The sequence below is a fragment of the Spirosoma litoris genome, assembly GCF_054776755.1.
In genome coordinates this window covers 1-51606 of record NZ_BAAHBI010000062.1, presented here as the reverse complement: position 1 = coordinate 51606, position 51606 = coordinate 1, and the positions used below count along the sequence as shown (strand labels likewise).

41 protein-coding genes are annotated in these 51606 nt (G+C 47.3%); 17 read left to right on the top strand and 24 right to left on the bottom strand.

What is annotated here, in order from left to right:
* Positions 1–256 precede the first annotated feature (256 nt).
* The 3 genes from ACYVGR_RS31585 (at position 257) to ACYVGR_RS31575 (ending at position 2740) form a co-directional block, all read left to right on the top strand.
* Positions 257–544, top strand: coding sequence for a PqqD family peptide modification chaperone (locus ACYVGR_RS31585; RefSeq protein ID WP_460964011.1), 288 nt, complete (start codon positions 257–259; stop codon positions 542–544).
* Between the two features lie 102 nt (positions 545–646).
* Positions 647–1567, top strand: coding sequence for a serine kinase (locus ACYVGR_RS31580; protein ID WP_460964009.1), 921 nt, complete (start codon positions 647–649; stop codon positions 1565–1567).
* The gene (locus ACYVGR_RS31575; protein ID WP_460964007.1) at positions 1568–2740 is read left to right on the top strand and encodes a nucleotidyltransferase family protein; all 1173 of its coding nucleotides are present in this window, start codon (positions 1568–1570) and stop codon (positions 2738–2740) included.
* A gap of 8 nt (positions 2741–2748) precedes the next feature.
* Here ACYVGR_RS31575 and ACYVGR_RS31570 read toward each other — a convergent pair whose 3' ends face one another.
* Positions 2749–4698, bottom strand: coding sequence for an asparagine synthase-related protein (locus tag ACYVGR_RS31570; RefSeq protein ID WP_460964006.1), 1950 nt, complete (start codon positions 4696–4698; stop codon positions 2749–2751).
* Between the two features lie 133 nt (positions 4699–4831).
* Here ACYVGR_RS31570 and ACYVGR_RS31565 point away from each other — a divergent pair, with 133 nt between their 5' ends.
* Positions 4832–5533, top strand: coding sequence for a hypothetical protein (locus tag ACYVGR_RS31565; RefSeq protein ID WP_460964005.1), 702 nt, complete (start codon positions 4832–4834; stop codon positions 5531–5533).
* Between the two features lie 132 nt (positions 5534–5665).
* Here the strand turns inward: ACYVGR_RS31565 and porU2 are convergent, their stop codons facing one another.
* Positions 5666–8923, bottom strand: coding sequence for a putative type IX secretion system sortase PorU2 (gene porU2, locus ACYVGR_RS31560; RefSeq protein ID WP_460964003.1), 3258 nt, complete (start codon positions 8921–8923; stop codon positions 5666–5668).
* 251 nt (positions 8924–9174) lie between these two features.
* Between porU2 and ACYVGR_RS31555 the strand changes: the two genes are divergently transcribed.
* The 3 genes from ACYVGR_RS31555 (at position 9175) to ACYVGR_RS31545 (ending at position 17182) form a co-directional block, all read left to right on the top strand.
* Positions 9175–10419: an SGNH/GDSL hydrolase family protein gene (locus ACYVGR_RS31555; protein ID WP_460964001.1), complete on the top strand. Its 1245-nt coding sequence runs from the start codon at positions 9175–9177 to the stop codon at positions 10417–10419.
* A gap of 1 nt (position 10420) precedes the next feature.
* Positions 10421–13912, top strand: coding sequence for a PVC-type heme-binding CxxCH protein (locus ACYVGR_RS31550; RefSeq protein WP_460963999.1), 3492 nt, complete (start codon positions 10421–10423; stop codon positions 13910–13912).
* A 399-nt stretch (positions 13913–14311) separates the two neighbouring features.
* Entirely contained in the window at positions 14312–17182 is a 2871-nt protein-coding gene (locus tag ACYVGR_RS31545; RefSeq protein ID WP_460963997.1) for a two-component regulator propeller domain-containing protein, read from the top strand.
* Between the two features lie 113 nt (positions 17183–17295).
* Here ACYVGR_RS31545 and ACYVGR_RS31540 read toward each other — a convergent pair whose 3' ends face one another.
* Complete coding sequence (locus tag ACYVGR_RS31540; RefSeq protein WP_460963995.1) at positions 17296–17679, bottom strand: winged helix-turn-helix transcriptional regulator; 384 nt, start codon at positions 17677–17679, stop codon at positions 17296–17298.
* 82 nt (positions 17680–17761) lie between these two features.
* On the opposite strand from ACYVGR_RS31540, the gene ACYVGR_RS31535 reads away from it, so the two are divergent.
* Complete coding sequence (locus ACYVGR_RS31535; RefSeq protein ID WP_460963993.1) at positions 17762–18508, top strand: SDR family oxidoreductase; 747 nt, start codon at positions 17762–17764, stop codon at positions 18506–18508.
* Between the two features lie 160 nt (positions 18509–18668).
* Here ACYVGR_RS31535 and ACYVGR_RS31530 read toward each other — a convergent pair whose 3' ends face one another.
* On the bottom strand, positions 18669–20183 hold the full coding sequence (locus ACYVGR_RS31530; protein ID WP_460963991.1) for a cellulose synthase family protein: 1515 nt from the start codon (positions 20181–20183) through the stop codon (positions 18669–18671).
* Positions 20184–20866: 683 nt separating this feature from the next.
* Between ACYVGR_RS31530 and ACYVGR_RS31525 the strand changes: the two genes are divergently transcribed.
* From ACYVGR_RS31525 to ACYVGR_RS31505, 5 genes are all read left to right on the top strand, one after another.
* A complete protein-coding gene (locus ACYVGR_RS31525) occupies positions 20867–22156 on the top strand; it encodes a sensor histidine kinase (RefSeq protein WP_460963989.1) in 1290 nt (429 codons plus the stop codon).
* Between the two features lie 82 nt (positions 22157–22238).
* Entirely contained in the window at positions 22239–22652 is a 414-nt protein-coding gene (locus ACYVGR_RS31520) for a response regulator (protein WP_460963987.1), read from the top strand.
* Between the two features lie 57 nt (positions 22653–22709).
* Complete coding sequence (locus tag ACYVGR_RS31515; RefSeq protein ID WP_460963985.1) at positions 22710–23501, top strand: response regulator transcription factor; 792 nt, start codon at positions 22710–22712, stop codon at positions 23499–23501.
* Positions 23502–23862: 361 nt separating this feature from the next.
* Complete coding sequence (locus ACYVGR_RS31510; protein WP_460963983.1) at positions 23863–25113, top strand: glycosyltransferase family 1 protein; 1251 nt, start codon at positions 23863–23865, stop codon at positions 25111–25113.
* 39 nt (positions 25114–25152) lie between these two features.
* Entirely contained in the window at positions 25153–25887 is a 735-nt protein-coding gene (locus ACYVGR_RS31505; RefSeq protein WP_460963981.1) for a DUF72 domain-containing protein, read from the top strand.
* Positions 25888–26094: 207 nt separating this feature from the next.
* Here the strand turns inward: ACYVGR_RS31505 and glf are convergent, their stop codons facing one another.
* From glf to ACYVGR_RS31490, 3 genes are all read right to left on the bottom strand, one after another.
* Positions 26095–27216: a UDP-galactopyranose mutase gene (gene glf / locus ACYVGR_RS31500; RefSeq protein ID WP_460963979.1), complete on the bottom strand. Its 1122-nt coding sequence runs from the start codon at positions 27214–27216 to the stop codon at positions 26095–26097.
* A gap of 100 nt (positions 27217–27316) precedes the next feature.
* Complete coding sequence (locus tag ACYVGR_RS31495; protein WP_460963977.1) at positions 27317–27448, bottom strand: hypothetical protein; 132 nt, start codon at positions 27446–27448, stop codon at positions 27317–27319.
* A gap of 82 nt (positions 27449–27530) precedes the next feature.
* On the bottom strand, positions 27531–27785 hold the full coding sequence (locus tag ACYVGR_RS31490; RefSeq protein ID WP_460963975.1) for a hypothetical protein: 255 nt from the start codon (positions 27783–27785) through the stop codon (positions 27531–27533).
* A 643-nt stretch (positions 27786–28428) separates the two neighbouring features.
* On the opposite strand from ACYVGR_RS31490, the gene ACYVGR_RS31485 reads away from it, so the two are divergent.
* A complete protein-coding gene (locus ACYVGR_RS31485) occupies positions 28429–29154 on the top strand; it encodes a DUF3891 family protein (RefSeq protein WP_460963973.1) in 726 nt (241 codons plus the stop codon).
* A gap of 106 nt (positions 29155–29260) precedes the next feature.
* Here the strand turns inward: ACYVGR_RS31485 and ACYVGR_RS31480 are convergent, their stop codons facing one another.
* The 13 genes from ACYVGR_RS31480 to ACYVGR_RS31420 all read right to left on the bottom strand — a co-directional run bounded on the left by ACYVGR_RS31480 (position 29261) and on the right by ACYVGR_RS31420 (position 44353).
* Complete coding sequence (locus tag ACYVGR_RS31480) at positions 29261–29647, bottom strand: DUF983 domain-containing protein (RefSeq protein WP_460963971.1); 387 nt, start codon at positions 29645–29647, stop codon at positions 29261–29263.
* A 378-nt stretch (positions 29648–30025) separates the two neighbouring features.
* Positions 30026–30895, bottom strand: coding sequence for a UbiA prenyltransferase family protein (locus ACYVGR_RS31475; protein WP_460963969.1), 870 nt, complete (start codon positions 30893–30895; stop codon positions 30026–30028).
* Between the two features lie 198 nt (positions 30896–31093).
* Positions 31094–31564, bottom strand: a complete 471-nt coding sequence (locus ACYVGR_RS31470) for a DUF305 domain-containing protein (RefSeq protein WP_460963968.1) — start codon at positions 31562–31564, stop codon at positions 31094–31096.
* A gap of 110 nt (positions 31565–31674) precedes the next feature.
* Positions 31675–32076, bottom strand: a complete 402-nt coding sequence (locus ACYVGR_RS31465; protein ID WP_460963966.1) for a hypothetical protein — start codon at positions 32074–32076, stop codon at positions 31675–31677.
* A gap of 80 nt (positions 32077–32156) precedes the next feature.
* The gene (locus ACYVGR_RS31460) at positions 32157–32567 is read right to left on the bottom strand and encodes an AI-2E family transporter (protein ID WP_460963964.1); all 411 of its coding nucleotides are present in this window, start codon (positions 32565–32567) and stop codon (positions 32157–32159) included.
* A gap of 85 nt (positions 32568–32652) precedes the next feature.
* Positions 32653–33213: a hypothetical protein gene (locus ACYVGR_RS31455; RefSeq protein ID WP_460963962.1), complete on the bottom strand. Its 561-nt coding sequence runs from the start codon at positions 33211–33213 to the stop codon at positions 32653–32655.
* Positions 33214–33370: 157 nt separating this feature from the next.
* Positions 33371–34702 (bottom strand): DUF2254 domain-containing protein, encoded by a 1332-nt coding sequence (locus ACYVGR_RS31450; RefSeq protein ID WP_460963960.1) that lies wholly within the window; start codon positions 34700–34702, stop codon positions 33371–33373.
* Positions 34703–34960: 258 nt separating this feature from the next.
* Positions 34961–36457 carry a TolC family protein gene (locus ACYVGR_RS31445; protein WP_460963958.1) on the bottom strand — a complete coding sequence of 499 codons (1497 nt, stop codon included), beginning with the start codon at positions 36455–36457 and terminating at the stop codon, positions 34961–34963.
* Positions 36435–39653, bottom strand: coding sequence for an efflux RND transporter permease subunit (locus ACYVGR_RS31440; RefSeq protein WP_460963956.1), 3219 nt, complete (start codon positions 39651–39653; stop codon positions 36435–36437). The genes ACYVGR_RS31445 and ACYVGR_RS31440 overlap by 23 nt, the downstream gene beginning before the upstream one ends.
* 130 nt (positions 39654–39783) lie before the next feature.
* Positions 39784–40917, bottom strand: coding sequence for an efflux RND transporter periplasmic adaptor subunit (locus ACYVGR_RS31435; RefSeq protein WP_460963954.1), 1134 nt, complete (start codon positions 40915–40917; stop codon positions 39784–39786).
* 204 nt (positions 40918–41121) lie between these two features.
* Positions 41122–42831, bottom strand: coding sequence for a tetratricopeptide repeat protein (locus ACYVGR_RS31430; RefSeq protein WP_460963952.1), 1710 nt, complete (start codon positions 42829–42831; stop codon positions 41122–41124).
* Positions 42832–43168: 337 nt separating this feature from the next.
* On the bottom strand, positions 43169–43387 hold the full coding sequence (locus tag ACYVGR_RS31425; RefSeq protein WP_460963950.1) for a copper chaperone: 219 nt from the start codon (positions 43385–43387) through the stop codon (positions 43169–43171).
* A 48-nt stretch (positions 43388–43435) separates the two neighbouring features.
* Complete coding sequence (locus ACYVGR_RS31420) at positions 43436–44353, bottom strand: hypothetical protein (protein ID WP_460963948.1); 918 nt, start codon at positions 44351–44353, stop codon at positions 43436–43438.
* 162 nt (positions 44354–44515) lie between these two features.
* Here ACYVGR_RS31420 and ACYVGR_RS31415 point away from each other — a divergent pair, with 162 nt between their 5' ends.
* A complete protein-coding gene (locus ACYVGR_RS31415) occupies positions 44516–45916 on the top strand; it encodes a chloride channel protein (protein ID WP_460963946.1) in 1401 nt (466 codons plus the stop codon).
* An 11-nt stretch (positions 45917–45927) separates the two neighbouring features.
* Here the strand turns inward: ACYVGR_RS31415 and ACYVGR_RS31410 are convergent, their stop codons facing one another.
* Entirely contained in the window at positions 45928–47184 is a 1257-nt protein-coding gene (locus ACYVGR_RS31410; protein WP_460963944.1) for a cation:proton antiporter, read from the bottom strand.
* A gap of 93 nt (positions 47185–47277) precedes the next feature.
* On the opposite strand from ACYVGR_RS31410, the gene ACYVGR_RS31405 reads away from it, so the two are divergent.
* Positions 47278–48672 (top strand): DUF389 domain-containing protein, encoded by a 1395-nt coding sequence (locus ACYVGR_RS31405; RefSeq protein ID WP_460963943.1) that lies wholly within the window; start codon positions 47278–47280, stop codon positions 48670–48672.
* Between the two features lie 19 nt (positions 48673–48691).
* Here ACYVGR_RS31405 and ACYVGR_RS31400 read toward each other — a convergent pair whose 3' ends face one another.
* The 3 genes from ACYVGR_RS31400 to ACYVGR_RS31390 form a co-directional block, all read right to left on the bottom strand.
* Positions 48692–48898: a hypothetical protein gene (locus tag ACYVGR_RS31400; RefSeq protein WP_460963941.1), complete on the bottom strand. Its 207-nt coding sequence runs from the start codon at positions 48896–48898 to the stop codon at positions 48692–48694.
* Positions 48899–49003: 105 nt separating this feature from the next.
* A complete protein-coding gene (locus ACYVGR_RS31395; RefSeq protein WP_460963939.1) occupies positions 49004–50368 on the bottom strand; it encodes a sensor histidine kinase in 1365 nt (454 codons plus the stop codon).
* Positions 50368–51045 (bottom strand): response regulator transcription factor, encoded by a 678-nt coding sequence (locus ACYVGR_RS31390; RefSeq protein ID WP_182458818.1) that lies wholly within the window; start codon positions 51043–51045, stop codon positions 50368–50370. The genes ACYVGR_RS31395 and ACYVGR_RS31390 overlap by 1 nt, the downstream gene beginning before the upstream one ends.
* Positions 51046–51336: 291 nt before the next feature.
* Here ACYVGR_RS31390 and ACYVGR_RS31385 point away from each other — a divergent pair, with 291 nt between their 5' ends.
* Positions 51337–51546: a hypothetical protein gene (locus tag ACYVGR_RS31385; RefSeq protein WP_460963938.1), complete on the top strand. Its 210-nt coding sequence runs from the start codon at positions 51337–51339 to the stop codon at positions 51544–51546.
* Positions 51547–51606 lie beyond the last annotated feature (60 nt).

Genomic DNA, 51606 nt, shown 5'->3' with positions numbered 1-51606 from the left:
GCTGACGTTAAAGTCGGGCTCCAATGTGGATGGATTTGGGGGTACATTTACAACCCCATAAAGCTTGATAAGTCTATTTAGCAATGGCCTGATACATCTGTTTATGGATGTATCAGGCCATTTGTTTTGATGAAATATTTCACGAATAAGCCACTTGTAGCGTTATTTCTGAAAAAAGGGGTGTTGCCAGCTCAATTTAAAAAACTACATTAGTAGTCGAATAAATTATTCAGTACTATTATATCGCTTATCCTTAATGTCTATTATAGCTGATACAAAAATTCAATTAGTAGCCAATCAATCTTCGTCCGTTCTAGGGAAGGAGACTATATTGTTAAACTATGAGTTAGGTAACTATTACGAACTGAACGAAGTAGGTGGGTTTATCTGGTCGCTCTTACAAGACGAGAAAACAATGTCTATTGGTGAAATTCAGGAAAGAATGCTTGATGAATTTGATGTCGAGCCTTCAGTTTGCCAGGAAGAGTTAATGCTATTCGTAGAAAATCTTTTGAAAGAGAAACTTATTGAAGTTGTAGCCTAACGAAAACAACCAATCATAGTGGATATTTAAAGCAGAGAACCAGGCCCTATAACTGCTGCCTGTTAATTATACTGGTAGTCATTTAGTTGAGCCGATTGTAGAATGGACTTGATAACGCATTATTATTCAGCATATGGGCTAACGCTTGGCTCCCAGATACCTCTTCCACCTCTTACAGAAATAGAGCCTTGCCCTGTTGATGTATTCATTAAATTAGAAAAAATCCCCTCGACTCCACCATTACAGCCGACAAAAATTTACCGGGCAGGGCTACAGGCTGAATTTGCTCAAACTAGTATTCAGGAATTATGGCTGAACTGGGGGCCTCTGCTAGCATTCAAGGTGGCGAATGGTAACGAAATAATTCTGGACACAAATCAAACTGACGAGGAGTTACTGTCACTATTTACATTAAGCGAAGCACTTGGTTTAATTCTGTTTCAGCGGGGTTACTTTTTGTTGCATGGTAGCGCAATTCAACTCAACGATAAAGGAATTGTCTTTCTAGGTGAGCCGGGAGCTGGAAAATCAACCACCGTGGCTGCTTTTGCTCAGAAAGGTGTAAGCGTCATTAGCGACGACATGGTTTGTATCCAAATTAGTAAAACGGAGCCACCGGTTGTGATACCGGCTTTTCCGCAAATCAAAATCTGGGAAAATGCCGTAAACGGATTACAATTGAAAAAAGATGGGTTGACTTCTGTTCGGGAAGGCGTTAATAAATTCTCCTGGCATGATTCAAGTTCGTTTACTGAAAAAGCTGTACCGCTGAACCAAATTTTTGTTTTGACAACCCCCAATGAGGCTACGAATACCTATAGCCAGGTTCCGCAGCACCAGATACCGATTGAATTACTTGCTTATTTTCCGTTAGCTGATTCGATGCTAAAGGGTGAGCCATTGAAGAATTTTTTTGAGAAAAGTGTTCTGATGGCTCACGCCGTTTCGATAACCAAGATGAGTCGGCCAGCCGATTTTGTGCAGTTATACGCATTTGTTGACGACCTAAAAGCAAATTCTTAAATGAATACAACCCACTCGCCCGAAATTCAAGTGCTTCTGATGGCGTGCGCAGTGGAATTGCCGGAAGCGAAAAAAGCTACCCTTAATCAGTTTTTAGAGCGGAATTCTATAAACTGGGACCGACTATATACACTGGCGGTTCGTCATAAAGTGACTCCGTTTTTATACCGAACGCTTCAGGAAACCCCGGCTACTCCCGAACCAGTACGTGCGAGGCTACAAAATGATTGTCGGATCATTGCTACGGATAACTTACTGAAGTTGCATCAATATAAGCTGTTGGCAAAACGATTCACTGACCACGGCATTGATCACATGCCCCTTAAGGGAATTTATCTGGCTTCTAGTTGCTACCCTGACAGTAGTCTTAGAGGTATTGGTGATTTAGACGTGCTGGTGGCGAAAGAGTCTGTTTTTAAAAGCGTACGTCTTTTAAAAGTGGATGACTATCATCTGGATCAGAAATCTACGCTCTACATGCAACATGATGAGAAGGTTATGTTTTCCGATCTATATGAAGTGAGCCTGTTTAAGCCCTTTTTTAACAATAGCGGTTTCGATCTCGATCTGCATTGGGAGTTTATATGCTTTAATAAACAGTATAAAGTCTTCTCATTACCGGAAATTCGGTCCAGATCAGCTTTATCGATAGAGTATCAGATTGTGTTGACCGTGACCCATCATGGCGTGATGGGGATTTGGCAAACCATAAGTTATGTAAATGACCTCTATTTCTTAGTGAATAACCGGCCAATTGATTGGGCCTGGTTGCTAGAGGAGTTTCGTAGGTATGGGCTCGATCAGGTCTTTCTGGTAGGCTTATTCTGGTGTCAACAGATTTGGGAATTGCCGCTACCGTCGACCATTCAGGAAATGCTGACCACCAAGCGGATTCAGTTATTGGCAGAAGAGTACTCGAAAAACTGGGAAACTAGCGAGGCTATTGCTTCCAGTACGCTCATTTTAGGCCAACTAACATTTTTTATTAAAGCACAGACGCAATTTAGCAAGCGACTGAAAGTCTTATTGACGTTTGGGACCAGTCGAATAATCCGCTACAGTACATTTAAGATTGGCAAACGTACCATTTACATACCCAAGCAATTAGGGTTTATTACAGTATTCATTCGGGCCATTCGCTCGTTTCTGCGCTTTATCCCGGCTTTTCGGTAATCACTCCGTTAATTTTCTTGCCGGATCGAGCTAAGCCAGAGGGCCAGATAAATAATTCGACTGACCAGCCAGTTATAGCGGGTTTTTTTTCTGACCGGGAAATTCGGATTGAAAATAATAGCGACAAGATTAGAAAATATTTTCTGATCAATCACTTCCCAGATTGGGTGGCCAGGCTGGCTAAACTGCTCGTGCGTTGCCTGATAAAGTTGTTGGGCCGATAAGGTACTATATTCAACGAAGTTGGCTTTTGTCACACGCGACGTGATCTCTGGCGGTAAAAGCTTGTTTAGGCCATGCCGAATCAATCCCCGGCCGCGTCCCTTGTCGAAATGCACTCCCAGAGGTGTAGCCAGTCCTAGTTCAATAATGTTTTTGTCGAAGAACGGGAATGAATACTGATGGCCATAATAGGCGCCGATATGATTCAACTGCTCGTTGCAAATAACATTCGTCGTATGAAGAATTTGCTCGATGGGCACTCGGTGCTCTGTCGATATGGACGTAACTAGCTCCTTTGTTGACTGTTGTGGGCGTAGAGGAACAAGCGCTTTAAAATCAGCACTGAACGCGTTATTGATGAGTGAACGATGCTTCAGTTTATCCTGAACTCGTTTGGCCAAATAAGTAAGGATAGCTGTTGAGGAAAGCCCAAAAATGCGTTTCTGATCACGAAGCGAGCTAAGGAAAGAAATTCCTGAGTGTTTGCTGAGCCGTTTTTTTAGATCGCTTCCGATAATTGACAATACGTATTTTTCATACCTGTCCTGTTCAGTCAAGGAATCCCAGTTGGGGCTTAAAGCCCCCATCGTGCTTCCTCTCACTGAAATTATTTGCTGACAGGCTGTTTGTAAATGCTCCCAATCCTCCGCATCGAGAAGCTCGTCCAGTAGATCAAAACCAGTCGGAATGGTACTGTCGCCATCATGTCCCGTTAATAAAATATCGCAACCTGCCTGCCGGGCTTCCACCGAAACACTCAGGTGAAAACTCGAAGGGATTATAAAATGCTCTGGTCGATCGAATAGTCGATTAATCGTCAATATCGAATCCAGTACATCATCTATCGGACGAACCCGATGATGCTGCGAGCACCATTGATCAAGAAAAGCTTCTACGTATTCCTGTTCATCGGCCTCGGGCTGTTCTGTATCGATGTTAAACGTATGCAGAAATGTTTGATGCCGCTGGGTCAACAAGTATTGGGCAACGCTGCTTGTCGAAGAAGAATCCAGCCCACCACTCAAGTGAGCGCCAACAAGGCTTTTTCCTTTTATGCGGTTAGCGACCGCCGACACGAAATAGGTATGAAATAAGGACGAATACGTTTCGGAATCTAGCTGGCTAAACCGTTGTAGATCAAGTTGCCAATAAGCATGAACGTCAACACGTTCCGAGGTTATCTGAAGGTAGTGGCCGGGTAAAACGCTGTAAATACCTTCGTAGAAGGTTTCGGTGCTATACGGTACATAGGCCGTAGTCCAGGTCAGATACTCGCGGTATTTGTGCTGGTTGGGTTTTACCGAAACTTCCTGAAGTGCTAATAAGGCTTTGATCTCTGAAGCAAAAGCAAAGAAATGCCCAGGCTTGTACACATAGTAAAGAGGTTTTATGCCAAGCGGGTCGCGAGCGCAGAAAAGCTGCCGCAGGTTATCGTCCCAAATAGCCGTAGCAAAATCGGCGTTAAGCCGGTTAAATGACTTGGGGCCTTCTAACTCAAAATTAGTGACGAATGGTTGCTCTGGCGCTTCTGGGGTAAATACGTCGGCATCGACAGTAGCGTAAAGTGGGGCCGATTTGCTGAGCTCAAGGCGCCTGCCAAAAGTCATCAATACACCCTGGGAGATACCCTGATCTGCAAAAGTTCCTCGATGTTTTAAGCGTTCTATGATGCTGGTACGATCTGTTGGCGATACGTTCTGTCCATCAAATCGAATCATTCCTGCGATGCCACTCATAATTGGTCTTTCTCTGAAAGCCTAAACAAACTAGTCTATTTTGTATCTTCGCTTCTGATGATCTGAAAGCGTCAGTTTAGGCAAACTGGTACTGGATCAATTGACAGCTCAACACCTCTGCGAACGTCTTCAAATGCTCAAAAAAAGCAGTTTTCATTTACTTATCCTCTTGGTTTTAATCGGTATAGGGATTGGATGCCAAAAGGATACAACTAATCTTAGTCCCGATGATTCAGCCTACTTTCCGCTGCAAACAGGCGATTACTGGATTTATCAGGTAACTCAAGAGACCTATTCGTTAACCAATCCTGTAGTTAAAAGCACTTATCAAGTACAGGAAAAAGTCGGTAACTCGTATACGCAGAATGGTCAGCAGTTTTTTCTTGTTGAAGAATCGATCAAATTATCGAGTCAATCTGCCTGGCAAATAAACGCCATTCACACTGTATACAAAAATCTATCGGAGGTGGTCAGTCAGGACAATAATGTGCCGACGCTAAGGCTAGTTTTCCCTGTTTCAGCAGCTACTTCCTGGAACGTCAACACCTATAATGCCAATCCTGATACACTGCTTCGATACAAGAATACCCGGCAATCATTTACTATTGGTAACCAGCGATTTGATAATACGGTTTCGGTTGTCGGCAATAATGATTCAACCTTGATCGATCAACAAAAATATCAATGGGTATATGCCCAAAACATAGGGTTAATTTATCGGGAAAATGCCGCCTTAGCTTTTTGCCAATCCACGCCCGACTGTATTGGTAAAGGCATCATTTCATCGGGCCGTCGACAAAAGTGGGAACTGGTATCTAGCAGTCGTTTGAAATAGTTGATACTCGTGCTTTGACAAACTAGATTCTTTCGATTCTATTGTACTGATAATCAGGAACGATAGAATCAGCAGAGTCTATAGAATCTAAATTGGACGAGCACTCGTCCAGTTTTATAGCTTCTCTCAATTCTAGGGCTGCCAGCTGACTTTACCCGTATGCACTTCGGTTCGGCCATCTTTCCAGGTTAATTTTAGCGAGTACGGATATAATCCGGGGTTCATACCCTGCCAAAGTAACAGATTTTTTCCCGTTGCTATCGAAAACGTATCATTAAAAACCGGAATGCCCGTTTGATTATAAATTGTCAGTCGGGACTCGGCAGGCAACTCCAATACGTTCAGATTCAACTCAAACTTCACATACGTACTGGCGGGGTTAGGATAAGTCTTCAGCGTAATTGCCTGATCGTTAGCCAGTGTGACGATGTCAAGCGTATAAGGCGGTTGGGTTCGATTGCCAGCTGCATCTTTCCCAAATACGATAAGTTGATAGGCGCCCCCTGCCTGGAGTGATAAGGTGGTCTTGACCTGAAGCTGATTGGCCGAAACCGCCGAAACAGAGAAGGTCTTTGCCAACAGTTTTTGTGGGTCGCAGCCTGAACAACTCTTCAGGTATACATCAACGGCAGTGGTGTCTTTGGGCGATAGCGGATTCTCATCGTGGATAAAAATCTCTACTTCTGGATTTATACGAACAACAGCTTTATTCTCTTTGATCGCCCCATCAATAAATACGTTGATCTCGGGAGTAATCCGATCGGGGAGGGCTTGCAGAGGGTAACTACTACCATTTTGAGCTTGCGACCAGTCGATGGTTAAGGTAGCGGTATTGTTGGTTTTGCTGAGTTCGGTAATCTGATTGCTGGGGTCGATGGTCAGCTCAAGTTTTTGCAACGTTTCATCTTTTCGGATGGTATAAACCAGTGTGTCGCGGTAGCGAAACGCTGTAAATCCTAGCGGAATAGTTGTGGTAGCGCTACTGGTCGTTTTCTTGAGCGACACCGATACTGACTGGCCCGAAACGAATTTCCCTAAGTTCGCCATTGGCATAACAACCCGCAGCGAATCGCTGCTCTGGATAGAACTACCGATCACGGATGACTGGAGGTACATCCCTTTTGGATCGACCGAAAAATCAGGGTTAGGCAACGGATATAGAACTACCGCTGGATCGCCCTGTAGAATCATTTCCAGGGCTACCGACACATTATATGGATCATTCCCATCTTTGTCCAGTGCTAAATTTACTTGTTGCTGCACTTTACCAAACGGCGTTCCCAGGGATGTCGCATCAGTGTACAGGATCGAATAAAGTTTGGTCAGGTATTGCGTTGTTGGCTGTTCGTAACTCCAGTACGAATGCGCTAATACAATGGCTGCGCCTTTGTTAGGGGTGAGCAGCCAGTCTGTAGACATCGTTGTGAAATTGGAAAAAATCTCTCCGACACCACAGCCGTTAAAAATCAGCAACGGGTAACGCGTGTTCGCAAATCCATTTTCGGGCGGGGAGGCAAAACCGAAGTTCATATCGGTCACGGATGGTCCGGCATGGCCAAAAAACGTGATCATACTAACACCATCATTCACAAGCGGACTGATGTTAATGTATTCTACTTCGTTGGTTGTGCTTTTGCTAAATGTGCTGATTTCGCCCCCTAAAAGCCCATTCGTGTATATGTTGCCGACACCAGTTAAGGCTGTGCGCAGACTTTGGGCTTCGTCTTTTGTTTTGCCGCCACTAATGTGGATGATGTGTTTACGCCATAGGTCATTGGCTGTTGCCCCCTCCAGTTGTTTTACTTTGTCGAGATAGGCCAGTACCTGATCGTTCGTCGTTACATTTAGGCGCCCGGTTGGAATAGCGTGGGTATTGGTGGGAAAGCCATTTAAGCCGGCCGTCAGCAGAATATCAGAACCGGGATAACCAATCGTTGGCACCAGATCGTTGGCGGTTGTTTTAACCAGATAAGGATAGCTACAGGCCCGGCCAATCAAGAGTAAATTTTTGACGGCTGTATTGGCCAGCATGTAATCAGCGAAGCGCCGAAGTGCCAGCGGACTTCGGTCTCCATAATTAAACTGATCGAACAGAGAGTCGGCCTCAACGATAAGTGGTTTGTGACTACCTCCAGCTTCCGATGCCCGATAAGCCGCGTAGGTGCTTGCTGATTGTTTGAGCGATGCGTGGGTAATGATTAAGTAAGTTGTGGAAGCTGCAAATGTGCTCGAAAAGTGAGCAACCTGAATCGTAAGTGGTTTAAGCGTTTTACTGGTTACGAAAACGTCTCGTTTTTTAGCTGTTTCGCTGGCAACGATCAACGTCTGATCGCCTGACGTTTGCGTCGTTATATACCGACAATTGATCTTGTCCGTAATATCATAAGCAATGGTTGGCTGCGTTCCATTTTTGAGCGAAAGCAAAGCGGACTGACGTGCGTTTGCGGGTATATGAAAAACCTTACTCGTTTGCCCTGCCATATCCACTGCCTGGGGATAATTTACTTTTACATACGTAATGGAGAAGTTGTTGGTAAGGTCAATTTTTTGAGGAGTAAACCGTAGGGTTAATTGTTCGTTCTGAAGGGTTGTCGGATTAATCGTCGACTGAAAGGTTTGCGACGCGAATCCTGATACCGTTAACGTGGCAATTTGCGTTGAGGGAGTAGATACCTGAATCTGACGGCCCAACGTGTTATCCCGGCCATTGATCATTCCTTCGAGCGCAATTGGAGAGGTGGGTGTACTGATGCGATTAATGAAATTCACCCGGACAATACCTACCGAATCTTTGGTCAGCATCGGCCCCGACCAGCCTTCGCCCGGTTCAAAATAGCTTTCCTGAATGGCAGGCTCCACGCCTTTTAAATTGTTAAAGGTATAATCGCTGGTGAATGCCTGTACGGTTTCTTCGATATGAAAAGCTTCGGGCGTAAGCCCTTGTGCCGAAGTCGTTAGCTCGGGCATCCGTTTGCCTGCCAACGTAGGGTTACTGGTCAGGAAATAAGCCGCTTTATCGGAATAGAGTGTTTGGTAGGGGTGCAAGCGTTTTTGCGGGCGATACAGAAGTGAGTCCTGACTCCCATCATTCCCCTCTCCGTAAAACTCTACATAATCCTGTGTATTAAACACGCCATCCTGCTGGCCTACCACCCGAATAGAAACTTCCTGGCCCCTAAAAAAGAGCTGCCAGTTTATGGGATTGCTTTGAACAAAGGCAGGATCAATGGCTTTAAGGTCGTCATACCCAACTCGGTAAACGCCCGTCTGATTGACCGAAAATTTTAGGTATTTCTGGTTCGGTTTTATCCACTCATTCCCGAAGATGCGCTGGGCATGTGAGGTCAGGCAAGTAATAATGAATCCAAGTAATAGTAGTCCTCTTTTCATTCGGGAAGTTTATAACCTAACGTTTCGTTGAGCAAGGTATGTATAGCGAATTATCGTACAGTTGATAAGCGGTGTCGTCTGGTCAAAGATAAGTATTCCTTCAGTCGCGTAAAACAGCGATTGGGCATTCGTTGGCTCTGCAAATGCCTAAATGGTTCAGGTAAAGAGTCGCGTTTTTTGCCTTTAGGCATCAGTGCCCTGCTGGTTGCAAGTTTCCAATTGAGCAAGAGGCCCTATTAAACGAAACCTGCATGAGAAAGATTAAGGTATCGGCCACGATCGGGTATATGGTACTGTTGTTAATGTACATGCCGACTGGGCTGGCCGTTGCTCAGAATAAACCGCAACCTGTTTCCGAATCTCCCACGACTCCTTTCGAACTTAAAAACGGCGATCGGGTGGTTTTTCTGGGGAATTCGCTGTTTGAGAATGATTTCCAGTATGGCTACCTGGAATTAGCCCTGACAACCCGGTGGCCTGATCGCGATGTGACCTATCGGAATCTGGGTTGGTCCGGAGATAATGTTTTTGGCGTGGCCCGAGGCACCATTACAAATCCGCCTACCGCCTACGAGTTACTAATGGAGCATATTACCAAAGCGCAGCCAACCATTGTTTTTCTGGCCTATGGAGGCATCGAAGCCCAGGATGGCGAAGCGGGCCTACCTGCGTTTAAAGACGGCCTGGCAAAGCTAATCGACAAGATGGATGCACTTGGTGCCAGAACGATACTTGTCTCGCCCATCCCGATCCTCACCGCCGATTCGACAGGTAGTCTTGCGCCACGTAACGCCATGCTCGAATTGTACTCGTCGGCAATCGCGAAGATGGCCGCTGATCGGGGCAAGCGGTTTGTCGATATTTTCAAGCCGATTCAGGAAATCAAACAGAAGACGACTCTAACCGAAAATGGTATCCACCTGAATGAAACTGGCTATTACCAACTGGCCACGATTCTGGAAAAAGGCCTGGGGCTTCCTCCCCGGTCAGAACCGATTTCGATAGCGATTGCGAAAACAGGAGCCGAAACAACAGCGCCGGTTAAAATTCTTGATTCGGGTGCCGATCTACAGTTTACGATCAACGAACGTTACCTGCCGCTACCACTGCCGATGGAAAACTCGAAGCCAACAGTAGCTGGGCAGATCGTTAAAATCAGTGGCCTCAAAAAAGGATTTTATACCCTCACCGCCGATAATGAGGAAGTAATAACGGCTTCGGCCAGCAAATGGGCAGAAGGGGTCGACATCAGTCAGGGGCCTTCTTTTGAGCAGGCACACGAACTGCAACAGATGATTCTGAAAAAGAATGACCTGTTTTTCTTTCAATATCGTCCCCCAAATACAACCTACATTGTAGGTATGCGTGCACATGAACAAGGCCGGCATACGAAAGGGCTCGAAGACCAAAGCATTATCATTAAATGGCTGGAAGGGCAGATTGCCCTGATTCGTGCGCCCAAATCAAAAACCTATCAACTTACCCTTTTAAAGTAGCATGAACGTCCTAAAAATTAGCTGGCCGCTGAAATTCGTCCGTAGACTGATTATTATTCCAGCCGTGCTACTTATTACGTCTTCCGTTAATCAGGAAAGTGGTAAAGACAACCCTGATCCGGATGTAAAGCGGGAGCTTGAGTCATTTAAAGTGGCCGATGGGTTTGAGGTAACGTTGTTTGCCGCCGAGCCACTGGTTGCGAAACCCATCCAGATGAACTGGGATGCCGATGGTCGATTGTGGGTGGTGAGCAGTACAGCCTATCCGCACTTGAAAACCGGCGAGCAGGCGAACGACAAAATTTTTGTACTAGAGGATACCGATGGCGATGGCAAAGCCGATAAGTCGACCATTTTTGCGGAAGGTCTGATAACGCCCACCGGTATCTTGCCAGGCGATGGGGGCGTATACGTAGCGAATTCGACCGAAATCCTGCATTTCGCGGATACTGATGGCGATGGCAAAGCGGATAAAAAGCGCCGGATTTTAAACGGATTTGGTACTGCCGATACCCACCACCTCATTCACACATTTCGGTGGGGACCAGAAGGGCTTCTTTATTTCAACCAGTCTATTTACATCTATAGCCACGTCGAAACGCCATCAGGTATCAAACGGCTGGAAGGCGGTGGTGTTTGGCAACTGAATCCCAAACACCTCGAACTGGACATTTATGCCAAAGGACTGGTCAATCCGTGGGGCCTGCAATTTGATCGCTGGGGGCAATCATTCCTGACCGACGGGGCTGGTTTCGAAGGAATTAATTACGCGTTTCCGGGTGCTACCTTCCTGACCTCACCGGGTGCTGCCCGAATTCTGCGGGGCCTGAATCCGGGTCAACCCAAACACAGCGGCCTGGATGTTATCTCGGGTCGGCACCTGCCCGAATCCTGGCAGGGGAGTGTTATCACCAACGATTTCCGCGCCAACCGAATCAATCGGTTTAAGCTCGAAGAGCAGGGGAGTGGGTATGCATCCAAGCAGGCAGAAGACTTGTTATGGACCGATCACGTTGCCTTTCGCCCTGTCGATATTAACGTTGGGCCGGATGGAGCTATTTACGTAGCCGATTGGTATAACCCCATCATTCAGCATGGTGAAGTGGATTTTCATGATCCGCGCCGAGATCACGAGCATGGCCGTATCTGGCGGATCGTGGCTAAAAATCGCCCGCTGGTTAAAAAGCCACAGTTGACGAAAGCGAGTATCAGTGAACTGCTCGATGCGCTGAAATTGCCGGAAGACTGGACCCGCTTGCAGGCCAAACAGATACTAAAGGCGCGGGGTGCTAAAGAGGTGATTCCAGCTCTTGAGAAGTGGGTTCAAAATCTGGATAAGAAAGAGGCTGATTATGAGCACAATTTGCTGGAAGCGCTTTGGTTATATCAAACGCTTGAAGTTGTAAATGAGCCTCTTTTGCGGCAACTTCTGACTGCCGAGAACCACAAAGCCAGAGCAGCCGCCTTGCGAGCCCTTGAGCTATGGTATCCCAAACTAAACGATGTGCCTACGCTGCTGACTAAAGCGGTAGCTGATAAACATCCACAGGTGCGACTTGAGGCCGTTATTGCACTTCGAAAAGTAAAAACGGCGGAGGCCACCCGTACTGCCCTTACAGTTCTGGATAATCCGATGGATGAATTCCTGGATTTTGCCCTCTGGCAAACCGTTCGAGAGTTAGAGCCGCAGTGGATGGCCCGCTTAAAGACTGAACCTACTTTTTTGGGTAATACCAACAAAACCGTCTTTGCGCTAAAATCAGTAAGTAGTCCTACGGCGGTTGCTCAACTGGCTCAACTTTATCAGAAAGATCAGGTTCCTGACGAATACCAGAAAGATGTACTAAGTGCCATCGCTAAATTCGGTAGTGCCGCCGATCTGACGGTCGTTTTTGACAAAGCGATTCAGGACAATACCAACCAGCCCAAACGCGTAGCAGCTCAATTGAGTGCGTTGGAAGAAGCCGCCCGGCGCAATGTGAAACCAACCAGCAACCTGAGTCGAATTACCGGATTTGTTGACAATGAAGACGATGCCATTGCCACGAATGCGATTCGACTGATTGGTTTATGGAAACTGGATGAGCAGAACGGAACTTTGGTTAATCTGGCGCAGAAGGGAGACAAAAACAGGCGTAAAGTTGCCCTTGGCGCATTGGCCGCGCTCAATACCGACCAATCCCGCAAAGCGCTGATTGACATGACGGGCGCTAAAAATTCAGCTGATTTACGGTTGGCGGCAACGTCGCAATTGGTTTCGGTGAATACCACAGAGGCTGCCCGAATTGGGGGCGATCTGCTCCGAACATTGCCTGCCCAATTGGATGTTTCGGAACTCTTTCAGGCGTTTTTAACCAATAAGCAGGGTGCCAAAGCGCTTTCGGAAGAGTTGTCGGCTCGAAAAATCCCGGAAAACAGAGCCAAAGAAGGCCGGCAGATTATGCAGCGCCAAGTGCCCTATAACCGTCGAAACGACGAAAGTGTAAAGTTGCTGGCGCAGGCGCTGGAAGCATCGGGCGGTGTGTTGCCGGTTGAAAAGATGCCGCAGGAGTTAACAAGCCAGGAAATTAGCAGTCTTGCCAAAACGGTAAAAGAAACCGCCGATCCGGCTAAGGGCGAATTGGTATTTCGGAAAAGCGCGCTGGCTTGTCTGAGCTGCCATGCTATTGGTGGAGCGGGTGGTCGTATTGGACCCGATTTGAGCAGCCTTGGCACAAGCTCTCCCGCCGAAACCATTATCCGCTCTATTCTATACCCCAATCTGTCCATTAAAGAAGGCTTCGAATTGCAGCGGGTTGTCAAAAAAGACGGCAGCGAATTGATGGGGTATTTAATTGGCAACGGGATTGCAGAGGTCGTGATTCGGGATGTTTCGGGTGCCGAGGTGGCCATTCCCAAAAGTCAGGTTAGTAGTATCGAGAAAGTGCCTGGCTCGTTGATGCCATCGGGCTTAACGGCTAGTTTAGATAAAGAAGAATTTGCCAATCTGGTTGCTTTCCTATCTAAACTTGGTGAGTCAGGGAAGTTTCGCGTGCCCACAGCTCGGTTTGTACGTCGTTGGAATACGACATCGGGTAATAAAGAGCTGGCTCGAAAAATAGGATCAGATGGTCTGGGCTACCTGACGAAGGATAACACAAAGCTTGCGTGGCAGCCTGCCTATAGTAAAGTTTCCGGCGAGCTACCGCTGGATGAACTACCAATTCTTGATATCAATGCAGGCAAACGCTATAGTTTCGTTCGGTTTGATATTGAAGTAGTTAGTAAAGGGAATGTGAACCTGGTGATGAATTCAACCGCTGGTTTAAGTGTCTGGGCGGGTCAAAAACCACTTAAACTAACCGACCGTGGCGTAGTGGCCGATTTTGCGCAGGGTATTCACACAATTACGGTGGCTATCGACCGAACGGTGCAAAAAGAGGGCTCACTAAACATTCAGTTGCTGGATGCCGAAACGTCGCCAGCACAAACACGACTCGTGATTGGCCGATAAATCAGGTTAAGAGTGTTTATAAAAATCTCTTGTCATTTCACCCCACCCCAACCCCTCCCCTTGAACTAAGGGGAGGGGTAAAAAGAGACCAGTTTCACACCCCTCTCCTGTTTTCAGGGGAGGGGCCGGGGGTGGGGTATGTTACAGTAAAACCATTGACCGCTTACTTGAAAAAGCTTGGCTTATGTACCCACTGATCAGTACATTTAATGGACAGAATCTCAAAAGTTCTGAACCGTCATTAGCCCAGAACACAACCGTACTAGCCGTTTAGCAACGAGCATGATACATAGGCACCCGCCTGGTAAACCAGTAAAAATAGCTTTTACAGTACTGCACTTTATAGGACTGATTTGTATCAGCTTAACCTCAATTGTACAGGTACATGCACAGCCATTTATGTGCCGACAGTTTTCTGCCAACGATGGTTTGCCCTCTTCTTATTGTTTTACCTCATTTCAGGACCATGAGGGCTACTTGTGGGTGGGTACCTATGGGGGCGTTGGGCGTTTCGATGGGGCAACGTTCAAAAATTTTACGGTTAACGATGGCTTGGTCAACAACCAGGCACTCACGTTTTTGCAGGATAAAGCCCAGAATATCTGGATTGGTACATTCAATGGAATCAGTATCTGGAAAAACGGGCATTTTCAGAATATCACGAAAGTAGGTAACACGCCCATTGAACGCGTTTTTGGTCTGACCCAGACGCGTGACGGACGTATCTGGGCCGCTTGCGAGAATGGATTACTGGTTTTCGATAATACACAGGCAACCCCTAGGCTTTTTCAACTCGACACAGAGAATAAACCCGTTACGCATCTGTGGGGTGTTTGCCAAACGCCTTCGGGACAGTTGCTGGTCAGTAATACGTACAAACTCTTTTTATTTGATAAAAATCGATTTGCCGAGATAAAATACCCGGATGGCAAATCGGTAGAAGCCCGTCGCCTGGTGCAATTAGGGAGTCAATTGCTGATCGGTACCTATGAGCAGGGAATACTTGACTATCAATCAGGAACAGTGAAGCCACTTTATGCGGATATACTGCCCAGCAAACTGCGCGTATTTGATATCCTAACCGATAAGCTGCAACGATTGTGGCTGGCAACCAATCAGGGAGCGATTTGCATTGATAAGGGCAAGGTCACGACGCTAAACACTCAGAATTATTTGCCCAGCGATAAATGTCTGGGTATCAGTGAGGATACCGAGGGGAACATCTGGCTTACAACACCCGAAGGATTAATTCAGTGTAAAGCGCGATTTATTGATGTTTTTACCAAAACCAACGGGCTGCTGAACGACGAAATCTATTCGCTGGGTAAAGACAAAAATGGCGTTATTTATTTTGGTGGTTGCAATGGGCCTTTTTCAGCCTATCGTCGTGGTACCCTTTTTCAACCCTTTCCGGCATTTACTGGAACAAAGTCGAGCGGGCTACCTATTCATTTTACCAAATTTGATCGTAAAGGCAATCTCTGGATTTCGTGCGATGCCGAAGGCGTTTACAAACTCGGTGCGGGTCGAATTGAGAAGATTACAGGCACGGGTAAATTCTGCTCGGCTTTTCTCGAAGATACCTTGCATGACGCTATCTGGCTGGGTAATCGGGAAGCGCTGATTCGTTATCAGCATAATCAGTGGACAACCTTTACGCCACCCCCATCTATGGCTGTCGATGATATTCTGGCTTTGTATCAGGATAAGCAGCAGCGAATATGGGTGGGCACCTACGGGCTACGACTCTTCGACGGTAAAACCTGGACGGACTTATCGAAGAAAACCAACACGGAACAGGTGTTTATCCAGTCCATCAAAACCGATGTAGACGGCGCTATCTGGGTAGGCACAATTGGCAAAGGCATTCGGAAAATCCGGTTAGATAAACAGGGAGGAATTGAGTCGGTTGAGACGATCACGATGCGTCAGGGCTTGCAGAACGATAGTGTACTCGACCTCGAATTTGATAACGAGGGTCAGTTGTGGGTGGGCTCTTTTGGGGGTATTATGCGGATTGACCCGAAACGGCCTAAAGAAAAAGGCCAATACGTGTCCCGAATTTTCAGCCGGAATAGCGGTATTCTCGGTAATACCTGGCAAGTCGTTTCCTTTTTGAAAGACGATGCGGGCAATATGTGGGCAGGCACGTCGAAAGGCGCCATGCGATTTGATATATCGGCTATTCCAACTGCCTCAACTAGTCCGCCTGTTCATATTGTCTCGGCGCAACTTGTGCAAAATGCCCATGAACCGTCGGTCAATGGACAACCTATAATCGCCAACGGTGCGTTGCCCTATTACCAGAATTCACTTAATTTTCAATTTACGGGTATCGATCTAAGCGACCCAACGGGTATTCGCTACACCTACAAACTCGCTGGCTTGCCCGAAGCGACCTGGTCGGCTTTTTCGAAACAAAATAGCGTCAATTTCAATAACTTATCGCCGAACACATACACCTTGTCTGTTAAAGCGATTAATGCGGATGGCGTTGAAAGTCGGCGTGAAGCGAGTTTTACGTTTACCATCGATCCCCCGTTCTGGCAAACCTGGTGGTTTCGTATTCTGGTTGCTTTGTTGGTGGCCAGCGCTATCATTGCGGCCGTTCAGTTTCGGATTCGTTTCCTGAACGAAAAGCATAAAACGGCTTTACAGATTAGCGAGTGGAAGTTGAAAGCGCTCCAGAGCCAGATGAACCCCCACTTTATTTTCAACTCGCTGAATTCCATCCAAAATTTCATTATCACCAACCAACCAATCGAGGGCGTAAAATATCTGTCGAAATTCTCTAAGCTGGTCCGGCGAATTTTAGAGAATTCAAACTATCAGCAAATGAAGCTAGAGCGGGTTATGGAAACGCTGCAACTATACGTGGAGCTGGAAGCCATGCGCTTTAATCAGGAGTTCACCTACCAATTTGATATTGATGACGACGATAGCCTTTACGACACCTTACTTCCACCCATGCTGTTTCAGCCGTTTGTTGAAAATGCGATCTGGCACGGATTGATGCCGCAAAAGGGAGAAAAGCTGCTACTCGTTAAGGTTGAGAAACAGACCGACACCCTGCTCTGTATTATTGACGACAACGGCGTAGGGCGCGCCAATAAGCCCAAAAAAGAAGGACATACCTCCCGTGGCGAATCGATTACTAAAGATACCTTCGATGCCTTCAATCAGCTCATGGGCAAAGAAGCGACCCTAACCATTATCGATAAAGTTGCCCCACTGACCGGCACCCGTGTGGAAATCCGGATTCCTTTGTAGAGGTATATAGGATACCTTAAGAAATAGTTGAAAAAAAGCGCAATAAAATAGACTTACCTGAAATAGTGCTTAATTTTTAGGCTCCCGGAGTTGGCACTTGCTCGCCCGTATGCTTACTCCCCTTGGGTCTTCATGCGCTCCCGGTGCTGCTTACCCCAGTTGATCATCTCCAGAATAATATTGCCAAAGGATTGACAGTACTCCGTTGAGGTATATTCTACCCCAACCGGCGTTGTCGGAATCACCGTTCGGCGAATCAGCCCATTGGCTTCCATCTCTTTCAATTCCCGGGACAGCATCCGGGTTGTAATGCCGGGGATACTTCGTTCGATTTCCCGGAAGCGTTTGTTACCGTTACAAATCGAATTTATAATGGGTAGCTTCCATTTACCCCCAATCACATAAATCGTGTCCTGTAAGGCCTGTACTTCCTGGCGTTGACTTCGGGGATTAGCCAACCCTTCGTTGACTATTCCTAAATGCTTTTCATCCTGCATAGCTGGTATACTTGGTTATACTGGTAACAAAATTATATCAAACTAGCCATACTTTTGCCTCGATCAAATCATTATTACGTTTATGAGTAATCTAGAAGGAAAAATAGCATTGGTAACGGGCGGGAATAGCGGTATAGGGTATGCCGCAGCTAAGGAATTAAAGGAACAGGGAGCCGAGGTAATTATTACGGGCCGACGACAAGAGGCCGTTGAGCAGGCAGCCACCGAATTAGGCGTAACGGGTCAAGTAGTGGATCAAGGTCAGTTAGCCGCAATAGAGAAACTGGCAGCTTTTGTAAAGAATAGGTACGGGAAAATTGATATTCTCTTTATCAACGCAGGCATTGTAGGTGGAGCCAGCATTGAGCAGGCAACCGAAGAAGTGTTTGATACCGTCATGAATGTAAATTTTAAGGGTGCTTATTTCACGTTAAGCAAATTTATTCCTTTGCTACATGACGGTGCATCGGTCGTATTTTTATCCTCGAATACGGCTAGTATGGATGGGGCCAACTCATCGGTTTATTCGTCCAGCAAGGCGGCTCTAAATTCTATAATGCGGATCGCAGCGGTCGAACTGGCTCCCCGTCATATCCGGGTAAACAGCATTAGTCCTGGGCCAACCCAAACCGAGATTATGAAAAAAGCCGGGTACAGTGATGAGCAATTACTCCAGCTGAATGATTGGATGATTGATCGCGTCCCGCTTAAGAAAATTGGGCAAGCGGAGGATGTGGGTAAACTGGTGGCTTATTTCAGCAGCGATTCCGCCCGTTTCATCACTGGCGCCGAACTGGTTATGGATGGTGGCATGAGCTTAAACTATTAGTCCCCTAAGAAGTCGGAAAACCGGAGCGCGATTCTACATCCACTCCGGTTTGTTTTTTAGGAACATCTTGGTAGTCGCGTGTCTCGTTCGCGAATCAAGGGACGTTTTCCCAACGCACCAGTACTCTATTGGACATAAAGTAGCTTACAACGCTTTAGTTTTATCCCGCCACCTTAACAACATTGACTCGTTGTTGCACTGTGAGCCTATAATTGGCCTGGTACAGCGAGTACATAGAAACCATCCCAAACCCAACCATGAACATGAGGTGGAGAAAAAACAGGCGATAATCCTGTAGATAGATGGCCAGCACGAGTCCACCTAAAAAATAGGCTGCAAAAAGTCCTTCAATCATCGTCATCCAGTTGAGCTGATGACTTACGTATTTATTAGCACTCCACTGATCCGAACCCGTTTTAACATTGAACTTTGGCGTACGTATAAATGGCGTCCTCCGGCCTAAGTACCCTTCGATTACAGCAATTGTGTTATGTAAGGATAACCCCATCATCAAGGAAGAATACATCGGAAAATACCAAAGTAGTTTCGCCTTAGAATTTGATTTTAAAAACCACAACGGGATGCCATAGAACGCAATGAGAATGAATAAATTGACTTGAAATAGATTGATGACCCGAAAAACCCATTCCCATTCCGGATGCTGGCTACGGATATAAAGTAGCGGTACACTCATAATACCCAGTATTAATACTAAAATGAACGAAGCACTACTGAAGAGGTGAAACAGCGCATGTAGCTTTATCGTCAATGATAGGTTAGGTGTTCGAAGTACACGACCAATTAGTTTTCTGGCGCACTCAGCGGCACCTTTCATCCAGCGATATTGCTGCGATTTCAAGGCATTCATCGCGACTGGTAATTCAGCAGGGGAATTAATGTCTTCCCGATACACAAATTTCCAACCCTTCAGTTGAGCCCGGTAACTCAAGTCTAAATCCTCTGTTAACGTATCACTTTGCCAACCGCCAGCATCGGTGATGGCTTCTTTACGCCAAATACCACCTGTGCCATTAAAATTAGCCAATAATCCAGCCGTATGACGACCACTCTGTTCAATAGTAAAGTGGGCATTGAGGCCAAATGCCTGTAATTGAGTCAATAAGGAAAAATCTTCGTTAAGATGCCCCCATCGGGTTTGGACAATAGCCACCTTTGGGTCAGTAAAGTGCGGAATGGCCTTGATCAGAAATTCCGGATCTGGGACAAAATCAGCGTCGAAAATGGCGATAAATTCCCCTTTGGCCACATTCAACCCATGTGCCAATGCACCTGCCTTAAAGCCGGTTCGATCAGGCCGTTGAATGTGTTGAATAGCGAAGCCCAGTTGTTGATAGGTGGCAACCTTACGGGCAATTAGCCACACGGTTTCATCCGTAGAATCGTCCAGGATCTGAATGTCAAGTTTGTCTTTAGGATAGTTGAGTTGCACCACCGCGTCGATGAGCCGATCAACTACATAAAGCTCGTTGTAAACAGGCAATTGAACGGTTACACGGGGTAAATCAACTGGCAAAATAACGGAGGTAGGTTTAGCGGTCAGCTGACGCTTTCGCTTTGATCGCAGGTAAATGAGAATAAGGCTTAACTGACCACAGTTATAAAAAAATAGCAGCATCAGGGCCAGTCCATATAATAGTAGGACTAGAATTTCCATAAAGAATTAATCTTTCTAACGTTGAATGAGAGCCTCATTGGCCGAATAAGGGATGAAACGGATTGACTAAGTAAAGAGTTATCAAAAACTATATAAATAGGCCTGCGAAGAGAGGGCATCCCATGGCCATTATGTTCTGAGACGGGTAAGCTAATATTGATTCGATTTTATTCGTATTAGCTAACTATGTCAAGAACGTAGGCATATCGATTGAGGACCGGGATTATAAATCTTGTCGTTTAGCGAAATCTGAACCCAATAATACACCAGCTATATATACTCAGAACTTTTGAGATAGTGCTTTTGCTTTCAATGGGAATAAGGCAATGGTACTAAGGCACCCCAAAAACCGGTTGTTGTCTTTCTTTACCTTATCTTGTCGAATTACGGATGGCTGCGTTGACCATAGCCATTGGGACCGTTGCCTCACTTGTGGGAGTTTGTTGTAAGCAACTACTCTTGGGATCTGTATAGTCTATACGGCTGTGTTTAGTTTGTTAATGGCCTTCAACGAAAGTTTGAATACAAGCTAACAAGGCCTTCCAAAAATAGTAGTTGATTTACCGTCTAAATTGGCTCTCTGGGGCAACAAAAGCATGGTAAACCGGATCGGTGAGATAGCCTAAGATCAACCCTAAAGAACACTACCCCGAACCAAAATTTACTACCTCCCTATAGAATTTATGTTCTCAGACGCACCTCCATCTTTATCGACCATTGTTGCCTATTTATTTGCACAACGAGAAACGATTTTAAACAACTGGAGAACCACCTGTCAGGCCGATCCAAGTCTGAGTCAAGGACTATCGCTAAGTCGGGAAGAATTCAATAATCTACTTCCACTAATCCTGGATATCCTTGAAGCCCGTTTGTTAGGAAAGGAACCCGATGCTGATCCTGCCATCACGGCTCAGGCACATGGCCTGCACCGCTGGCAGAAATCCTTTGATCTGATGAGCACAATGCGGGAGTTATCGCATTTATCCCAGATTCTGTACAGTGAGCTTCGGGTATTCCAGGGGCTTTTTCCGCAAACGCAGGCTGTTTTGCTGTTCGATGTATATCAAAAGATTGCCCAGATCATGCAGGAAACCATAGAAGGGAGCGTCTTTAAATTTGATGAACTGCAACGGCTGGAAGCTATTCAGCGGGCGACCGCGCTCCAGCAGGCCCTGACAAAGATGACCGAGTTGTCCGAAGAGCGGGTGAATTTACTACGAACGTCCGCTCATGATTTACAAGGAGGGTTGGGCATTATCAATGGAGCAGCTTATATGTTGAAGCTGGAAGGTCTAAGTGACGAGCAACGAGAGCAGTATTTAGCCATGCTGAGTCGAAACCTGGCCAGTGTAGAAGTCATGCTAACGGAATTAATGGACTTATCCCGAATTGAAGCCGGTGAAGAAACGCTTCAGATTCAACCCGTTGATGTGGCCCCGTTACTGCACGAAATCGTGGAAAGTGGCCAGGCACTGGCTCGTGAGCGTCGATTAGTTCTACAAGCCAATGGTTCTGCTTCGCTATCCGTTGAAACGGACCCGATCAAACTGCAACGGATTATGCAAAATTTACTCCTGAACGCCCTAAAATATACCTCAACGGGCTTTGTATCTATATCCTGGTCGTTAGAAAACGAAGCGCGGTGGCTGGTCAGCGTTCAGGATTCAGGCCCTGGTTTGCCGTCTGGCTTAGCTGGTATCTTTGGTGATCAACTCAGACCAACCATCGAAGCAACCAGTGTGCTGGCCATCGATGCGGCAGAACCGGTAACGGTTTTACCAGAACATGTTCCAACGATTCCGGACAGTGCTGAACTGAGTGATCTCGCTCAACAGGCTACGCAAGGCGAAGGTATTGGTCTACAGATCGTTAAACGGCTATGTGAACTGTTAAAAGCAAGCCTTGAAATAGAAAGTGTTGCTGGACGGGGAACGTTGTTTCGAATCCGTTTTCCGCTTCATTATACGCATTAAGCAGATGTAGAAAGCCTTGGGGCGAGCAACTTGTTCGTTTAAACGCAATCGCGCTGAATCATTACTAGAAAAACGCACAGGAGTGAAGAAGCCATTAATTTATATAGTTGACGACGAGGCTGACTACCTAACGCTGGTCCAATACGTATTTGCTGAGTTTCTGTCTCAGTACAAACTTTCGGTATTTGCAAACGGGCGTATTATGCTGGATGAGCTAGAAACAGCTGAAGACCATCCTGTTTTAATATTGCTTGATCTCCATATGCCAATCCTGGACGGTCAACAAACGTTAAGGAGGCTTAAGCAACGGCCGGACTGGAAAACGATTCCTGTAGTGATGGTGACTAGCGGTGCGTCAACGCAGGAAGTCCAGGCCTGCTACGAAGCCGGTGCAAATTCCTGTCTGGCAAAACCCAGATATATTGAGTCTATGCAAACGCTTTTCAAACAGGTCTGTTCCTATTGGGTTAATACAAATGGACCTATTGCTACGTAATCAGCCAACTGACTACGAGTGAACTAAGTCAGCTACCGATTCGAAACAAAATTAACCGTGTTACTTATTCATCAACTCCTGGAACAGCCCTCCTTACTCGCCTACTTCACAGGAGCGAATAACTATGCCTGGCTACAGTTTCGCAATGGAGAACGACGCTTACTGGCCAAGCCGCTGGTTTATTTTGAAGAACGTCTACCTTCTTTTATTCGCATTCACAAGATAGCGCTAATTAATCCCGATTGTGTTATTAGCATGCAACCGCCACCTCGTCCCAAAATGGCAGGATCGGTGCGGCTTTCGGATGGAACTGAACTGCCCGTCAGCAGGCGACGCTGGCATGAGGTAGAACAGTTGTTACAGATTGACCATACTCTGGTTGAGCCCAAAGCAGATGTATTATCGAAGCAGTCTGAATCAGTTCAGGTTAACGATTATAGGGCTGACTCCCCACGAATTCAGGCTGTTATGTCGGGCGATACGCTGCTGCTGACCCAGCACTGTATCAATGAGTTAGGGCTAGACTGTAACCTACAGTCCACTTCATCGGGAGCTGAGCTGGCTTCCTCTTTACTGCTTACTCCTTCTGAGGAGTGGCCTACGTTGATTTTTATCGATGCCCGAACCAACCGGGCAGATAGTATTCTGACTTTGCAGACTTTGAAAGGCCATCCTAAGCTGCGAGCCATTCCTGTAATCTGGTTAGCTGCGCCTGGAAATAATATGATGCAGGCCTACCTGCTCGATGCCAATTCGGTTGTAAGTGTACCCAATGAACCAACAGCGTTTGTCAGCGTGTTGAAAGAACTGCTTCTTTATTGGCTGACAATTGTACAGTTAGCTAGTTAGGCCCATAGCACTGTTTAAAAAAGGGAGTAATCTACTTTCGGCAATGTAACGGTTTCCCACCAATAACTTCTGAGTGACTGAAACTGGACCAACCAATCAGTTGATAAGCGGGGTTTGACCATATACGATGAACAGCCGCGCTGATAGGCTTCACGAAAGCTATTAATAATCAAATATATATGTATTAAATAATGAGAAATTAACGGATTTTTAACTCGTCTTATAGATGGGGCCGTTCCCTCATTCGTCCGATGGATAAGCACGATGAAATCTGGCTGGCTTAGTTGAGTTTATACATACTTATAATCCATCTGACCTGACTGCTACTGGTCCAGGTAAACAAAACTCAACGTTTTCGACTATGAGCGAAATTTCTGAATACGTCTCCGAACTCTCTTCCGTACCAACCCAAACACAACCTGTACGCACGGAACAACCAACGCATTTAAAAAACAATGGCTCTTTGGGGAGTGAGTCTACACATCTTGAATTCGATCATCTTCTTTGTTTTGCGCATCTGCGCTGGAACTTCGTTTATCAACGACCACAACACTTATTGAGTCGGGCCGCCCGTCAGTGTAAAGTCTGGTATGTAGAGGAACCCATCTGGGACGATACCCTTCATCTAGAGATTCGGTCGGTGGCCGAGAACCTCTACGTTGTGGTGCCCCACCTACCCCGGAACCTTGACGAACAAACCGTGATTCAATTCCAACGGCAGTTAGTCAACGAGTTAATTACCCAACACCAAATAACCAATTACCTTAGCTGGTATTATACTCCAATGGCACTTTCGTTTACGGATCATCTTCAGCCGAAAGCTGTCTTGTATGATTGCATGGATGAGCTGTCTGCCTTTTTGGGGGCATCTCCGCAACTAATTGATCAGGAACAACGGCTGCTGAACCGGGCCGATGTGGTGTTTACCGGTGGCTATAGCTTGTATGAGGCCAAGCAAAAGCGTCACGCGAAGGTATATGCGTTTCCAAGTTGTATCGATTATGCCCACTTCGCAAAGGCCCAGCCGTCTCCCTCGAGCGTCGGCTTAGCTGATCCCATTGATCAGGCCATGATTCCTGGTCCCCGAATTGGCTACAGTGGGGTCATTGATGAGCGGCTGAATCTGGAACTACTAAGCGAACTGGCCCAGCAACGGCCCGACTGGCAGTTTATTCTTTTGGGACCAATTGTTAAGATAGATCCCGCTACCTTGCCCAAAGGCCCTAATCTGCATTTTCTGGGTATGAAGGATTATAAAGAACTTCCGGCTTATTTCAGTAACTGGCAGGTAGCCATGATGCCATTTGCCATCAATGAAGCAACTCGGTTTATCAGTCCAACAAAAACACCGGAGTACTTAGCGGCTGGTTTACCCGTCGTGTCAACGCCCATTCGGGATGTGGTACGCACCTATGGCGATTGGGATCGGGTCGTTATTGCCGATTCTGTATCAGCCTTCCAGCAGGGTATCGAATTGGTATTGCAAAAGCCACTGGGCAAGGACGAAGTCGCGTTGGATCTATTTTTACGGAAACAGTCCTGGGATCAAACCTGGCGGCATATGCAACGAATCCTGAACGAACAGGTAGTTTCTTTAGAGTTGTATCAATAGAGTAGTTTAGACTTTCAAGCTGCCTGTAGAGAGGCCACGATGAATAGCAACGTACACATAGGCACCTGTGGTCTGGGCGGCTCTAAAGCCGCCTATGCAAAGCTATTTTCCTGTGTTGAGATTCAACAATCCTTTTATCAACCACCTCATCTAGCTACTTTGAAACGGTGGCGGGCTGAGGTGCCGCCTGACTTTGAGTTCACATTGAAAGCCTGGCAACTTATTACGCACCCAGCCAAAAGTCCAACCTACAAACGGTTAAAGCGAAACCTGTCGGAAACTGAACGGGCAGAGGCTGGATATTTCAAACCGACTGCTATCGTTGATGAGGCCTGGCAATATACGCTGGCCTGTGCTCAGGCGTTGGAGGCTAAAACGGTTTTATTTCAATGTCCAGCCAGTTTTACCCAAACGGCTGAGCACATTCATAATTTGGTTCACTTCTTCTCTCGCATTGAGCGAAAAGAACTGAACTGTGGCTGGGAACCTCGTGGTACTTGGGATAAACAGCTCGTACATGATTTGTGCGAGGACCTTGATTTATGGCATGTGGTTGATCCATTTTCCAGCACAACCGTAACTCCCGATCACTGTTACTTTCGACTTCATGGCCGACAGGGCTGGCGGTATCAATATGAATCATCGGAATTAGCTGAGTTAATCGAATTGCTGCCAGCCGATAAGCCCAGCTACGTTTTCTTTAATAATATTCACATGAAGCAGGACGCTTTACTATTCAAGCAACTATGGGAGGAGGCTAATTATTCCGTTTAGCTAATTAACGTGAATTATGGATAAAATCTGGATTTATTAATTGATTGCCAGTTGTTTATAATATTGTTTTTTGTCATCCCGACGTCAGGAGGGATCTTCGGTAAATAACCAGGTGCCGAAGATCCCTCCTGACGTCGGGATGACAGAAAACAGGTATCATGCTATTCGTAAATCGGCCATATGTTAATTAGTAGAAAGAACCAACAGTTAGCCTAAAATCACATCCTGGAGCGAGTCGGCACCAATAAATTTTTTGTAAAGCGTTAATGCCTGAGCCACTACCTGATCCATATTATAGTATCGATAGGTACCTAGTCGTCCCACAAAATGAACACCGGGTTGTTGATCCGCTAACTGCTTATACTGCCGATACAGATCCGCATTTTCGGGTCGTGGGACTGGATAGTATGGGTCACCTTCGTCCTGTGGATACTCGAATGTTAAACTGGTTTTAGGGTGCTCCTGGCCCGTTAATTTCTTATATTCCGTAATACGCGTATAGGCATGATCGTTAGGGTAGTTGACAACCGAAACGGGCTGGTAATCGGGTACATCCAGCGTCTGATGATCAAATCGCAAGGATCGATACGGAAGTTTACCGTAGCAAAAATCAAAGTACTCATCGACTGGACCGGTGTAAATCAACTCATCAAACGACAATTGATCTTTTACCTCTTTGAAATCGGTGCTGAGCATCTGGTGGATGTTCGGATGATCCACCATTTTTTCAAACATTTTGGTGTAGCCGTGGAGAGGCATGTACTGAAACTCATCCGTAAAATAGCGGTCATCCTGATTGGTGCGGGTTGGAATACGCGAGGTGACCATCTTATCCAGCTCCGATGGATCGACGCCCCATTGTTTACGGGTATATCCCCGAAAGAATTTTTCGTATAGATCGCGGCCTACCTGGCTGATAACGACGTCTTCAGACGTCCGAATTTCATCGACAGATTCACCTACACTTTTGAAATAATCGGCTAGTTCTTCAGAGGTAAAGTTATAGCCATACAGTTTATTGACCGTATCCAGATTAATCGGAATAGGTAACAGTTGGCCATCTACGGAAGCTAGCACGCGGTGTTCATAGGGCCGCCACTCGGTAAACTGGGATAGGTAGGCGAACACATCGGGTGAATTGGTATGAAAAATATGCGGGCCGTACTGATGAATTAAAATGCCGTCCTCATTGAGGCAATCATAAGCGTTACCACCGATATGGGGCCGTTTATCAATCAACAACACTGTTTTTCCTGACTGACTGGCTAAACGTTCGGCCAGAACACTTCCGGCGAAACCAGCTCCAACAATGGCATAATCGTAATGCATAAGTAAATACTATTGAATAAAGATTTTCGTATAAGGTTTAACGGGCTACAATAGGTTACAGTACGAGTGAAAGCCTGTTCTGTGAGGGAACGGCCCTTTTTTACTGGTAAGCGAGTATACTTCGGCCTGTTAGATAGGCAGATATAACCAGTAAAGCAATCGGAATAGGTGACTCCATGACGATAGAACGGAAAATAGCTTCGTCGTCTATTGCATCAGTAGTATCTATCATGGAGTCATAAGGGTGAAGTTTTTATCAACTGATTAAACTTTATGAGTTATGTATACAGCTAACGAATCGCTGCATACATAACTTACTTCTTGTCAGTTTTGTCATGTCCTTCCAGCTTAACGATCTTATTATAGAGGCCAAGCAACAAAAAAGGAGCTGCCCACTGTCCCACAAAGAGACTGCGCTTACTTTGTCCTGTGGCCTTGAGGTATAAGGAAATACCCATGGAACCCAGGGCCGCCCACAGGAATAGATCTGAAGGTAGTTTCGCTGTTTGTTCTTCAATAGCCTTCGTTACAGGCCCTTCTTCGTGTTCGGGGTTATTTAATGGATTCATTTACTGATTTGTGTTTAAACTATGTATTGATAAAAGCGCTAATAAAAGACCAGTACGAGACTGAAAAACGGATGCCTTCAGCGCAAGCATTGATTTAAGTTTGCATTGGTAACCTGTACCTTTAACCTTAGTTGTCTGCTTAATAGCGCAGCGGATTGATCAGAAGTAAGGTAACGGCGCCGATACTGAATCAATTTATAATGATTCACGGCTGGAACCTGCTCCCCAAAACCATGTAGTTTATGTACAGTCAGCATTTTCCAGAATGTATGGACGTTGGCTTATAGATTCGTCGCAGTCACAATTGACTGTAGTCAAATACAATCTATTTTGGACGAGCACTAGGTTGTTAACTGATATCTCTCCTTAACCCTGTACGGCTAATTCGCCACGTTGAAACTCGAAGTGGAAACGAGGCAATGGTCTGACTCGTTGTTGATTGATTTTCTAAGGCCCATTTCCTTACAAGGTCGGTAATCAAAAAGTCTTTCTCATACTCCGCCTGTTGTCTTTACTGTGATTTTCCCTTAGAATAATTACCTGGCAACCCCAGCGTAGTTCGATCAAACGGATGACGATGCGTGGTGGCTAATGACTTTTTTCAACCTGACTAATCAAGGGAATCATCCCTGGTTCATTTTATATGATAGTTACCCAAACAGAATCAGGCTGGCAGTTAATTCATCAGCCTGCTCACGGTTTACTTGCCTTACAACTGGCTTTGGCCTGGAAGGTGGACAAACGCCCAGCGCATTGGGCTGAAACACTCCTTGCTGTCGCTGAGCATGATGATGGACAGGTTGCCTGGGAAAAACGGAATCACCTGACCGCTGCCGGTGCCCCCCTACATTTTCAACTGGTTGATTTTTCGCTGAAGCAGTGTCAAAATCTACTTCAGATAGGTTTACAAAAGAGTCGTTGGACTGCCTTACTGTTATCCATGCATATATCCTTTCTGTATGAGCCCAAGCGAGGTACTAATAAAAAATTAGATGCCTTTCTAGACCAGCAGCGGACAAATCAGGCACAATGGCGAAAAGAAACGAAAGCGACTGAAGCAGAGGCTGATTATGCGTATAAATTTCTGCAATGGTGTGATGCGTTATCCTTAGTATTTTGCCTGCAACAAATCCCTCCTGAAGAACGGCGGTTAGAGGTGAGCAAGGGTCCTGATGGGGTAGCCTACTATTTATATCAACGAACGGATGATTCATTGGCCCTGGAGCCCTGGCCCTATGAACTGTCAACCCTAGAGGTGCACGTTGAAACGGTTAAACTGGATCAACTAGTTTTCAAATCGGATCACCAGCTTTACAACGCCATTCAGGAATCTCCTGTTGTTGTTCATCGGTGGACGCTTAGACGATAAGTAGCCTTGTTTGTCTTGCTCGATCCAAAATAGATCAGCTCCTTTAGAAAGTACGAAGACAGCTTCATGGAGGTCGACGCATGGCCACCGGGATACTACGCGACCGTTAGGGACAATGGGTGGGTGTATGGGGATCGAACGAGACAAAAAAAATAATCCAGGTTAGGCGAGCCAGACGAAAAACGGGTGGCGTTAAACCAATAATCAATGCGATTAAAATGAGCAGGAAGTACGTCAAATCCATATCGAGTAGTACTTCAAACAAGATAAAACAACTCACAATCAGGGCCACATAATAGGCGTAACTTACATAGAGTGCGCCTGTATAATAGCCAGGCTCTTTCTCGAAGCGCTCCTCACAACAGGGGCACTGGACATTCATCTGATCAAATTTTTTAAGATTATAGGGGTTATTGACGGCAAAGAAGTTGCCGGTTTGGCAACGGGGACATTTATTCAGAAAGATGCTATAGAGCTTAGTCCCTTTACCCATATGTGTACCCTTTACTTAATTCACTACCTGGCTCGGTCGACAATTAGCTGAACTATCGCCTGCTATCACTACTGAGTAAGCGGGTTTTTGTTCACTCTATTTATTCTAAGTCGTAAAGAAGATTATTTGCTAGCTTGGAGGAAGGCTCTACGTTCACTTTTTTCCCTTATTCCAAGTTAGCACTTGGTGGTTCATTGTCAATCGGTAATAGGTCAGTATTTTTCCGGACGATACACGTTCGTAAAAATAGTACTCGTCCAATTTAGTTTCTATCGATTCTTTGGATTCTATCGTCTTTGATTATCAGTACAATAGAATCAACCGCGCGGGCGGCCCCGAGAATCTATAGAATCCCCTAGAATCTAGTTTGCCAAAGCACTAGCTAGTTGGCCCGAACTCCAATAGGATACCAGACAGCATCAGCAATCCGTCTACGTACAGGTAATAGCCATAATCTGACGGCTTCGTAGCAATCCATCGAATTGTCAGCCCTAATAGTGCCATAGGTGCGCTTAAACATACTACGGGCCAGACGTTTAGCCACTGTCTGTACAAAATAGTAATAGTCAATCCAAAGCATAAAGTAAGCCCGTAGAAGAACCAACGAATCTGAGTTTCAGTGAGCATCGACGCAATCGTAAGCCACTTTGACTGCCGATCTATAGCCCGATCGCGATAGTCGAACCAGAGTGCAATGCTGTAAATTAATAGAAACCGGTTTATAAGCCAGGTTCCAATAAGTACCCAACTTGGTTGCTGAACCGGGATTGCCATTACTAATGGAAGGGCCGCTGTGACGTAGGTCCAAATTAAAGCAAGATAGATCGATTTAAAAACGGCAATCCGGCGCAGGATACGAAACAATCGCCAGTTGATTTTAGGGGCTGAATACAAAAAAGTCAGCAAGACGACGGGCAGTAAGTCAAGAAAGTACGATTGTAAATAGACCAGTAGCCAAAGGCCAACCAGAACAGTGCCAATAAACAAACCAAGCAGCGTTTGCTTGTGCGTTTGATTCCACTGACTTCGATTGGTCTCACCAGTGGATGAATCGGTCAAAAACCAGTGCAGTGAATAACTACCCAGCGTACCCGCAAAGACAAACGCCAGAAACGAGATGGGCAAATTAAGTTTAAAAAGTCGGGCGGTGGCCTGGCACATGATAACCGCGCAAAGTGCAATATAGGTGTTGCTGAACAGGATAAACTGTAGAATACCCTCTGAAATTAGTGCAGTTCGCTTGACCATATCCGAATAACTCAGGAAGTGGTCTGTTCGTTTTTATCCCCCTCACTACACAGAAGAAATTAGTACAACTTATTTCTTAATTCTGGGCCTATCCGCTCAATGCCCTGCTCGTCAATGATAAGCTTAACGTTGATGTCTTTTTAAATGGATAGTACTGAAACCCTATATACTATCGAGGTAAGAAACATGCATACCCGGTCACTTTTCCATTTTGGCTAAAATGGCTTTCATTTCAGTAATTTCCCGTTTCTGTGATTCGATGATTCCCTTGGCCAGCTTTTGCACCTCCGGATCTTTTAGGTTGGCCGCCTGACTAACCATGATTGCCGAGGAGTGATGGGGAATCATGGCTTTCATGTATTGTGCATCATTTACAAACGTCTGTGTCCGTAATAGTATAAGCACCCCGCTAAAAGCGGCAATACTAGCCCCAATGATCAGAGCATTTATACGTCGGTTTTTGTACATAGAACCCATAAACGCAAGCATGATGAGTGCCATGGGGGCCGTCATCAGCACTATCATATAGAGTCGGGTCAACCCAATATAGACATGACTGAACTGATCCACATTTAGATACATAACGGCTTGCATGACAATGTAGGATGCGCCAAGCATTAGCCCAAACTTTCGGTAACTTCCCTGTTCCATACTCATGTGCTTTTCCATGTTGTTTGCCTTGTTGAGTCAATTAAATGGTTAAAGTAAGCCCCCTCAGGATGGTCGTTGATTGTGACTAATTTCTTAAAAAGTAAGCTAGTTGGCAGCTATATAATTAACTATCTTCTAGTTGTTAGAATGACTTCACCAACTGGATACTGTACATCTGCCCTATCTTCTGCCGTAATGAATACTGTCCTTGGTTTATTAATTGTAGTTGTTGTCAGGGTGGCCTTTAACGTTTTGCCAGTTGGCATTAACTGGCCTAGTTTTTTGGTTAAATTCTCACTTGATTCCATCCAGACCAGATAGGTACTTTTAGAGGGGTTAAGGTTGTTGGGCTCGGCCAAATTCTGCACGTTTATATTGATGACGTAATTCTTATTCTTGTCTTTTTTTACGTTTACTGCCCCGGTTGCCGCCGGCACAATTGTCGATGTAACAAATGTCATTTTAGGGGTACAGGCATTGAAAGCTATGACCATAAACAGCATGGTAACAGCATTAGTGATCGTTTTCATACGTGTTGAGTTTACGTTGTTTGATAAACAAAGGTGATTACTCCGGCTTAGGGCCGACTTAATATTCCCTTAGAAATAGCTTAGAGCAAGGATTGCTGACCATCCAGATGTTTGTCGGGTAGGCCACCCAGTAACTTTCTGCCCCATTCGGTTTGGGACAGATGGCTTTTAAGTCGTTCGACCGAAGCAGGCAGCGATTGGGCCAGTTCATCGGCTTGTTGACTGACGGTGGGTGATAGAGCCCAGATAATGCCCCCAACTAACATGACCAGCAAGAACATGACTAACACCATCGATACCCCGTAGGAGAAGTGTGCTTTGTTACTGACATACCCACTTAGCCCATTAATTACGACCGCAACAATGATTCCACCAAACACCAGGAAGAAGAACGTTGCGGCATAACCTACCAGCAGAAACAGGACTGTTATCGACAAACCGATGAAAGTGGCCGAAGCGGCTCGCTGGGAAAAGGAAAGAGTCTGTTTCATAAGGTATTCAGATACATAAACCCAGGGAGCTGGTTCGTTTAGAACGCCGTCGATACGGCTCAAAACGCCATGAATAACCTGATAATTAGTTGTCGGTTGATGTATCCGGCAGAACAGGAGTGGGCTTGTAGAACATCACCAGCGTGCCGAGTCGCTTATTGGTAGACATGACGGGGGCCGAGAGTTCATAGGGAGTTTTGCTGTTGAAATAAATATCCTGCTGTTGTAGCAGATAAGCCGGGAAGAGAGTCGCGAATTGGATGCCCTGATTTTTCTTGTTTGTGGAGAGCATAACCTTTCCTTTGATGTCAATGAGCAGCATTTCCTGGACGCCTTTATCTTTGACCAGTGTGTTGAAATACTCATCGATTTCCCCCGGTTTGTTCTGTATCATAGCGTTTCGAACAGCCCAGGCAAAGGTTTTCATGCTAAACGTTAGCTGTTGTTGATTGACAAGCAGCTGGTTGTTTTTTGCCGTTACGTGCAATAGGTTGCGCTCATGCCGAAATTGATTGGTCAATTGCCAGTTTCGGAAAAGTAGATAACAGATGCCAAGTCCCAGCAGTATAATGATGCCATATAGCACGTGCTTTGGATTTAGGCTGGAAGTCGTTGCTTGCTGTTTTGTAGGGTGTTCAACTGTCATTGTCGTAGAAGATTGATTGAAAATTCAGTAGGGCCTGTAGCGGTCCTTATAGCCTAAACGATAAGGCTATTACTTCAATAAACAGCGAAGTGCTTAGGCCGGCCTTAACGAAACCTTAGAATTTGGTTAGAAGCCAGTGTGGACTAAATCCCGGTGTTTATGACCACAACGTCAATAACTGCTTATACAGGATTTGTATATTTTTCTTCTCGTAGTCGGTAGCCAGCGTCTGATTGGCGTACGTTTTTAGCAATTCTGCTTGCTGACGCAGGATGGGTTTGCGTTCGCCGGAACAAGTTGCCACGTAAACCAGTGACAGTGCCCGAAGCAATCGCCGAAATACAGCGTGGTTGCCTTTTGCATTAATGCGAGGCAGATCAAACGCCAGTCGGATGTAATCCTCGAAATCCGTACTTCTTACCAGTACACGCAGGTGCTTCCCATCCGAGCGCAACCGTGCCGGAAATTCACGGCGGGCCAGTCGTTCGCCAACCGCGCCGAGGTAATCAATCGCCATAATAGCGGTTGTTGTATCATTAATGCCAGGAGACAGGGCTTTCAGGGTAATGTCAACTAACTGCTGAATACCGAATGCGACGTCCTGCTGCACATTGCGGTGTCGTCCGATGCTGACATAATCCATTAAGTCATTTGGCCAGTCGGCTTCGTCGGGGTCATCTCGTTCCATACCACTCCGAACACTAAAGAGTAAAGAACCTTCACCGATAAACGCGCCCATCTCTTTCTCGATCCGTAACACAACCCGGTGCCGGGTTGCCCAGCTCAGTAAACCGTCCGTATTAATCTGTTGGAGATAGCCCGTCTGCTTTGCAAAAACGGGTCGCCAGCCCGTTTGCTCGTCAGCGTAGGCAAGGGCGGCCTTGGCTTTTTGGGGATCATCAATCGGTTCGCCAAACTGATCGGGGAACAATTCATCAATAGCTTTATTGGTTTCGTGGAAAATGTGCTGGACAATCGTGCCGGTCTGGAGTGATTCGGCGATATGATGAATAAAGAAAATCAGGGCCGCTACGCCCCCTAAAGCCAGCAACAGACCCGCCAGAACTGCTGTTGACGGGACAAACTTCACTTCGTCGGTTCCTCGAATAGTGCCCAGTACTATCAGACAGTACGAAAACACCCCAACAAAATAGCCCATAACGACCTGATTGACCCGGTCGCGCATGAAGTTGCGTAGCACCCTGGGTGAATACTGGCTGCTTACCTGGGAAATCGTAGATAGTGTTAGCGAGAAGGCTAATGCGGCTACCGTCAGCATAGAACCTGAAATGGCCGACAGCATCCCTCTGGCCCCGTCGGCACCGGACGCGAATAGGAGCGGGAATTTTTTTTCGCCGTGCCAACTGGTGTGCGTATCAAACGCCACCAAGCCGTAAGCCAGTCCGAAGGAAGCCAATACCATCAGGCCCGGTACAAACCAGAGGGATTCCTGTAATTGCTGCCAGTATTGGCGAAGGCGGGTAGGCATAAAAGTGTTCAATACAACTAGGTCGACATGGGCAATCGTTATCGAACAATGGGGCCTTTAGGCGAGTCGCGCTGGAGTACTTTGTTGATTGAATATACTATCCCGTTTGTGGATATGACTAAGGTAAAGAATAAGCGAATACGCACGTTTCATAATTAACCGATTTTGGTAGGTTAAAACTGGGCAAACCAAACGGTCAGCTATTGTTTTAACCTTGTAGCAGGTTGATTGTTTTTCTATTTACTCGCTACTATACCATTATTCCCAACCGCCACCCAATGCCCGGTACAGATCCGTTAGAGCCAGGAACTGGGATTGCTTGGTGGTGATGAGCGCCAGTTCGGCTTCGAGCACGCTTCGTTGGGCCGTGATCACTTCCAGATACGAAGCATACCCACCCCGAAACAAATCGTTCGAGGTCGAGACGGCCTGTTCCAAAACGGCTACTTCCTGGGCCTGTAACTCGGCCACCGAACGGTAATTCTCGACGCCCCGTAATTGGGTCGATACTTCGCTGAAACCCGTCAGAATAGCCTGCTGATACCGATACAACGATTCCCGGCTCTGTGCCACCGTCTGCTGGTAGTTGGCTTTCACGGCGCGTCGATTCAGGATGGGGGCCGACAAACCACCCAACAAACCCGCAGCAATGGACGCCGGGTTGAACAACACCGCCGTTCGGAAGGCGTTCAGGCCTAAATAAGCTGTCAGGTTTAGACTGGGCAGAAACTCGGCTCGGGCTACGTCAATGTCTATGTTGGCGGCTTGCAGGTCAAGTTCTGCCTGACTGATGTCGGGTCGGCGAACCAGCATCTGCGCCGGGATACCCGTCCGTACCTGGCCGGGAAGGTCACGGTCCTGGAGGGATTTTCCCCGGACAATGGGCTGTGGATAGCGACCCAGTAATCGGTTTAACTGATTCTCATGGTCTACAATCTGCTGGCGAACCTGCCCCTGCCGACTTCGGGTATTCAGGAGTTGGGCCGAGAATTGCTGAACGGCCAGTTCTGTAACCCGACCCGCTTCTTTCTGGACGCGGACAAGCTCCAGCGCATTCTGTTGATAGTCAATGTTTTTCTGGAGAATTTCCAGTTCACCATCCAGGGCCAGCAGGGCGTAGTAGTGCCGGGCAGTTTCAGCCACCAGAGCGGTTATCACGGCATGTCGGCCCTTCTCCGACGCGAGAAGGCGCAGGTAGGCCGCTTTTTTTCGGTTGTGGAGCTTGCCCCAGATGTCGATTTCCCAACTGCTGCGGGCCCCCAGAAAATAGTCAGGAGTAGGGTTGGGCGTTAGTTGATTACCCCGAATATTATCCGATAAATTGGTATCGTAATTCCCAACTCCATTCATCGTATATTGACCGTATCGGTCTACCCCCGCCGACGCCACAGCATTGACCTGAGGGACCAGCGCCCCCTGGCTGTACAGGAAGGACGCGCGGGCCATCTCGATCCGTTGCGTAGCGATCCGTAGATCTAGATTACTGGCTAAGGCGGTGTCGATTAGCTGCGTCAACTGAGGATCGGCGAAGAACGTCCGCCAGTTTTGCCGGGCAATCCCCGTTGAGTCCGATTGGCCCGCAAAGGAAACAGGCAGGGGCCGGTTAGCGGACTGAAGTATGGTAGTGGGTAACTGACAACCGCTTAGTAAGAGTAGACTGGCAACACTACACGGAGCCAGTCTAGCCAGTATTCGGTGTAGTGGCTTGATTGCCGGGATATTACGTATTGGCTTATTTAGGGATGACTTTTCCATTGATGTGCGTTTGGGTGGATATTTCAATAATGTCGATTTCGGTCTCCCGGGTATAGTGGCCCTGCGGTTCGTCGTCGGTTGGTGGGTTGGTTTGAAATCGTTCGGCGAGTTTGGCGAAGAACACATACAGACCCGGTACGATGACCAATCCGAACAGTGTACCGGTGAGCATACCCCCAGCAGCTGCCGTTCCGATGGATCGGTTACCGAGTGCCCCTGCACCTGTGGCCATACACAGTGGAATCAGGCCCGCGATAAATGCGAAGGAGGTCATTAGAATCGGGCGCAGCCGGGAAACCGCCCCCTCGATGGCTGCTTTCACAATTGGTAAGCCTTCCTTCTGCCGCTGGCTGGCAAACTCAACGATCAGAATAGCGTTTTTACCCAGCAGGCCAATGAGCATAACCAGCGCTACCTGCGCGTAGATATTGTTCTGAAGGCCCATCAGGTACAGGAAGAAAAAGGACCCGAATATGCCCGTGGGTAGCGACAACAGGACCGACAGCGGCAAAAACACACTTTCGTATTGCGCCATCAGCAAAATATACACGAACACTAAACAGATCGCGAAAATGTAAATAGCCTGGTTCCCTGACTCGACCTCCTCCCGCGACATGCCCGACCACTCGTAAGCGTATCCTTTGGGCAATGTCTGGGCGGCCACTTCCTGAACAGCCCGGATCGCGTCACCGCTACTATAGCCGGGGGCCGCATCGCCATTGATCATGGCCGAGGTGTACATGTTGTAGCGAGTCAACTGCTCGGGACCATAGACCCGCTCCAGGCTGACAAAGTTGGCATAGGGGACCATTTCCCCCTGGTCGTTCTTGACCCGCATGTTCAGCACATCTTCGGGTTTGGTTCGGTAATTGGGGGCCGCTTGCACCATTACTTTATACATCTGCCCGAAGCGGATGAAGTTAGATGCATAATAACTGCCCATCATCGTTTGCAGCGTACTCATAGCGTTGTCGATGGAGACGCCTTTCTGGGACGCTTTTTCCTGATCGACATGCAGCAGGTACTGGGGGAAATTAGGATCGAAGCTGGTAAAGGCATCGCTGATTTCGGGCCGTTTCTTCAGGGCCGCTATAAAATCCTGCGCTACCTTGGCCGTTTGATTCAGGTCACCACTGCGGCCCCGATCCAGCATGCGTAGTTCAAAGCCACTCGAATTACCAAAGCCGGGTACGGTAGGGGGAGGAAAAAACTGAATCGTGGCATCGGTAATCTCTTTGGTTTTTTCTTCCAGCGTTGTAATCAGTTCCTGCATCGACTGGTGCCGCTCCTCCCAGGGCTTGAGGTTAATCATGCCCATCCCATAGGACGCCCCCGCCCCGTCGGTCAGCAGGCTGTATCCAGCCAGCGTCGATACGTTCTCGACCGATTCCTGCTCAGAGGCCACCGCTTCGATGGCGTCCATGACTTTCTCGGTCCGGTCGACGGTGGCCCCGGCGGGCGTAGTCACGTTGACGTAAATCATGCCCTGATCTTCGGTAGGAATAAAACCGCCCGGCAGCACGATACTGATGCTCCAGGTGGCCACGATAAATAGCAGTAATAACCCCCAGGTGATAACGCCCCGATTGGCCATCCGACTGAGTAATCCCTGATACCTACCCGCTAGCGATTCGTACCCCCGGTTGAATTTGGCAAAGAAGCGACCCAGCAGCCCTTTTTGCTCGCCGTGTACGGGGCGGAGTAGAATTGCACAGAGAGCAGGCGTCAGGGTCAGCGCATTAACGCCGGAGATGACAATGGCAATGGCCAGCGTGAGCGAGAATTGGCGGTAGAAAATACCCACCGGCCCCGACATAAAGGCGACCGGAATAAACACCGCCGACATCACCAGGGTAATGGCCACGATGGCTCCGGCAATATCACTCATAGCCGAAAATGTAGCGGCTCGTGGCGGTAAGTGGGATTCCTCCATTTTGGCGTGAACAGCCTCGACTACCACAATGGCATTATCGACCACAATCCCAATGGCCAGCACCAGCGCAAACAGGGTGAGCAGATTGATGGAGAAACCGATCAGGCTCATAAACGCAAAGGTGCCGATCAGGGCCACCGGTACAGCCAGCGCGCAGATCAGGGTGGAGCGCCAGTCCTGCAAAAACAGGAACACAATAATGAACACCAGCACAAAGGCTTCGATCAACGTGCGAACCACCTCGTGAATAGAGGCATCCAGAAACCGCGACACGTCGTAGGCGTAATTGTAGGTCATGCCGGTTGGAAACGAACTGTCTTTGAGTTCCGCCATTCGTTTTTTTACGTTGGCAATCACGTCGCTGGCGTTGGAGCCGGGCCGCTGTTTGAGCATGATGGCCGCCGAGGGGCGTCCGTCGTTTTTGGAGAGTACGCCATAATCCAGCGAGCCGAATTCTACGTCGGCCACATCTTTTAGGCGCAGGGGCGAGCCGTCGGAGTTGGTGCGCAGGATGAGGTTTTCGTACTGAGCCGGTTCAAAAAACTTACCCGTGTAGCGGAGTACATATTGAAGCGTTTGGGGATCGCGGTCGGCACTCTCACCTGCTTTACCAGGAGCTGCTTCGACATTTTGCTTGCGAATACCGGCAATCACTTCGTCGGGCGATACATCATAGGCCGTCATGCGGTCGGGTTTGAGCCACACCCGCATGGAGTAATCGCGGCTGCCCATAATGGCCGCAAAACCCACCCCGTCGATCCGCTTCAGTTCGGCCAGGACGTTGATGTCGGCAAAATTGTAGATGAATTTTTCATCTACTTTTGGGTCGTCACTGACAATATTGAGGTATAGCAGCATGCTGTTGACCTCTTTTTCGGTAACGACCCCCGCCTTGATGACTTCTTCGGGCAGTTCGTCCATCACGGTCGTCACCCGGTTTTGCACGTTAACGGCGGCCAGATCGGGGTCGGTCCCCACTTTAAAGAACACCGTGATGAGGGTAGTGCCATCATTGCCCGAAATGGACGTCATATAGGTCATGTTGGGCACCCCATTAATGGCTCGTTCGAGCGGGGTAGCCACAGCCTTGACGCAGACATCGGCGCTGGCTCCCGTGTACCTGGTCGTTACGGTGACCGAGGGAGGTACAATATCAGGAAACTGTGTAACGGGCAGTCCCGTCAGGGCCAGCACGCCCATCAGCACAATCAGGACCGAAATGGCGGTGGAGAGTAAAGGTCGTTTAACGAATATGGTAAACATAGGTATACAGGAATGGGTAGTGGATAATGAAAGATGAACTACCTATTGATTGTCAGTGGCTTACTAAGTGGGCTATGCATGTTGCATGGTACCGCACGGGCGGCCCCGATTTTTCAGTATTCATTCATTTTTATCGCGCTGCGGCATACAGCCCCTGTAAGCTTTTGGCGGGAAGTGCTTTCGGGACAATGCTCATGCCATCTTTCAAGCTCTGAATTCCCTCGTAAACAATACGATCGCCAGGTTTAAGGCCCGATTGAACGATGTAAAACTGGTCAACCCGGCTGCTGGGGACAAAACTTCGGCTTCGAACTTTATTGGATGCGTCAACGACATACACGAAGTTTTTGTCCTGCACCTCAAAAACGGCTCGCTGAGGCACCAGAACGGCATCGTCCACGTCGGTTTCCAGGCGAATTTTGCCCGTAGCCCCGTGCCGGAGCAGGCGTTTGGGATTGGGGAACGTAGCCCGGAAGGCAATGGTACCGGAGTTGCCTTCGAAGACCGTTTCGGTGGTTTCGATTTTGCCTTTGTAGGGATAGGGCGAATCATCGGCCAGCAACAATTCGACTTCCCGAACGGTCGTTTTTTCGGGATCGAGCCGTTTTTTAATGAAGGATAGATATTCTTTCTCCGATACATTGAAATAGGCATACATCTCCCTTAGATCAGAGAGGGTGGTCAGCAGGGCGCCCTCTTCAATCAGGCTACCCCGTTTGAAGGGCAGCCGGTTGATAACCCCGTCGAAGGGGGCTCGAATACTAGTCAGCGAGACATGAAACCGGGCTTTGTTCAGCGCGGATCGGGCTCCATTGATACCCGCCCGGGCGGTTTCCAGTTTCGATTTGGCCAGCTTTAACTCAGAAGGCGAAATCACATTTTTAGTGACCAGTAGTTTCACCCGGCCCATTTCTACTTCTGCTGACTCGGCCTGGGCCATCGCACTCTCCAGACTGGACTGTGCCCGGTCTACTTCCACCTGATATTCGGTCGGGTTAAGTTGAAATAGTAGTTGGCCTTTATGAACGGGCTTTCCTTCATCGACCAGAATCTTATCCAGATAGCCCGCTACTCGGGCCCGGACCTCCACGTTCTGCACGGCCTCCAGATTGCTGGCATAATCGTGATCGAGGGTGGCATCCTGTTGGGTTAACTGAATGACCGGAAGCGTTGGCGCCGACTCCTGCTTTTTCTCGCTATGGGCTGAGCAGGAGGCCAATATAATCGTAATTAGTAAGGCAAGTAGGCCTGAATAAGATTGCATAAGGAAGTAGGGTCTGATTGCCCCGTTTGCTACCTGTGCAAATACAATACGACAAGTAAAGACCAGATTAGAAAATTCTTAGAATTTGCTTAGAGAAACGCTAATCGGTGGGATTCAACTCGTAAAAACACAAAATCGCTACCGGATATCAAAGCTCCGGTAGCGATTCGAATCGGCATGTTCAACTATGAAAAAGTAATGAGTTTACTGACTGTCTGCTTCAGGAGCAGCAATCTTGGCTAAGTCCTTATTTTCCGGGAACAATGAAAGGCCTTTCTTTAGCCATTCATTTCGGGCATTGTCGTCTTTAGTAACCAGTTCGTTGTAGGAAATCATATACTTGAAGGCCAGCAACAGGTCTTTCTTATAGCGATTCCGTTCTTCTTCCTTATCTGAAACCATGTTAATGAACTGCTCGAAGTAGGGCTTCGCTTTCCCATTCCGAACGGCTTCTTCGGGTGTGTAGGCATAATAGTTAGCCTTTGCCCGATACAATACCGTTGGGGCATACTCTGGCGATGCTTTTTGGGCTAATGCCAATGCCGAATCGGCCAGGGCGAAGCGCACCGTGTCTCGTACTAACTTCCCGAGACTATCCCGCTGAAAACCCAGCGTATAGTTACTCATTCCATAACGAAATAAGTCCTGAACATCCGCTTTGAAGTTATGCTTTGCGGCCGAATCCAGAGTGGCCACTGCTTCGGGGTGTTTCTTAGCCCGGTAATAGTACTTGGCCATGACGCTATACAGATTCTCGGTCGTGTCGAAGGGAGCAGCTTTGGCCAGATAAGTCACACCAATGGAGTCATTAACTGCTTTCAGTGAATCACTGCCGGGATTTTCGATGCCCATATAAGCCATGCCGAGGTATTTATAATCGTCGGGCATGGCCTTTCCCGGTGCTTTTTCCAGGAACGTACTAATATTTTGAATGGCTTTTTGCGGTTCTTTCAAGGACGAATACGCCCAGCCTTCAATTCGGTACACAATAGGATTCTGGGCTAATGCGGTACGGTTGCTGTCGATCAGGTTGATCGCTCGCTGGTAATCTTTAGCCAGAAAATGAAACTGAGCCTGCCGTAACAGCGTCTCCTGACGCTTATCTTTCGATACGTTCACGTATTGATCAATGTAGTTGGCGGCTTCTTTGTAGCGGTTGACCAGGAAATATAGTTCGGCTAACTGGTTGTAAGCTGGTGCGTAGTTGGCACTTGCTTCAATGGCTTTCTTATAGTTCTCCACAGCCAGATTCAGGTTGCGGCCCTGCCAGTAAATATCGCCAATGCGCTGGTACACCCGCGATGGGTTCATGCCCAGTTCAAGGGCACTTTCGTAGCGAGTGACGGCCGTACCCGCATCTTTGTTCAAATAATACGCATCGCCGAGGGCCAACTGGATAGCCGGATTTTTCTTGTCCCGATCGACAGCCCGGTTCAGGTAGTCAATGGCTTTTGCGGCATTGACCGCTTTTGGATAGCGGGGCTTAATAGAACCGTCGCCGGGGGTTAGATAGCCTGTGTAGGCTTCCCCAATTCGAAACAGAATGTCGGCGTTTTTGCCTTTACTCCGGTTGATGACTTCCTCTAGTTTAGGATCGGCATTGGTATTATCGTTTTGTACGAGGTAGGTCAGGGCCGAGCCTGTTTGGTTTAATGGAATCCGTTTGTCATCCATCGAAATGCCTTTATAAAACCAGGCTCGGGCCGAATCAGGCTTTCCTGCCAGGAGATAGCCATAGCCAGCGTCAAAAATAGTTTGATCCGATGGGTTTTGCTGAGCCGTTCGACTCAGGACTTGGGCAGCTTCGTCGAAGCGCCCCAGGCTCATTAATGTATTGGCATCGGGTGTTGGCGTCTGGGCAGTAACGCTGCCCGCCAGCCCCGAGAGAAGTAATATTAATAGGTGCGTTTTCATGTTGCTTAGGATTTTTCTTTCAACCAGATGACTATTTAGTGCATCTCTGAAGTCAGGGACAAATTACCACCCAGACCTAAGAAGGGGCTTAAAGACTGCTTAGAAAAGGCTTAGAGAGCGAAGGCTACGAAATCGATCTGGCGTACGACGGTCAGGTGGGGCAGCGTCTGGCGGATAATAATTCGTACGAGCAGGTTTGGGTAACTTAAAACCAGAAGATATTATGTTGAAAACGGCCAACGGAGATCCCGCCGGCCAAGCAGTCATGACAACCCAACTGGTGAATCAGCAGGGGCAGAATAGCAAACCAGTCTCAATACGCTAACTAATTCACGGCTTATCTGACGATAGTTTCTGCCCAATAGCCTGCTTGCGCAACCGCTTTTTGAACCAGATCAGCGATTCGATTATCCGTAGTTTGTACAGTCAGCAGATTATCTGGCGAGTTGGTGTCAACATTCCAGCCGTCGAGTTGTTCGATATTGTTGAGAGGTAGTGTTACGGCGGCAATGGCCTTTTTGTCAGCCAGGTTGGTTTTGAAGTTCAGCGTTTCCATCGTGTTGAGTTAGTATGTTGTATTTGAGTTAGTATGTTGTATAGATAACTAAAAGAACCAGAAACTATCCCGGAGTCGGAAGTCAACGGAACCCAAATAGGCGTTTTTAGTGTAAACCGATGCCCGGTATATACCTGGCTTCAGGGTTTTGTCGGGCGTTAAACTGATCGAGATTCGTGTTGGCTTTCCAGTGAAAATCACCCGTTGAATGGCATGAACTGGTACAACTTCATTGACTGTTTCCAGGACAATCGTTTCGGTACGTAAGGGCGGCATGACCGGATTGTGCTGAGGGTCGGTCAGGCTTACGAATACTTCCTGAATAGAATCTACTTGTAATTCCGGCGGTACATTTAGCGAAATAGTTACTGTATTTACCTTTTTTGCTTTCGCGGTTTCTTTATGATTTCCCTTGGTGGATTCAACCATAAAATAATCGCCTGTAATGGCCGAGCGAGGAACCTTTGTTTGTAAGCTCGTATTCAGTTCATTTATTTTTTGTTGGAGGACTTTTGTCTCGTTGAGTAGCAATCCATTCGAATCAGTTAGCCAACCGATTTTATCATTCATGGCAGCTAGCTGGTTTTCTAAACTATCACGAATGGTTGTCATGGAATCCAGATTTCGATGAAGGCCATGAATGGTGCCTGTGCGCAACCTGTTTTGCTGACGAAGTTGTCTCTCCACGGCATCCCGTTGGTACAATTGGCCATGTAAGGCACTGATACGTTTACCTAGCGATTCGTTCTCACTAGTGGCCGTTTCCAGTTGACTCGTCAGGCTGCGAACATCGCCTTCGAGTTGAAGTTTGACTGACAGGAGCGAATCGGCCCGCCGTTCTTCCTGATCAAAGCGGTCAATCAGGGTTCGGGTTTTATCCAAATACAGGCCACCAACCACACCAAGGGTGAGTAGCATGGCCAGAATAGCGGTCAGCGGTGTTGACGTTCGTGAAGTTGTTTCCATACGAAAATAATTTGTTGGCGTATTGGAGAATGCGACAAAGGTGATCTCCGCTGGTTATAAAGGAATTAAAGACTTCTTAGAATTTGCTTAGACTTTGCGCTTCGCCTAATCATCTGCTTGCTCCTGGTGTTATTATTACAAACTGGAACACATCATTACTGCATGGCGAATAGACCTTCCCGATATGCACAGGTACTGGCCTGGCTGGATCAGCACATTATCAAGCGTTTATACACCGAGCGTGTGCGCCGAATTATACTCCAAAGCCTGCCGTTTTGGGTAGCCTCTCTGCTGACTGGACTTGTTGCTGTTGGTTACGAAGAACTATTTATGTGGGCAGAGCAAACCAGTTTTACCTGGATTCAGGCTCATCCGATGCTAGTGTTTGTAACCACACCACTGGCCTTCCTGCTTGCGTGGCTGGTGGTCGCAAAACTGGCTCCGGCAGCACGAGGCAGCGGTATTCCGCAGGTTATGGCGGGTATTGAACTGTCAAATCCCAGGACGTATCACCGTACGAACTATTTGCTAAGTATGCGGGTAGCACTCGTCAAAGTTCTCAGCAGCGTAGTCTTGCTGATTGGGGGTGGCGTTATTGGTCGGGAAGGGCCGACCATTCAGATTTCAGCCGCTATTTTTCGGGCCATTAACCGACTGCAACCCGCGGGTTGGCCGCAACTATCCCGGCAAATTGCGCTCGTTACAGGCGGAGCCGCTGGGCTGGCTGCGGCCTTTAATACTCCGCTGGGTGGAATCGTCTTCGTGGTGGAAGAATTAACCCAAACGCACATCACTCGTTTTCGCACCGCTGTTTTTACGGCGGTGATTATTGCAGGTATGACCGCACAGGCGATTCTGGGGCCTTATTTATACCTGGGTTTTCCGAAAGTGACAGTTTCGACCGGCTGGTTTTTGGGCGTAGTAGTGCTAGTGGCTATGGTTTCCGGTTTAGCAGGTGCTGTGTTTGCCAAAGCGTTATTATGGGTCAATGCCTACCGAAGACGGTTTCGTACCAGTCGGGAGCAGGCTATATGGGTAGCAGCCTGCGGATTGGTACTAGCTGGACTGGCCTACCTGGTTGGTACCGATGCCGTTGGTACGGGGAAGCCTATTATTAATCGGCTCCTGTTTCAAAACGATCACCAGACGCCCTGGTATCTGTTTCCAGTACGGTTCGCGGGTATGGCGCTCAGCTACAGCAGCGGGGCAGCGGGTGGGGTTTTTGCCACCTCATTAAGCGCCGGAGCTATCCTCGGAGACGCAATGGCTCGGCTAATCCGGGTAACGCCCAGCGATACGAATCTGGTCATTCTGGTGAGTATGGTAAGCTTTTTGACAGGGGTGGTTCGCTCTCCGTTCACGGCGGCCATTCTGGTACTGGAAATGACCGATCGGCATTCGGCTATTTTTCAATTACTGTTGGGTGGACTGATGGCGCAGGGGGCGGCATCGCTGGTTGATCCGGTATCGTTCTATGAGCACCTGAAAGCCGGATTTGTCCGCGAAACAATGGCACAGCCCGTTCTCAATGAGGCCAAGAGAAAAGAAGTAGAAGCCGACTAGCGTTAGGTAGCCTAATCCTCTTTATCAGGTGGGTAAAGCCGCCGAATGAGCCGCTCCATAGTCAACCCCTGTACAATTACGGAAAACAAAACGACTGCATATGTAATTGTCACAATGAACTCTTTCTGCGGTAAGGAGCCATCAATGGACAGCGCCATCGCAATGGAAAGCCCTCCCCGTAGCCCACCCCAGGTCAGCATAACAGGGGCATTCCTGTCGAGGTCCAGCCAGCGATGAGCCAGCGTAAAGGGAATGAGAATAGCTAAATACCGGGCTACCAGGACCAAGAGCACGACTAGTAAATAAATGGACCATTGTGTTATCTGAAAATCAATCAATAGCAGCTCAACGCCAATCAGTACAAAAAGTAAGGCATTTAGAATCCCATCAACCAACTCCCAGAATTTGTCGACGTACTCCTCGGTGAGCTGACTCATGGCGTCCTGCCGACGGCTATGTCCACCAACCATAAGACCGGTGACCACCATCGCTAATGGTCCTGAAATGTGCAGTTTTTGCGCTAGTAAGTACCCACCCATAACACCGGCTACCGTTACAATCACTTCGGTCTGATAGTGGTTGATCGAACGTAAAACCAGGAACATCCCGTACCCTAAAGCAATTCCAAATACGACACCGCCACCGGCTTCCTCGAGAAACAGCAAGGCGATCTCTCCAGCACTTACACTATCGACTCCGTTGAGGACAATTCGATAAATAGAAGCAAACACGACAACCCCTACGCCATCATTAAAGAGTGATTCGCCCACAATATTCAGCTTGACGCTGTCGGGTAGTTTGAACTTAGACAAGATGCCTAACACGGCGATTGGATCGGTGGGTGAAATTAAAGCCCCAAATAACAGGCAAAGCGGGAATGACAATGCCAGGTCGAGATGCCTGGTCAATAAATAAAGACCTGAACCAACCAGAAATGTGCTCAGTAAGACGCCCACAAAAGCAAACAGCATAACCGAGCGTCGTTCGACTTTAAGTTTGGCTGAATCGGTATGGAAAGCGCCGGCAAAAAGCAGGAAGCTTAACATCACATCAAAAAGCGCTTTACCAAAGTTAATCCCGGCAACCGTCTGACGAACAGAGGCTAACTGGTCAGGATAGATTGAGTTCAGGCCAAGTAACAGGACAGAGAAGCCCAGCGAACAAACCATAATGCCAATGGCATCGGGAAGTTTCAGCAGTTTTGTGTTCAGGTAGGCAAACACTGCCGAAGCAACAATAAGTAAAGTAATGACAGTAAATAGATCCATAATTGAGTAGTGGAATTGAGCAAGATTACATTAACTTTCCATTAAAACCGCATCTTATTTTGAGTTAAGTATCAATAACTGTATTCCTGAATAATGATTGTCGACGACCAAAATGCACCCCAGACGAATAAGTCAGATACCTTAAGCCGCTTCGGTGGGTTTCTGCGCGAGCGTTTTAGTCTGGAGGAAGATAAACAGGATGAAAAGGATGTGATTGAATCGATACGTCGGGGTATTGAATTCCGGGGTATTAATCTATGGACGCTGATTTTTGCCATTTTCATTGCTTCTATCGGGCTGAATGTTAATTCTACGGCTGTTATCATCGGTGCCATGCTGATCTCCCCGCTGATGGGCCCGATTATGGGAATCGGCCTGGGCATCGGTATCAATGATCTGACCATGATTCAGCAGGCGCTGAAGAATTTAAGTATTGCCGTTTTTATCAGTCTGCTTACCTCTACGGTTTATTTTTTAATCAGTCCGCTGCACATTGCTCAATCGGAACTACTGGCTCGCACATCGCCTACCGTCTGGGATGCGTTCATTGCCTTTTTTGGCGGTTTGGCAGGCATTGTGGCCGGTTCGCGACGGGATAAAATTACGAATGTGGTTCCAGGCGTGGCCATTGCAACGGCGCTGATGCCGCCCATCTGCACGGCGGGTTACGGACTGGCATCGGGTAATCTGTACTATTTTGCGGGTGCGTTTTACCTATTTCTCATCAATAGCGTTTGCATTAGTTTAGCCACTTTTCTAATTGTCCGATTTCTGGGTTATCACCAGAAAGAATATCCTGCGCCTGACGTAGAACGTCGGGTACGGAACACGATCTGGGTTGCGGTGCTGATTGTCGTGGTACCGAGTAGCTACCTTGGGTATCAGATTGTTCGTAAAACCATCTTCGAGCAGAATGCCAAACGATTTGTTACCAACGAATGTAATTTTGAGTATCGGCAACTGGTCAGTTATACTGCCCGCTACAATCGGGATCAAAGTACACTGGAACTCACGCTAGTAGGGGAGCCATTTCCGAAAGATTCCATTAATCTGCTTCGGGCCAAAATGCCTCCATATGGCCTGGCCGATGCGCAACTCATCGTCAAACAAGGGAGCTTTAAGGACACTGAAATTGATGTAGACGCGCTAAAAAATACGGTCACCGATCAGGTTATTAAATACAGTCAGTCGTCCATTGCTCGCAAAGATCACATCATTGATTCATTACGGCGGTATATCGACCTAACCCAATCTACCCGTCTGTCGGTAGCTGACCTGCGAAATGAACTTAAAACGCTCATGCCTGATGTACAAACCTTTACGGCTGCCCAATCATTGGTCATGAGTCGGAATAGTAACCGACCCGACACGGTCATGCTGGTATACGCCAAGTTCTCTCGCCGTCATACAGCGGGCGAAAAACAAAGGATAGAGCGCTGGCTACAAAGCCGGACAAAAAGCAAAAAGATAAAACTGCTGGTTGAATAGCGTAATGGATGTTGCGCTGTTAATGCAATAGATTGGGAATGTCAACTGCCCAGGCAATCAATAAGGTCAGGAGTACTAATGCACTGATCAACAAGATTAGCCAGTCTGGTTTGGGGGGCTTCTCATCGTAAAAATACCTTGATTTAGTTTGTCTTTCCGCCTTACTAACAGGCGCTGGGGGAAAGAATGGGGTATAGGTAACCGTTTGGCTTTCAGTAGTCATCATGTCGGTCAGTTTATATTGTCTGGCAGGTTTCTTAGTTGCCAAATATGCCCTGAACGACTTAAGATTCACTGATAAACTCCTTAGAATCTGATTAGAAGAGTGTATTCATCGTGGCAGTTCAATACGAAATGCCGTTGGCTTACCGGGTTCTGACGTAACACTGATATGGCCCTGATGCAGGCGAATAATGCGCTCAACGAGTGATAAACCCACGCCATACCCACGCACATCAGCGGTCTGACGGCTGCGATAGAAGGGCTCAAATATGTAGGGTAGATCAGCACTGGGAATGGGATGGCCGGTATTTTGAATACTTATGTATAGCTTGGTAGCCGCGAAATCAACCCGGATCAATGCCTGACCGTCATTAGAAAATTTGCAGGCATTTTCCGCTAGATTTTTCAGCGCCGTAGCCAGCAAGGTTTTGTTACCCTGAACGGCTAGCTGGTCTGGATCATCGGGCAAGGCACCGAGTTCTATGTTAACCTGGTAACGGGGATTGATGGCCATGACTTCGTCTCGGATATCCCATACGATTTCGTCCATCCGCACCGTATCGGTGAGTAGTCCAATAGCATCCTCCTGGTTGACCTGGGAGAGTTGTAGTAATTCGTGGGTGAGGGCCGCCAGGTCGCCTACATCATCCAGGACGGAACGAATCGTTTGCCGGTAAGCTTCTGGTTCCCGCTGGTTTAACAAACTGACTTCCAGTTGTGAGCTGATTTGCGTGAGTGGGTTTTTCAGTTCGTGGGATACGTTGGCCACAAACATCCGCTGCAACCGGAAGGACTCCGCTACCCGATCCAGCAATCGATTAATAGTGGCCGACAATCGACTGATTTCATCATCGTCTTTAGTAACGACCAGGCGTTCATCCCGATTCCGCGGAAATATATCACTGACAATCTGATCAATCTGCTGCATGGGCTGCAAGGCATCGCCCGCAAAAAACCAGCCTGAGAAGGCAGTCATCCCGGCAATCAGGACAAATAAACCCGTCAAAGCCCACAGCAGACGCCGTAAAAATTCATCCCCGTAGCTGTTTTGGGCGCTGGCAATGACCACATACTGCCCCGAAGCCGTCATGAATCGAGTGCCCGACAGATAGTACCCACCCTGCTGAAAATCCTTTTGTTTATTCTGCCGGATATCGGCAAGCACAGACGTTGGTATTGTTATCGACAGGTTTTCATTGGTAACAAAAATGATCGAATCCCGGCCGTCGAACACCATGATTTTTTGGTTGGGTAACTGATCTTTCCGAATTCGTCCCAATTGCTGAATCAATTGCGCATCCAGCCGATGGCGGATGAGCATATCGCCTGTTGTATTGGCTTTTCGGTCGAGCCGCCGGTAAAAATCGGAGGAAATAAAATACCAGCAGAAGGCATAGATACTCACAAACGCCAGCAGTAAAATGCTGGATACCAGGCTTGTAAAGCGTAAGGTGAGCCGTTTGCGAATCGTCATTACTCCTCTTTAAACATATACCCCATCCCGAAATGCGTATGGATTAGCTTGGTAGGGAAGTTTCGATCAATCTTTTTACGGAGGTAATTGATGTAGACTTCCACGACGTTGGTGCCCGTATCGAAATTCAAATCCCAGACATGTTCGGCAATAGCTGGTTTCGATAGTACCCGTCCCTGATTGCGCATCAGAAATTCCAGCAAGGCAAATTCGCGGGCGGTTAGCTCAATCGGTTGCTCATCGCGCGTAACGGTTTTAGCATCCAGATTCATTTCAATGCCGCCATACCGCAGGGTTTGGGCGGTCAGCGACACCTGCGTACCCCGCTTGGTAAGGGATCGCACGCGGGCCAGTAATTCGGCAAACTGAAACGGCTTGGTCAGGTATTGATCGGCCCCGGCATCGAAGCCCGAAATTTTATCGTCGGTTTCGCCCAGTGCGGTCAGCATCAGAATGGGAGTGGTTAACCCCTCGGCCCGTAACTGTCGGCAGAGTTCATACCCATTCAAACCGGGTAAAATCAAATCAGTAATAATAGCGGCATAGTTATTTTTCAGCGCCAGCCGTTTGGCAATAAGCCCGTCGTAGGCGATGTCGACTTCAAACTGGCTTTCTTCCAGTCCCTGCTGGATTGCCTGCAACGTTTTGGGTTCGTCTTCAACGACCAGTAGTTTCATGAGTAGTAAAGCTAAAAGTATTTTGCTTGGTTACAAGTCGGCTTATTACACTGGAAAGTGAACCATATTCACAGGTAAGTAAGCACATAACCAGCCTATTGTTTATGGCTCTAATCAAATTCTAAGGTTTCGTTAAGTTCCTACTTATCAATCGCCTATACTTTGCCTGAATTAAGCGTATATAAGCGCTTATTCATGCCGTTGGCCCCTACGCCCACGTTCTCACTGATTGGGGCGGGTCAATGGTCATGAAAAGTAAGCTCTCGCGCTTCACTATAAACCCGAACCAAGATGATGACGTTTTTTATTATTGTCAGTATAATTCTTGTACTAGGCGTGCTAAGTTATTTTACCAGTGCCTGGTATGGCGTTAAATCATCCAACACGGATAAATTACCGCCTTATTACGAACATTTACTTCGACAGTTAAAGGAAAAAGAAAATCAAGCTGAAGGAGCCGAAGACACGGTTAAAAAAGAGCAAGTCTCAAGTAACAGATGAACTAGTACTCTTCCAATTTAATTCTTACAGCAATCTGACTTGTTGACGGGATTGACTTTT

What these genes read in the sequence shown, in the direction of transcription:
- ACYVGR_RS31585 (WP_460964011.1), top strand. Translation starts at nt 257, where the DNA reads ATGTCTATTATAGCTGATACAAAAATTCAATTAGTAGCCAATCAATCT.
- ACYVGR_RS31580 (WP_460964009.1), top strand. Translation starts at nt 647, where the DNA reads ATGGACTTGATAACGCATTATTATTCAGCATATGGGCTAACGCTTGGC.
- ACYVGR_RS31575 (WP_460964007.1), top strand. Translation starts at nt 1,568, where the DNA reads ATGAATACAACCCACTCGCCCGAAATTCAAGTGCTTCTGATGGCGTGC.
- ACYVGR_RS31570 (WP_460964006.1), bottom strand. Translation starts at nt 4,698, where the DNA reads ATGAGTGGCATCGCAGGAATGATTCGATTTGATGGACAGAACGTATCG.
- ACYVGR_RS31565 (WP_460964005.1), top strand. Translation starts at nt 4,832, where the DNA reads ATGCTCAAAAAAAGCAGTTTTCATTTACTTATCCTCTTGGTTTTAATC.
- porU2 (WP_460964003.1), bottom strand. Translation starts at nt 8,923, where the DNA reads ATGAAAAGAGGACTACTATTACTTGGATTCATTATTACTTGCCTGACC.
- ACYVGR_RS31555 (WP_460964001.1), top strand. Translation starts at nt 9,175, where the DNA reads ATGAGAAAGATTAAGGTATCGGCCACGATCGGGTATATGGTACTGTTG.
- ACYVGR_RS31550 (WP_460963999.1), top strand. Translation starts at nt 10,421, where the DNA reads ATGAACGTCCTAAAAATTAGCTGGCCGCTGAAATTCGTCCGTAGACTG.
- ACYVGR_RS31545 (WP_460963997.1), top strand. Translation starts at nt 14,312, where the DNA reads ATGTGCCGACAGTTTTCTGCCAACGATGGTTTGCCCTCTTCTTATTGT.
- ACYVGR_RS31540 (WP_460963995.1), bottom strand. Translation starts at nt 17,679, where the DNA reads ATGCAGGATGAAAAGCATTTAGGAATAGTCAACGAAGGGTTGGCTAAT.
- ACYVGR_RS31535 (WP_460963993.1), top strand. Translation starts at nt 17,762, where the DNA reads ATGAGTAATCTAGAAGGAAAAATAGCATTGGTAACGGGCGGGAATAGC.
- ACYVGR_RS31530 (WP_460963991.1), bottom strand. Translation starts at nt 20,183, where the DNA reads ATGGAAATTCTAGTCCTACTATTATATGGACTGGCCCTGATGCTGCTA.
- ACYVGR_RS31525 (WP_460963989.1), top strand. Translation starts at nt 20,867, where the DNA reads ATGTTCTCAGACGCACCTCCATCTTTATCGACCATTGTTGCCTATTTA.
- ACYVGR_RS31510 (WP_460963983.1), top strand. Translation starts at nt 23,863, where the DNA reads ATGAGCGAAATTTCTGAATACGTCTCCGAACTCTCTTCCGTACCAACC.
- ACYVGR_RS31505 (WP_460963981.1), top strand. Translation starts at nt 25,153, where the DNA reads ATGAATAGCAACGTACACATAGGCACCTGTGGTCTGGGCGGCTCTAAA.
- glf (WP_460963979.1), bottom strand. Translation starts at nt 27,216, where the DNA reads ATGCATTACGATTATGCCATTGTTGGAGCTGGTTTCGCCGGAAGTGTT.
- ACYVGR_RS31495 (WP_460963977.1), bottom strand. Translation starts at nt 27,448, where the DNA reads ATGATAGATACTACTGATGCAATAGACGACGAAGCTATTTTCCGTTCT.
- ACYVGR_RS31490 (WP_460963975.1), bottom strand. Translation starts at nt 27,785, where the DNA reads ATGAATCCATTAAATAACCCCGAACACGAAGAAGGGCCTGTAACGAAG.
- ACYVGR_RS31485 (WP_460963973.1), top strand. Translation starts at nt 28,429, where the DNA reads ATGATAGTTACCCAAACAGAATCAGGCTGGCAGTTAATTCATCAGCCT.
- ACYVGR_RS31480 (WP_460963971.1), bottom strand. Translation starts at nt 29,647, where the DNA reads ATGGGTAAAGGGACTAAGCTCTATAGCATCTTTCTGAATAAATGTCCC.
- ACYVGR_RS31475 (WP_460963969.1), bottom strand. Translation starts at nt 30,895, where the DNA reads ATGGTCAAGCGAACTGCACTAATTTCAGAGGGTATTCTACAGTTTATC.
- ACYVGR_RS31470 (WP_460963968.1), bottom strand. Translation starts at nt 31,564, where the DNA reads ATGGAAAAGCACATGAGTATGGAACAGGGAAGTTACCGAAAGTTTGGG.
- ACYVGR_RS31465 (WP_460963966.1), bottom strand. Translation starts at nt 32,076, where the DNA reads ATGAAAACGATCACTAATGCTGTTACCATGCTGTTTATGGTCATAGCT.
- ACYVGR_RS31460 (WP_460963964.1), bottom strand. Translation starts at nt 32,567, where the DNA reads ATGAAACAGACTCTTTCCTTTTCCCAGCGAGCCGCTTCGGCCACTTTC.
- ACYVGR_RS31455 (WP_460963962.1), bottom strand. Translation starts at nt 33,213, where the DNA reads ATGACAGTTGAACACCCTACAAAACAGCAAGCAACGACTTCCAGCCTA.
- ACYVGR_RS31450 (WP_460963960.1), bottom strand. Translation starts at nt 34,702, where the DNA reads ATGCCTACCCGCCTTCGCCAATACTGGCAGCAATTACAGGAATCCCTC.
- ACYVGR_RS31445 (WP_460963958.1), bottom strand. Translation starts at nt 36,457, where the DNA reads ATGGAAAAGTCATCCCTAAATAAGCCAATACGTAATATCCCGGCAATC.
- ACYVGR_RS31440 (WP_460963956.1), bottom strand. Translation starts at nt 39,653, where the DNA reads ATGTTTACCATATTCGTTAAACGACCTTTACTCTCCACCGCCATTTCG.
- ACYVGR_RS31435 (WP_460963954.1), bottom strand. Translation starts at nt 40,917, where the DNA reads ATGCAATCTTATTCAGGCCTACTTGCCTTACTAATTACGATTATATTG.
- ACYVGR_RS31430 (WP_460963952.1), bottom strand. Translation starts at nt 42,831, where the DNA reads ATGAAAACGCACCTATTAATATTACTTCTCTCGGGGCTGGCGGGCAGC.
- ACYVGR_RS31425 (WP_460963950.1), bottom strand. Translation starts at nt 43,387, where the DNA reads ATGGAAACGCTGAACTTCAAAACCAACCTGGCTGACAAAAAGGCCATT.
- ACYVGR_RS31420 (WP_460963948.1), bottom strand. Translation starts at nt 44,353, where the DNA reads ATGGAAACAACTTCACGAACGTCAACACCGCTGACCGCTATTCTGGCC.
- ACYVGR_RS31415 (WP_460963946.1), top strand. Translation starts at nt 44,516, where the DNA reads ATGGCGAATAGACCTTCCCGATATGCACAGGTACTGGCCTGGCTGGAT.
- ACYVGR_RS31410 (WP_460963944.1), bottom strand. Translation starts at nt 47,184, where the DNA reads ATGGATCTATTTACTGTCATTACTTTACTTATTGTTGCTTCGGCAGTG.
- ACYVGR_RS31405 (WP_460963943.1), top strand. Translation starts at nt 47,278, where the DNA reads ATGATTGTCGACGACCAAAATGCACCCCAGACGAATAAGTCAGATACC.
- ACYVGR_RS31400 (WP_460963941.1), bottom strand. Translation starts at nt 48,898, where the DNA reads ATGATGACTACTGAAAGCCAAACGGTTACCTATACCCCATTCTTTCCC.
- ACYVGR_RS31395 (WP_460963939.1), bottom strand. Translation starts at nt 50,368, where the DNA reads ATGACGATTCGCAAACGGCTCACCTTACGCTTTACAAGCCTGGTATCC.
- ACYVGR_RS31390 (WP_182458818.1), bottom strand. Translation starts at nt 51,045, where the DNA reads ATGAAACTACTGGTCGTTGAAGACGAACCCAAAACGTTGCAGGCAATC.
- ACYVGR_RS31385 (WP_460963938.1), top strand. Translation starts at nt 51,337, where the DNA reads ATGATGACGTTTTTTATTATTGTCAGTATAATTCTTGTACTAGGCGTG.